Consider the following 56188-nt stretch of genomic DNA (forward strand, 5'->3'; position numbering starts at 1 on the left):
TGAACCACCCCGGGTTTCCTGGAGACTCCAAATGTTGAGAAACTGGAGTCATGAACAAGAAATCCCCCCGCTATTCCCCGGAAGTCCGAGAGCGAGCCGTTCGTCTGTTTGAGGAAGCCCTGAAATACCATTCATCTCGCTGGGCGGCCACCAAGTCCGTTGCTGAGAAAATCGGCTGTACGACCGAGTCGCTGCGCCGCTGGGTGAAACAAGCTGAGATCGACCAAGGCAAACGCGACGGCCTGAGCACGAGCGAGCGGCAAGAGCTGAAGGCCCTCAAGCGCGAAGTCAAAGAGCTGAAAAGAGCCAATGAGATCCTAAAGACAGCATCGGCTTTTTTCGCCCAGGCGGAGCTCGACCGCCGGTTGAAGAAATGATCGCTTACATCGATCAACACAAAGATCGCTTTGGGGTCGAGCCGCTTTGCGCCCTGTTGCCGATCTCTTCCAGCAGCTACTACGACTACAAAGCGCGAGAAGCGGATCCAGACCTTCAGCCCAATCGTTGGCATCGGGACCAGGCGTTGAAGCCAGAGATCCAGCGGGTGTTCGATGAAAATCGCCAAGTCTATGGCGCTCGAAAGATCTGGAAGCAACTGCACCGAGAGTGCATTGCTGTGGCGCGGTGTACGGTTGAACGTCTGATGAAAGTCTTGGGGATCCAAGGCGTCGTGCGTGGCAAAGGCTGGAAGACGACGATTCCTGACGAAGCAGCAGACCGACCGAGTGACCTAGTCAATCGGGCGTTTGTCGCTGACGGACCCAACCAGCTCTGGGTCGCCGATTTTACCTACGTGGCCACCTGGCAAGGTGTCGTCTTCACGGCGTTCATCATCGACGTCTTCAGCCGAATGATTGTCGGCTGGCGCGTCAGTCGAACGATGAAGACCGACTTGGTGATGGATGCATTGGAGCAGGCATTGCACGCACGACAGGTCGATGATGGCCTGATCCATCATAGCGACCGCGGCAGCCAGTACTTGTCGATCCGTTACACCGAGAGATTAGCAGAGGAAGGTGTGGTGGCATCAGTCGGTAGCGTTGGTGACTCCTACGACAACGCTCTGGCCGAAAGCGTCATTGGTCTGTACAAAGCCGAGCTGATCGAAAAGAAACGTCCCTGGAAAAACCTCAACTCGGTTGAATACGAAACCTTCAAATACGTAGACTGGTTCAATCACCGCCGGCTGATGGAGTCGCTCGGCGATGTGCCGCCCACGGAATTTGAACAGGACTTTTACGAGGCACAGAATGGTCAGGCCACAGCGGTCTGACTCACACCAAACGGTCTCCGGAAAACCCGGGGTGGTTCATCAATTCGGACTGTTGAGTCGAGACCCACACAATGTAAGGCTTGAATTAGGGGGGGCGGTCATACCCAACAACCTTCATTCAAATGGGGTGGGGCGCATGCTGCGAAAGTTGACGATCTTGTGGTCATGAGAGTTTGAGGAACGGCACCGGCTGCGGTGTATACAGCGAAAATTACTACAAGGAAATCTCGATTAACATACCTGTGGCCAAATGATGCCCATAGAGTTCGACGACACGTGCTGGCTTTGGGCGAGGATTGCGTTCGTCGAGCGATAGAAGGCTGTCGAATCTGACGCGTTGCACACTACAGCAAAAGCTTCGAGTGGAATTGGGAAGTCAGTGAGTCGAGCAGTTTTCCTGCTACACGAGACCTGGGAATGAAGAGAATCGGTCATAAGGTGCCAAATTGGTGGTCTGAGGCCGAGCTCTGCCTGTGCAAGAACATGCTCGGGCCCCAAAAAAACTATTAGGAATTTAGTTTAAGGCACTAAAAAATAGAAGTATTTGGTCGGAGTGAGAGGATTCGAACCTCCGGCCCCTGCCTCCCGAAGGCAGTGCTCTACCAGGCTGAGCTACACTCCGACCGATGTTACCTAGAGAGCCAGGCGGCCCTCACGCGGGAGCCGAATTGTACGTTACGGCATTACCGCGGTGCAACGGGGCGCTATACTCGCGGCCTTCTCGAAAACTGACCTTCCCGTGACCTATTCAACAGGAATTGCGGCCAGCTCTGAGTTGGCGGCTAACGCGGCCGTTCGGCTGGTAGAGCAGGGCGGAAATGCGGTTGATGCTGCCATCGGCGCGGCGCTGATTTCCGCGATCTCTGAGCCTGGCATGGTGGCGCTTGGGTCCGGTGGCTATATCGTTGTGTGGCCACCTGATGGGCCGCCCGTGTCGATCGATGGTGGCGTTGAAATGCCCGGGCGTGGATTACCGCAGGAGCGCTTTGGGCGCGGTGCTGAGAAGGTCCATCTGGACTATATCGGCGGCTGTGAGGCGTTGGTGGGTGCGGGTACGGTCGCCACGCCGGGCACTTTGGCGGCCTTTGCGGAGGCGTCCCGTCGCTATGGTGTGCTGCCATGGCGAGAGCTGATCCAGCCGGCGATTGAACTGGTGCGGGCAGGCTTTCCGATGGGCGCGCCGTCTTACCGCTACCTGAGCGCAAGCCATGAACTGATCTTCGGGCGCGAACCGCAAAGTTTTGCCGCGCTCCACGACGACGATGGTGAGCTTCTGCCGGTTGGGGCGCTAATTCATATCCCCGAGCTGGGCGACAGTCTGGAACTGATTGCTATGGAGGGCGTGGAGGCCTTCTACCAGGGAGACCTGGCAGTGGCAATCGCCAGCGATATTGAAGCGGCAGACGGTATTCTGAGGCGGGCGGATCTGGCCGCCTACGAAGCGCGGGTTTCGGAGCCCATGGCATATGAGCTCGGCCCGTGGCAGCTCGCTTCTGCGGCTCCGTCAGCGATCGGCGGAGCAGTGCTGGGCGTGATGGTGCATCGCAGCGGGGAGCTGATGGCGAACGACAAGCCCTGGAGCGATGATTGGGTGCGCCATGTGGTTCACATTCAAAACGAGGTGTTGAGCTTCCGCTATCAAGAGCTGGATTTGACGCCGGAATTCAGCGCGCTGGCCCGGTCCTATTTCGACGCTGCTTTGGCCGGTACGTCGACAGCGGCCACTGACTCAGCGAGCACCGTACACAACAGCGTGGCGGACGTCAGCGGCCTGTCTTGCGCAATTACCATTTCGGCTGGCTACGGCTCCGGCGTGATGCCAGCCGGTACCGGTATCTGGCTCAACAACTGTCTCGGTGAGTTGGAGCTTAACTGCACCGGCTTCCATGCCTTGGCGCCCGGTAGTCGGCTTCTGTCGAATATGGCACCCACGGTTGGCAGGTCCAGCACCGGCGGTATCCTGTCCATGGGTTCTCCTGGCTCCGGCAGGATTACCACCGCCCAATACCAGACCCTTATCAACCTGATCCTCGCCGAATGGCCGCTGGACCAGGCGATCGCCCATCCAAGGCTCCATCTGGCTCACGCCGGCGCTTTCCCGCAAGTGCACGTGGAGCCCGGGGTCAAAACCTTTACTGGCAATCTGGAGTGGAAGCCGGTCGAGCGCCTGGATACCTATTTCGGCGGAGTGGGCGCCGTGCGCATCGAAAACGACCAGATCGAAGCGGCAAGGGACCCGCGGCGATCAGGGGCCGTTGCGCGAGCCTGAGGTTCTTACACCGACGTTCACGGAATTTTGCTTGCCACGGCCCCTGGCTGCGGTACCATTTCGCGTCTTATCGCAACCGAAACCTGCCCGTTGGACGCCGAAATCATCACCGCTGACACCTTTCTCGAACCTGGGGAGCCAGGGCCATTCGACTGCCTGCATCCCGAGTCCGAGTCGAACGTGGTGCTGATCTGTGACCATGCCAGCAAGCGGATTCCCAACGCGTTGGACGACCTGGGGCTGGAATACCAAAACCGTGAACGTCATATCGCCTGGGATATGGGCGCTGGCCCGCTGACGCGCTACCTGTCGCGGCGGCTTGGGGCCGTGGCGGTCCTGGCGAACTACTCGCGCCTGGTGATGGACCTTAATCGCAATCCTGACTCCGATGATGCCTATCCCTCGGTGAGCGATATTACGGTTGTTCCCGCGAATCAAAACCTCTCGCCGGAGGCGCAGGCCATTCGCCGTGCGGCGCTGTTTGATCCTTATCACAACGCTATCGAGACGCAGCTGGATGCCGTGCGCGCCCGAGGCGTCTGTCCGGCGCTGGTGGCGATTCACAGCTACACCCAGGAGCTGCTGTCCGGCGGGGGAGAGCGGCCGTGGCATATCGGTGTGCTCTACGACAAAGACGTTCGCATTGCTCACCGGCTGATCGAGTCGCTGAGCCGCAACCCGCTGGTTGAGGTGGGAGACAACGAACCTTACTCGGGCACGCACTATCACGACTATTCGATTGACACCCATGGCGAAGCCGCGCGGATTGCGTGTTGCGGCATCGAGGTGCGTCAGGACCTGCTGGCGACGCGTGAGAGTTTTAACCAGTGGGCGACAATCTTGGGCGATGCGCTGGCCGAAACGCTGGCTGATCCCGTCATCTACGAATCCACCTGCGCGAAAGTTTAAACGCCTGGTCTAGGCGTTGTGTGTTGTTGCCTTTTGTATTAATGTACTAACACGCTATTACATTATTACATCGTGAAAGACCACCCAGGACAAGATCCCGAGCTGCTGGAAACGGCGCGCACCGAGTTGTGTGAGGTGCTTTCGCGCCTGGGCAGCGCGGCAGAGATTCAGGCGTTTTTGCAGGATCTGTGCACCCCGGCTGAGCTGGAGGCCATGGTGGACCGGTGGCGGGTTGTGCCGCTGCTCAAAGAAGGGCGGCCCTACCGCCAGATTCACGATTTAACCGGCGTCAGCGTGACCACCATCGGTCGCGTTGCCCGGTTTTTGGATACGGGAAACGGAGGCTACGAAACCGCTTATGCAAAGCTCGCTCGCTACCAGCGATAACCGTCTGAAAATTGCAGTGCAGAAGTCAGGCCGGCTGGCAGACAAGTCGTTTGCCCTGCTGGAACGTTGCGGTCTGACCTTTTCGCGCAGCAAAGACAAACTCTTTTGTTACGGCCGGAACGTGCCGGTCGATGTGCTCCTGGTGCGGGATGACGATATCCCCCAGCTGCTTGTGGACGGTGTCTGTGATCTGGGTATCGTCGGCGAAAACGTCAGTGAGGAGCAGCGCCTGGTGCGAAGCGCTCGTGGCGACACGGCGGATTACACCACGTTGAAGAAGCTGAGCTTCGGCACCTGTCGGCTGTCGCTGGCGATTCCGGAGCTGCAGGAATACACGGGCCCGGCGAGCCTGGACGGTAAGCGAATCGCGACCAGCTACCCGGGACTGACCAACAAATATCTGAAGGACAACGGCGTCAACGCGCGCGTTGTTCATCTGTCTGGCTCGGTCGAGATTGCGCCAAGCATGGGCACGGCGGACGTGATCACCGATCTGGTGTCCACCGGCACCACGCTGCGCGCTAATCACCTGAAAGAAGCCGAGGTGATCATGCGGTCCACCGCCGTGCTGCTGAAGTCCGCCAGTCCGCTGGCTGAAGGGCTGGAGCCTGTGCTGGCCCGTCTGCTCGCTCGAATTGACGGTGTGTTGGAGGCCCAGGAGAGCAAGTACGTGATGCTCCACGCGCCGGCTGACAAGGTGGCGCAGATTCGACGCATTCTGCCGGGTGCTGAGTCCCCCACCGTCCTGAAGCTGGAGGGCAACGACGACCGCGTGGCGGTACACGCCGTTTGCCGCGAGACGGTGTTTTGGGAACATCTGGAAGAGCTGAAAGCGGCCGGCGCCAGCGCGGTGCTGGTGCTGCCGGTGGAGAAGATGCTGGCATGAAGCGCGTTGTTTGGAGCGAGTTGAGCGAAACCGAGCAGGAAGAGGCGCTTGCGCGGGCACCCTCAACGAGCAGCCCAGAGCTGGTGTCGGGCGTGTCGTCCATTATCGAGCGAGTGCGCAAGGATGGCGATACCGCGCTGCGCGAACTGACGCAGCAGCTCGACGGCATCGCTGAGCCGGTGCTTAAAGCTGACCAGGCGGATTTTCTCGCAGCGAAAGACTCGTTGGACTCTGAGGTGTCCCAGGCGCTCGATCAGGCCATCAGCCGCGTCGAAGAATTTCACGCTGCCTGTCAGGGCAGCGACGTGGGCTGCGACGTTGACGGCGTGCGCTGCGAACGGGTGATACGGCCGATACAAACGGTTGGGCTATACGTGCCCGCCGGCAGTGCGCCACTGCCCTCGACCACGGTGATGCTCGGCGTTCCCGCGCGCCTCGCCGGCTGCCCTCGGGTGGTGCTGTGCAGCCCGCCCGGGCCTGACGGCAAGGTCAACGCCACGGTGCTGGCGGCGGCTGAAAGGCTCGGCATCAGCGAAGTGTTTGCCGTCGGTGGCGCGCAGGCGATTGCCGCGATGGCCTATGGCACTCAGAGTGTGCCTCGCTGCGACAAGCTGTTTGGTCCTGGCAACGCGTGGGTCACGCAGGCCAAGCAGCAGGTCAGTCAGGACGCGGGTGGGGCGAGTATCGACATGCCGGCTGGACCATCCGAGGTCATGGTGGTCGCTGACGCGTCATCCAATCCGGTGTTTGTTGCGAGCGACCTGCTGTCGCAGGCGGAACATGGCCCCGACTCGCATGTGGTGCTGGTCGCGCTCGACGAGACTACGGTTACAGCCACAGAGGCCGCGCTGGAGGAGCAGCTAGCGCGCTTGCCGCGTGCTGACGTGGCTCGCCAGGCGCTGAGTCACAGTGTCTCGGTAGTGGTGAGCAGCCGCGAACAGGCCCTCGAGGTCGTCAACGCCTACGCAGCGGAACATTTGATCCTGCAGATTGACGCGCCGCGCGATCTGCTCGCCGGCGTGAACACCGCAGGTTCAGTGTTCCTCGGGGCCTACACGCCGGAGTCGCTGGGTGACTACTGCAGCGGCACCAATCACGTGCTCCCGACCTACGGGTTCGCCCGGGCCTACAGCGGCGTCAGCGTCGACAGTTTCCAGATCCGGATGACGGTCCAGGAGGCCAGCCAGCAGGGGCTCCAAGCGATTGGTCCGGTAGCCATCACGCTGGCAAGGGTCGAGGGGCTGGAAGCACACGCTCAGGCGGTCGCCCTCCGACTGGAGACCCTCGCGTCGTGAGCGTGCTGGATCTCGCACGGCCCGAAATCCGCGAGCTCGCGCCTTACGCGTCAGCGCGTTCGATCGCAGGAATCTCGCCGGTAACGTTGAACGCCAACGAGTCGCCCTGGGCCGCCCCCGGCGATTCCACCGGAAAACTCAACCGCTATCCGGATCCGCAACCGGTGGCGTTGGTCGGCGCCATCGCTGAGCACTTTGCCGTCGAGACCTCCCAGGTGCTGGTGACGCGAGGTAGCGACGAGGCGATTGACCTGCTCATCCGGGCGTTTTGCGCAGCCGGGCGTCATGCGGTAATTCAGTGCCCCCCGACGTTTGGGATGTACGCCATTTCGGCGCGGATTCAGGACGCCAGGGTCTGCAACGTGCCGCTGCTGGCTGATGAGGGATTTGGCCTGGATCTGCCGGGTCTTGAGCTGGCCGCCGAGGATCCGGCCGTACGGCTGGTCTTCCTATGCCGACCCAACAATCCCACCGGTTCCATGTACGGGGCCGAGGGCATACGGAACCTGTGCCGACAGCTCGCTGAGCAGGCGCTGGTGATTGTGGACGAGGCTTACATGGACTTCGCCTCTGAGCCGTCCATGGCGAGGGATCTGGAAGGCCTGCCAAACCTGGCGGTGCTGCGGACCTTTTCGAAAGCCCATGCGCTGGCGGGCGCCCGCTGTGGCTGTTTGCTGGCCGACGCTGACGTGATCAGCCTGCTAAAGCGGATCCTCGCGCCATACCCGCTCCCAACCGCCACCATCGACGCGGCGCTAAAGGCGCTCGAGCCCGACAACCTGGCGGCCACGCAAAGGCAGACCCGCATGCTCAACGAGGGCAGGGCGGTGTTGGCCCGCGTGCTGGAGGAGCTGCCGTATGTGCGGCAGCAGTGGCCCAGCGAGGCGAACTTCATTCTGCTAAGGGTGGACGACGGGCCCGCGCTGTGTGACTGGCTGGCAGGTCAGGGCGTTTTGGTGCGCAACTTTCACAGCAACCCGGTTCTTAAGAACTGCCTTCGAATCAGCATCGGCAGCCCGCCGGAAAACGCCCGGCTCACGCAGTTGCTCAAGGCGTACACGCCATGAGTCTGCGAAAGGTTGCGTTTGTGGATCGCGACGGCACCATCATCGAGGAGCCGGAAGACTACCAGGTTGATCGGCTCGACAAGGTGCGCCTTGTTGAAGGGGTGATTCCCGCGCTCCTCGCGCTGCAGGACGACGGCTACGAGCTGGTCCTGGTCAGCAACCAGGACGGGCTGGGAACCGAGTCGTTTCCCAAGAAAGACTTTGAACCGCCGCACCATCTGATGCAGCAGATACTGACGTCGCAGGGCATTCAGTTTGTGGCGGAACACATCGATCCGTCGCTGCCCGAAGCGCAGTCACCCAACCGTAAACCGGGCATCGGGATGCTGCTGGACTACCTCAAGCGGGGGGATCTGGATCTGGCGCGAAGCGTGGTGATCGGCGATCGGGATACCGACCTCGAGCTGGCTGAGAATCTCGGCGTGCCAGGTCACAAGCTCACCGCGGACAACGGCTGGCCGGATATTCTCAAAGTGATGCGGGGCCGGCTGCGTCAGGCCAGCACCGAACGCAATACGAATGAAACGCGCATTGCGGTGAAGGTAGACCTGGATAGCACCCAGCCGATCAGTAACCAAACCGGCATCGGTTTTTTTGACCACATGCTCGATCAGCTTGCCTCTCATGGCGGGTTTGCGCTCACGCTTGAGTGTGCGGGTGACCTGCACATCGATGAGCACCACACGGTGGAAGACTGCGCCCTTGCTTTGGGATCTGCGCTGCGCGAGGCGCTGGGTGACAAGCGCGGTATCGGTCGCTACGGGTTTGTGCTGCCGATGGATGAGTCGCTGGCGCAGGCGGCGGTAGACCTCAGCGGGCGTGCGCGGTTTGCCTTTGAGGCAGACTTTCCTCGCGACAACGTGGGCGAGCTGTCCACCGAGATGGTGGAACATTTTTTTCATTCGCTAAGTGATTCGCTGGTCTGCGCGCTGCATCTCAAGGTCACCGGTGAAAACACGCATCACATGGTGGAGGGGCTATTTAAAGCCTGTGGGCGTGCCCTGCGCCAGGCGTTTGCCCGCGATGCGGGTGGTGCGCTGCCTAGTACGAAAGGGGTGCTCTGATGTCCTCGGTGGTACTGGTGGACTCCGGAGGCGCGAACATCGGGTCGGTGAAATACGCGCTGGCGCGGCTGGGCGTTGAGGCGGACATCTGTGCGGATGGCGACGAGATTCAGCGGGCGGACAAGGTGATTATGCCGGGCGTTGGCGCCGCCGGTGCCGGCATGGCGCGGCTCCGGGAGAACGGCCTGACGGAACTGATTCCATCGTTGACTCAGCCGGTGCTGGGCATCTGCCTCGGGATGCAGCTGATGTTCGAAAGCTCAGAAGAAGACGATACGCCGGCGCTGAACATTTTCCGCGGCGGCGCTGCGCGCCTGCCGGACCGTCCCGGGCTTCGGGTCCCGCACATGGGCTGGAACCGGCTGGAGCAGGTCAAACCCTGCGTGCTGCTGGATGGGCTGGGTGACGATGCCTACGCCTATTTTGTCCATAGCTTCGCGCTGCCGGTGAACGAGGATACGGTGGCGAGCGCCCTTCACGGATCTGCTTTCTGCGCGGTTGCGCAGCGGGATAACTTTTACGGCACGCAGTTTCACCCGGAACGTTCGGCCCAGGTGGGCGCCAAAATTCTGGAGAACTTTCTCTCGCTATGAGCACTGACTTGATTCCGGCCATCGACTTACGAAACGGCCAATGTGTGCGCTTGCATCAGGGGGATTTTGCGCAAGAGACGCAATACGATGCGGACCCGGTCGAGCTGGCCACGGCGTACGCAGACGAGGGCGCAATACGACTGCATGTGGTGGATCTGGACGGCGCGCGCAGCGGTCAGTCAGAGCAGGCGGCGCTGATCGGGGAGATGCAGCGAGCCTCGGGGCTCCCGGTGCAGACCGGAGGCGGGCTGCGGGAAGAGGCGCAGATCAAAGCGCTACTTGGCGCCGGCGCGGCGCGCGTGGTCGTGGGAACGACGGTGGTGAGGCAGCCCGAAGCATTCGGAGGCTGGCTGAAGACGTATGGCGCCGATCGGGTGGTGGCAGCGCTCGACGTGCGAGCCGGCGACGACGGCGAGTTCTATCCGGCAACCGCCGGTTGGACGGAAGCTGGTGACCAAACGCTGGACGCCTTGCTGGATACGCTTGCCGGCTACGGCCTTGAGCATCTCCTGTGCACCGACATCAGTCGGGACGGAACGCTGGCGGGCCCAAACCTCAAACTCTATGAAGCTTTGGTGTCCCGTGGTTTGAAGGTACAGGCTTCAGGCGGGGTTTCCGGGCTCAACGACTTGACGGCCCTTAAGGGCATCGGCGTTGACGGCATTATCGTCGGCAAAGCACTGCTGGAAGGGCGGTTCACGGTTGCGGAGGCACTTCAGTGCTTGCAAGACGCCTGATTCCCTGTCTTGACGTCCGTGATGGCCAGGTGGTCAAAGGCGTCCAGTTCCGCAACCACCGCGTGATGGGTGAGATCGAGGAGCTCGCGACGCGCTACCGCGATGAGGGCGCGGACGAACTGGTGTTTTACGACATCACGGCCAGCCCCGAAGGACGCCAGGTGGACGTGTCCTGGGTCAGCCGGGTGGCCCGGGTTATCGACATCCCGTTTTGTGTTGCCGGCGGCATTCGCAGCGTGGCGCAGGCCGGCAGGGTGCTTGAGGCTGGCGCTGACAAGATTTCTGTCAACACGCCCGCGCTGGAAAACCCGGACCTCATCGGAGAGCTGGCCGTCGCCTTTGGATCCCAGTGTGTGGTGGTCGGTATCGACAGCCTGGACCGTGAAGGGACCTACACCGTAAAGCAGAACACCGGCAATCCAGACCTGATGTCCGACGCCAATCGCTCGACACAGGCCTGGCTGTCGGAGGCGCAGGAGCGCGGTGCCGGAGAGTTTGTCCTGAACTGCATGAACGCGGACGGCGCGCGTAGCGGCTATGACATCACTCAGCTCAGGCTCTTGCGCGATTCGTGCCGCGTGCCGCTGATCGCCTCCGGCGGTGCCGGCACAATGCAGCACTTTGCGGACGTGTTTCGTGAGGCTGACGTGGATGGCGCGCTGGCGGCAACCGTGTTCCATTCCGGTGCCATTCCGATTCCCGATTTAAAGTCGTTTCTCCGCGACAGTGATATCCAGGTGCGACCATGACCGATTTAAACCAGTTGGATTTTGAAAAAGGCGGCGGCCTCATACCGGCGATTGTCCAGGATGCGGTCAGCGGGCAGGTGCTGATGCTGGGCTACATGAACGAAGAAGCGGTGCAGGTTACCCGCGACAGCGGCAAGGTGACGTTCTACAGCCGCTCCCGCAGTGAACTTTGGACCAAAGGTGAGACCTCCGGGCATTTTCTTCACTTTGTTGATATGGCCACGGACTGCGATCACGACGCGCTGCTGGTCACCGCCAACCCCGTGGGCCCAACCTGCCACCTGGGCGTGACAAGCTGTTTTGGTGAGCCAACCCGGCACGCGCTGGGGTTTCTGGGTGAGCTTCAGCAGGTGGTGGATGCCCGCAAGGGGGCAGATCCGGAGTCCAGCTACACAGCCAGCCTGTTTCACCGCGGCAGCAAGCGTATTGCTCAGAAGGTTGGAGAGGAAGGGGTCGAAACGGCTTTGGCCGCAGTGGGCGGTGATACGGACGAGCTTCAGGCGGAGGCGGCTGATCTGCTGTATCACCTCACGGTGCTGCTGTCGGATGCCGGCCTGAACCTGGGGCAGGTCAGCGACCTGCTGCGCGAGCGTCACCAGCCTTCCTAGGGGGTTGGTGCGTTGCTAGGATCAAGCGCTGCCGCGGCGCTGAACGGCTGCCGGCAGGTCGCGCCAGCGTTCCACCGCGCCCTTTGCAGGGTCTTCGCCGCGAAGATAAGCCGCCACGTGCGGCACCGTATCCTGGCCCCAGAATACCTCTTCGCCCACGACAAAAGACGGAACGCCAAAGACGCCTTTGTTGATGGCTTCCGCGGTCGTATTTTTCAGCTGCGTTTTCACCTCGTCAGTGCCGGCTGCTTCAACCCAGCGCTCACCGGGTAGGCCCGCAGTGTCTAGCGCCTTGGCGACTTCCTCTTGCGTTTGGATGGCTTCACCACGTTGCCAGCAGGCGGCATAGATGGCGTCGACGGCTCGCTGGCGATCCTCGAGGTTCGGAAGCGCCGTCACCACCCTGAGCGAAACCAACGGGTTAAAGGGATGCGCAGGAGGCGGCTGAATCGGAAGCCCAAGATCCGCCGCCAGCCGAATCACATGTTTCCAGGTGTAGATCCGCTTAGCGGGGATCTCGGCGGGGCCTTTGGTGTCGTTTGCGTTCAGCATGGCGGCAAAAAGCGCGGGCATTGGCTCAAGGGCAATACCGTTTTCGCCGAGCTCCCGCTTCGCCCGGTGCCAGCCCAGGTAGGCGTAGGGTGAGATGAAATCGAAATAGCACTGTACGTGTTGGGGCATCGGTAGGTGTTGGTGGAGGCGAAAGAGAAATCAGCATGACATAGGATCGACAGCAACGCCTAGGGCGGGTCGCGATCCATCGATAGTTGCAACTCAGGACAATACGCGGCAGGTTGTGCCCGTCATCTCATTTGCTGAGGAATTTTATGCGCCCGTGGTTCAACGCCGTTACCAACCCTTACCTCGCCCCCTTTGATGGTTCTTTGCGTCACGGCCGCTGCACCACCAAGCCGCCTCGCGACGTGCCGGACAAGAAGGAGCTTCGTCGAAAACTGAAGGATCTCGGCGAAGAGATCGACGAGCTCCAGCGCATGCTGTACGCGGGGGACCAGTATTCGGTTCTGCTGGTTTTTCAGGCGCTCGATGCGGCCGGTAAAGATGGCACCATTCGCGCGGTATTCAACCAGGTCGATCCAGCGGGCATTCGCGTTACATCCTTTAAGCGCCCGACCACGCTGGAGCTGGAGCACGATTTCCTCTGGCGATGCGCCAAAGAACTACCGCGCCGGGGCAACATCGGCATCTTTAACCGCAGCTACTATGAAGAGGTGCTGGCGGTTCGCGTGCACCCTGAATACCTGAAGTTCCAAAACCTGCCGCCTTATCGAAGTGAAAAATCGCTGTGGGAAATGCGGTACGAGGCGATTCGTCAGCATGAGCTGCATCTGGTTCAATCCGGCACAGTGGTTGTGAAATTCTGGCTGAAACACTCCCGGGAAGAGCAGCGACAGCGTTTTCTTTCGCGACTCAACGAGCCTGAAAAGAACTGGAAGTTTGCGGTGAGTGACGTCAAGGAACGCGGCTTTTGGTCCAAGTACATGTCGGCGTTTCAGGCGGCGATCAACGCAACCTCCAGGCCCTGGGCGCCCTGGTACGTCATACCCGCCGACAGCAAGTCCTACATGCGGGTTGCGGTGGCCGAAACCGTTCGGGATACGCTGAAGTCTTTGAAGCTGTCTTACCCTGCGCAAACGGCAGAGCGACAAAAGATGCTTGCGCAGATGCGCCGGGAGCTAACCAAGCCTGGCAGCTGATCGCCAGCCGGCGGGCTAGTCGTCGGAGATGTAGCGGGGGCCTTTGCCGCCCGTCTTCTCGTACACGCCGCTGCCGGCGCGCTTGTACTGAGTAAAGCCGTGCTTTGAGAAATGTTTGGGATCCAGCCGGTGGCTGTCCCCGGCCTGGACCGAGGGTGCGGAGATTTTTCGCCGAACCTCAGCACCGCAGCGCGGGCACCACTGCACGGGTTCATCCGAGACTTTTTGCAGCTCCTCAAACCCGTCTTTGCAGTGGTCGCACTGGTCAGCGGGATCCAGGGCGATATATTCATAAAAAGGCATGCCCGCAGTTTACCTGACGTCGTGCATGCCTTTGCGCAGCAGCGGGGAGATGACCAGCATAAAGACGCCGACGCCCACACCCATCCACATTAGAAAGGCAAACAGGTCGTTGTAAGAGGCGAGCGCGGCGGCAACGTCTCCCGCCTCACCGTTGGTGGTGTCGACGGAGGCCAGCTTGCCCATCCGCGTCGCCACGGTTTCCGACAGGGCGGTCGCAAGGAACCAGGTTCCCATGCTCACGCCAACCACTCGGGAGATCGAGAGTTTCGTGACAGCGGAGAGGCCAACCGGCGAAAGACAAAGCTCGCCGGTGGTGTGCAGCAGGTACGCCAGCACTAGCCAGATGGCGGCCACCTGACCGGCTTCATTCAGGTGATTGGCGCCGTAAACCAGCGCACCAAAACCCAGGCCAGCCTGCAGGATGCCGAGGCCAAACTTCATCGGGGTATTGGGCTCCAGGTTGCGCTTGCTGAGCCAGGTCCAGAGCATGGCAAACGGGATCGCGAGCAGCATGATAAAGCCGGCGTTGAGCGAGCCGAACTGTGAGGCCGTGACCTCGACACTGCCCACCTGGCGATCAACAACGCGGTCGGCATAGAGCGTCATCGAACCGGCCGACTGCTCGAACAGCGCCCAGAAGACGATGGTCGAAGCGATCAGAATCATCAGAACCACGGTCTTGGAAAATTCCTGGGAGTAGTGGAACTTGAAGCCGTAGGCGACAAACGCGGCGATGGCGACAAACGCGCCGTAGCCCAGATTCTCCGCCAGCTGGGGTGAACCTCCCAGGACATGATTCGAAATCATCGCGGAAGCTGTTCCCAGTACGATAGCGATCAGCGCCAGCGTGTAGGCGCCCGTTCGCGACTTGTCGTGCGGCTGTTCGTAGAACATGGAGAACAGGATGATGCCGACGATAGAGATCACCAGCATCACGTTCTGCGTCAGGTGGACAATCGGCTCGGACTGCACGAGCAGCCAGATCAATGCGATGGCAGGAATGCTGAGCAGATAGATCGACCATTCTTTGTTAATGGGTCCGAGAGCCGACTCCTTGAGCAACGCGGGATCGGAAGGCTCAGCGTGGCCGTGAAGATATTTTTGGCCCCATAGAAAGGTGACCAGCCCCAGCAGCATGCCGATGCCCGCGGCGCCAAAGCCGTAGCCCCAGCCGTAGGTTTCGCCGAGCCAGCCGCAGAGCAGGGTGGCCGTGAACGAGCCGATGTTGATGCCCATATAGAAAATGGTGAAGCCGGAGTCGCGCCGCGAATCGCCCTTGGCGTAGAGCTTGCCAACAATCGTGGAGATATTGGGCTTCAGGTATCCGACACCGGCCACGATCAGCGCCAGTGCCAGGTAAAACACCTTCAGCGCGCCCACGTCCCGGTTGACCACATCTTCGGCCAGCGTGGTGCCGGCCGCGAAAACGGTACCGTCTTTCAAGATGAGTTCAGCGTTGAGCACGGTGCCTGCCGCATAGGCGACCGCCTGATCGCCTTCCACTGCCATCAGCAGGTGGCCGAGCGTCAGCAGCAGCCCGCCGAATACCACCGCTTTGCGCATGCCGAGGTAGCGGTCCGCGAGCAGGCCGCCGATCAGGGGCAGGGCGTAGACCAGGCCCGCATAGGCGCCGAGCACGTCATAGCCCATGTCGTCGGAAAACAGATGGTATTTGGTGAGGTACAGCAGCAGCAGGTACTTCATGCCGTAGAAAGAAAACCGTTCCCACAGCTCGGTGGCAAAACAGACGTAGAGGCCCTTTGGATGGCCAAACAGCTCCGCTTCGCGGTCGGCGGCGAGCGTGCCCGCTGCGTCAGCGGTGGTAACGGCTTCTGAATTCATCGGCAATCACTTAGTTTGGTTTTCTGACGGGACGGTATACACGAATACCGGCAAAGGGTCACGCGAGCGGCCTGAATGGCCGCTGAATGAGCAATCTGTGGACGGACCGCGGCGATAAGCGGTTAGCTGAATTCGTAGGACATAACTTTGGTGGGTTCCTGCAGGAAATTGCCCTGCACGAAGTTCACCCCACACTGCCAGAGGATCGACATGCTGGCGGCGTCCTCGACGAACTCGGCCACCGTGACTTTGCCCATGGCCTGAGCCTGGGTCGCCAGCTCCTTGACCTTCGCCTGATGCTCTTCATTTTTGGGCAAATCGCCCATAAAGGTGCGGTCGATCTTCAGGTAATCGGCCGGGATGTGCTTCAGGATCTGGAAGGAGTTGAGGCCGCTGCCAAATTGCTCAATCGCAAACTTACAGTGCAGCTGCTTGAGGCCTTTAAGAAACTGCTTGGCCGGCTTCAGGTTGGTCATCAGCTTACTTTCGGGGAGCTCAAACACCACGCTGTCGCCGCTCAGGCGGTTCGCCTGCATCTGCTTGGCTAGCCAGGGAAGGATGGTGAGATCAGCCAGCGTTTGCGGCAGCAGCTTGATAAAGAACTGCACGGGTTGGCCGGTGCTGGTCTGGTGGTCTTTCAGCTTTTCCAACGCGATCATGATGACCCGGCGGTCGATCTTTGCCCCCAGCGCGTGATCGACAATCGCCGGCATGAACTCGCCGGGCAGCACTTCCTCACCGTCCTTCGTGCGCAGTCGAAACAGCACTTCATAGATCTGTTGCTCATCGCCATGGAGGCTGACGACCGGCTGGAAGACCAGCGAGATACGACTGTTTTCGAGCGCATCCTCCACCAGGGCAAGCCAGCGGTGGCTGCCGCCCTCTTCGCCGGGTTTGTGGCTCAGCGGATCGTGGACCTTCACCTGGTTGCCACCGGCCTGGCTGGCTTCCAGCGCCTCGTTGCTTGCCAGCGAGATCAGGTCCTGGGCGTTGCCGGAGCTTTCCAGGATCTGGCACACGCCGAGGCTGGCGGTGAGGGTGACCGAGGTGCCGCTGACTTCCGAGATATGTGCTTCCACCCCGGCGCGGAGCTTCTCCGCGTAGTCGGCGGCAGCGGCTGCCTCACCGTCTACCAGCAGTGTGAAGGTCTGATCGCCGAAGCGTGCGGCGATGCCGCCTTCGGGCACGTGCTGCTTAACCACCCGCGCCAGGTCGGCCAGCACCAGATCGACGCCGGCCAGGCCCACCTGGTCCAGCGACGACTTAAAGTTGTCCACGTCCATGAAGATGATGCTCTTGGCCTCACCCGAAGCCACGACCTTGCCTTTGGCTTCTTCCACGGCGCGCACGATGTGCTGGCGGTTGGAGAGGCCGGTGACCAGGTCCTGGGTTTTGAGATCGCGCAGCTCCTTCTCCAGCTCCGGATCAGCGCTGCGGTCGCGGAGCACCACCTGGGTGCAGGGTTCGCCGTCGATGCTCGCCGGCGCAAAACCCATCACGGCCTTCTTCGGGTTGCCATCGGGCATCTGCAGCTGGATCTCCAGATCATCCGGCGACGATGCGTTTTTGCTGAGCGCCTTGAGTACGTCTTTGAGCTTCGGCGCGCAATCGGCGGTCACCATGTCCAGCACGGGTAGCCCTTCAAGATCTTCGAAGTCGTCATAGTCGAACAGCTGCAGGTAGGCCGGATTGGCGTACACGTGCATGCCTTCGTGGACGTAGGCGATGGCGTCGCGGGAGCTGTCGAGCAGCGCGTAGGCCCGCTTCTCCGCCTCGTGCAGCGAGCCTTCGACGAACCGCAGGCGTCGCCGGGCCGACAGGTTGGTGAACTCCCGCTTGATCACGGACACCATGTGATCGCTGTTGTCGCTGCTGGCGCCGGACGTAGCGCCGGCGTGCATCGCCGTCTGCTCGGTCTCCGCGTCGAAATCCTCGAGGAGCACAACAATCGGGACGTCTTTGCCGCTGCGGGTGACTTCGTTGGAAACGGTCTCGAGGTCCAGCCCTTCAACCTCAGGGTTGAGCACGATCATGTCCAGGGGCTTGCCGTCCAGCAGCCCGCGCAGCTCGTCAGCGTCCTCGACGCTGGACGGCCGGGGCGCGATGCCGGCGTTGCGCAGCGTGGACAAAAGATATTCGGCGTCTTCCAGTGATGATTCGATCACCAGCAAACGCAGTAAATCGTCAGCTTTCAAACCGTTTCCTTGCGATCGATCGAGTGAGCCGGTCAGGCGACCCGCGTGTAGCTCTGCGAGGCGACTGTTTTACCGGATTTTTCCCTTACATGCCACCTGCTTACGCGAGAATCTTCTTGGCATCTGTCGCCGGTGGATCGCTGACCAGACGGGGCACCAGGTACCCCGGCAGCCGTTTGCGCAGGGCATTGACGATGGCTTTGGCTCGCTCGTCATCAACCACGAAGTGGCCCGCGCCCTGCACCGGGTCCATCTGATGCAGATAATAGGGCAGCACTCCGTTGTCGAACAGGGTTTCACTGAGTTCTGCCAGCGTGTCCTCACAATCGTTTACGCCCGCGAGCAGTACCGACTGATTGAGCAGGGTGAGGCCGGCTTCTCGGAGCTGAGTGATGGCCTCTTTGCCCGCCTGGCCCAGCTCTCGTGCATGGTTGCAGTGCAAGACCAGGACGGTGCGCCAGGGCAGCGACTCCAGCCAGCGCAGCAGGGTCGCGTCGATGCGCGTCGGGCGCACCAGCGGCGTGCGGCTGTGGATTCGGAGCCGCCGCAGCTGCGGCACCGCGGTTAGCGCGTCGGTCAATGACGAGAGGCGGCGAGTGGACAGCGTCAGCGGGTCGCCGCCGCTCAGGATCAGTTCGCTCACCTCCGGATGCTCAGTTAAGTAGCTGGCAACCTCCGTCCAGCGATCGGCACTTGGCGGGGTTTGCTCATAGGGAAAGTGGCGCCGGAAGCAGTAGCGGCAGTGAATGTCGCAAGCGCTGCTGGTGATCAGCAGCGCCCGATGGCCGTACTTGTGGACCAGCCCGCCCGCCACGCGAGCGGACAGCTCGCCGACGGGGTCGGTAGCGCCTGCGGAGGCACTTTCCCGAGCATCAGGGAGCACCTGCCGAAGCAGTGGGTCCGTGGCATCAGCCCAGTTGATTCGGCTTGCGAATTCGGCGGGGATCTTGAGCGCAAACTGTTCGACGGCCGCCACCTGCGACACGCCGCCGCCGCGGAGGTGTGCCGGCAGCTGATCCAGGCGGCTGAACGTCAGTTTTTCCGGATGCGGTGACGTCGGCGGGGAATCCGGATTCGGCGCTACAGCGGTTTGTGGATCAGGTCTGGTAATCGTTAAAATACCGCGTTTTGCCTGCCCCGCTCAGCGGCCGCTTCAAACGCCGAGCGTTCGACGGGGCAACAGCACTTGCGACAATCGGGAGACGGCATGGCCACATACAGCACCCAGGAATTCAAGTCGGGACTGAAGATTATTCTTGACGGAGATCCCTACACTATCGTCGAGAATGAGTTCGTCAAGCCAGGCAAAGGCCAGGCCTTCAGCCGCGTTCGGGTTCGCAACCTCAAGACCGGACGTACCGTGGAGAAGACCTTCAAGTCCGGCGATTCGGTTGAGGCGGCCGATATCTTTGAGCAGACGATGCAGTACCTGTACGCCGACGGCGAGTTCTGGCACTTCATGCATCCGGAAACCTTCGAGCAGCACGCGGCTGACGCGGCCGCCGTAGGCGAGGCGGCGAAGTGGCTGAAAGAGGAAGACGATTGCCTGATTATGCTCTGGAACGGGGCGCCGCTGACGGTGGAACCGCCAAATTTCAGCGAACTGAAGATCACCGAAACCGATCCGGGCGTGAGAGGGGATACGTCGGGCGGCGGCACCAAGCCCGCAACGCTTGAGACCGGCGCCGTTGTGAAGGTCCCGCTGTTCGTCAACGAAGGCGAAATCGTCAAAGTGGACACCCGTTCAGGGGAGTACGTGTCCAGGGTCAAAGATTGACCGTCTCCGGGGCGGCGGAAGCGCTCCGCGGGGAGCCGGGCGCAGAATTGCGCGCCCTCAAGCTGCGTGCGGCGCTCAACGCGGCCATCCGAGGTTTCTTTGCCGACCGTGGCGTGCTCGAGGTGGAAACGCCGCTTCTGCAGCGCAGCGCCAATCCCGATCCAGCCATTGAGCCGGTGGCGGTCGCCGGTGGCGAAGGCTATCTGCGAACGTCCCCGGAGTTTGCCCAGAAGCGACTGCTTTGCGCCGGCAGCGGCCCAATCTATGAACTCGGGCGCGTGTTTCGCGCCGGCGAGGTCGGGCGCTATCACCACCCGGAGTTCACGATGCTGGAGTGGTATCGACCGGGCTTCGGGCTGGCCGAGCTGATCAGCGAAGTGGCTGAGCTGATCAACCTGTCGCTGCGGCTTGCCGGTGCCGAGGACCTGCCGGTAGTCCAGGTGCAATACGGTGATCTGCTCGAGCAGCACCTGGGCGCCAACCTGCCGGCCGACCTGGCTGGCCTGCGGCAGGCCTGCGTCACGTTTACCTCGATCGATGATGTGCGCGCGGTAGCGCTGAGTGACGACGAGTGTCTGGATTTGCTGTTTTCCGTTGCCGGTGAGGCGCTGCCGGTCGATCAGCTGACGTTCGTTACCCACTTTCCGGCAAAGCAGGCTGCACTCGCTCGCATCGACCCCACCGACCCAGCGGTGGCGCTGCGCTTCGAGGCTTTCGCCGGGGGCATGGAGCTGGCAAACGGCTACGATGAGCTGCGCTCCGCTTCGGAGTTGGCCCGCCGCTTTGCCGACGACAACCGGCGCCGGAAGGCCGCTGGGATGCAGCCGCTTCCGGTTGATCAGCAGCTGCTGGCAGCGCAGCGCAGCGGGCTGCCCGCCTGCAGCGGGGTGTCGATTGGCGTCGACCGCCTTCTCATGCTGATCGGCGGCTACGAACACCTGCACCAGGTACTGACCCTGGCGGAGCCTGAGCTGTGACCACGCCCGTTGACCTGCTCATCAAGCCGCAGTGGCTGCTGCCGATCGTTCCGCGGGCTGCCGTGCTGGAAGACCACGCGTTGGCCGTTCGGGCAGGCGAAATTGTTGCCGTGGGGCCGGTAGCACAGCTGGAACGGACGCTGGATCCCGCCGAGACGCTCGCGCTCCCGAATCAGGTGCTGATGCCGGGGCTGGTCAACGCGCACACCCACAGCGCCATGTCGCTGCTGCGGGGAGTCGGTGATGATCTGCCGCTCGAGGAGTGGTTAAACGAACGCATGTGGCCGGTCGAGGGTGCGCTGGCTGACGCTGACTTTGTCGGGTTAGGCACCGATCTGGCGCTGGCAGAGATGATTCGCGGCGGCATCACCTGTGCCAACGACATGTACTTCTTTCCGGACGTCGCGGCTCGCCGTGCATTGGCCAACGGGTTCCGGATGGCGGTTGGGATGATTGTGGTGGACTTTCCGACGCGCTGGGCCACCACGTCCGATGAGTATTTTCAGCGGGGGCTGGCGGTCCACGATGAGTTTCGGCGGGAATCGCTGATCACCACCATGCTGGCGGCTCACGCTCCCTACACGGTCGGTGACGAGAATCTGTCGAGGATCCGTACGCTGTCGAATCAGATGGATCTGAAGGTGCACATCCACCTTCACGAAACGGCGGTGGAGATTGAAAACTCGCGGCGCGACCTTGGCCTGCGGCCGTTCGATCGGGTGCGAAAGCTTGGGCTTGTCAACGAAAACCTGCTGGCCGTACATATGACGCAGCTTGAGCCCAACGAAATAGCGGCCTGCGCGGAGGCCGGGGTGTCGGTCTTGCACTGCCCCGAGTCCAATCTGAAGCTCGCCAGCGGCCTCTGCCCGGTGGAGGCGCTCCGCCAGGCCGGCGTCAACGTTGCGCTGGGCACCGACGGCGCCGCCAGCAACAATGATCTGGACATGTTCGGAGAGCTCCGAACCGCTGCGCTGGTCGGGAAGGTGGCGGCAGCGAGCGCTGTGGCGGTACCGGCCTGGTACGCGCTCGAGATGGCGACGATCAACGGCGCCATAGCGCTGGGCCTGGAGGAACAGATCGGTTCGCTGGAGGTTGGCAAGCGGGCCGACCTCATCAGCTTTGCGATGGAAGGGCCTGAACTGATGCCGTTGTTCGACGTTGTGTCTCAGCTGGTGTACGCGGGTAATCGCCGGCAGGTTCGGCACGTTTGGGTGGACGGTGCGCCGCTCTTGGCCGACGGCTCGCTGACGCGTGTGGACTTGCCTGCGCTAAAGAGCCGGGTCGAAGCGACTTCGCTCACCATTCAAACCATCCTGGACCAGGAGCAACCGAAATGACCAGCACCACATCGGCCGGGGGCGCGGAGCTCGCCGCCAATCATGATTTGGAGGAACTGGCGCGCTTCGACGCCGTGGCGGCGGGCTGGTGGGATCCGGAAGGCGACTTTCGCCCGCTGCATGAGCTCAATCCGGTTCGGTGCGCTTTTGTGACCGACCACGTGGGGGTCGACGGCCTCGCGGTGCTCGACGTGGGCTGCGGCGGCGGGTTGCTGAGTGAGGCCCTCAATGAGCAGGGGGCCGCCGTGACCGGCATCGATTTGTCGGAGGGCGCCCTCAAGGTGGCGCGGCTTCATCAGCACGAATCCGGCACGACGGTGGATTATCAGCTCAGCTCGGTTGAGGCGCTGGCCGAATCTCGGGCCGGCGAGTTTGACGTGATTACCTGCATGGAGATGCTCGAACACGTTCCTGACCCGGTGTCGGTGATCCGCGCCTGCACCGAGCTGCTCGCGCCGGGCGGCTGGCTGTTCGCCTCAACGTTGAACCGCACGCCGCAATCGTTTCTCCTGGGGATTGTCGCTGCGGAGTATGTGCTTGGGCTGCTGCCCCGCGGCACCCATCAGTACCGGCGGTTTATCAAGCCCTCAGAACTCACGCGCTGCGCGCGGCAGCAAGGGCTGGGCCTCGTTGATCTCCGCGGTATTGAGTACAACCCGCTTCGGCGCGCAGCGCGCCTCACCGAGAACCCGTCAGTGAATTACCTGGCCGCCTACCGCAAACCGCTGGCAGCGACATGAGCGCGTTTTCCAGGAGTGGCGCCGATGGATAGCAGCAAGATTGCCGCGGTGCTGTTCGACCTCGACGGTACGCTGGTGCACAGCGCACCCGATATGGTTGCAGCGGCTAACTGGCTGAGGGCGCAAGGCGGGCTGGAGCCCGTCGATGAGCCCTGGCTGAGTCAGTACGTGTCCAAGGGTGGCGCCGGTGTCGTCGGCGCCGCTTTTCCCGATGCCAGCGCGGTGGAACAGGCTGAGTTGCTAGGGCGGTTTCTGGCGCGCTATGGCGAAAACCTCAGCGAAAAAAGCGGCTTGTTTCCGGGCGTGGCGGATCTCCTGGCAAGGATCGAGTCGCGCAACTGGCCCTGGGGCGTGGTGACCAACAAAGCCTCCATTTACGCCGAGCCGCTGATGGACTCGCTGGGACTGAGGGTCCGCTGCGCCGCGCTGATCTGCGGCGACACGCTGCCGACCCGCAAACCGGCTCCGGATGGACTGCTGGAAGCCTGTCGCCGCATGGGTGTGGCGCCTGAATCGTGCGTCTACGTCGGTGACGATCAGCGGGATATCCAGGCGGCCCGAGCAGCAGGCTGCGCTGCAGTCGCCGCAGCCTACGGCTACTTTACGCCTGACGACCATCCCGTCACGTGGGGCGCGGACGCTGTAATCCAAGAGGCCCACGAACTGCCGGCGCTGCTCGGCCTGGCGCTGCCGTTCGGGGAATCTGTTTGACGGACTGGTGGGCGCAGCTCAGCTCCTCGGATCAGACGCTGCTACTGATGGTCCTGGCGTTTGCCTTGGGGTGTGGCCTCACCTATGCGGTGGTGGCGCTGCGGGCTGCCCGACGCAGCGCAGAACTGGAGGCAGAGATCGCCAAGCTTGCGGCCCAGGCTGAGGCCAGCCGGCAGTTGTCAGACGAACGCGAGCGTATCTTTGAAGACAGCCAGCAGCGGCTGGAAGCCAGCTTTTCTCTCTTGTCGGGCCGGGCGCTGAAGCGCAACGCCGAGTCTTTTATGCGCCTGGCCGAGGAACGCTTTCGCCGGCATCAACAGCAGGCTGACAACAGCTTCGGCCAGCACCAGCAGGCGCTCAACGAGCTGGTGAAGCCCATCAGCGAAACGTTGCGCAGGTCCGAGGCCCAGATCCGGGAGCTGGAGAAGGAGCGCCGTACCGCGTTCAGCTCGCTCGAGAAACACCTGGCGCTCATGACCCAGGACCAGCAGACGCTGCAGGCTGAAACGCGCAATCTGGTGCAGGCGCTGAGGCGTCCGGAAGTTCGTGGACGCTGGGGAGAAATGACCCTGCGCCGGCTGGTGGAGCTGGCCGGCATGGTGGATCGCTGCGATTTCACCGAGCAGGTTTCGGTGCAGGGGGATCAGGGCCAGCTCAGGCCGGACATGGTGATTCACCTGCCGGACCAGCGAGACATTGTGGTCGACGCCAAAACGCCGCTCGATGCCTACCTGACCGCACAAGCGGCCAGCGATCCGCAGGCGCGCGAGACCGCGCTGCAGCAGCACACCCGAAACGTGCAGGCCCGGGTGAGGCAGCTCGCGGACAAAGCGTACTGGGAACAGTTCAGCAACAGCCCGGACTTCGCTGTGCTGTTCATCCCGGGTGAGCAGTTTCTGGCGGTGGCGCTGGAGCGCGACGGCCAGCTCCTCGAGGAGGCGCTCAGGCAGCGGGTCATCCTGGCAACGCCTACCAGTCTGGTGGCGCTGCTTCGGGCGATCGCTTTTTCCTGGCGCCAGGTGGCGATGATCGAAAACGCGGGTGAGATCCGCCGCCTGGCCGAGACCTTTCAGAAGCGTGTCGGCATCTTCTCTGAGCACTTTGCCAAGCTGGGAAAAGCCCTGGGCAACAGCGTGGATCACTACAATCGGAGCGTCGGATCCCTCGAACGCCAGGTGCTGCCGTCAGCCCGCAGGCTGACGGAACTGGGCGTTGAAGAACGGCGTGAGATTCAGAACCCTGCGGCCGTGGAGTCGCCGGTGCGTCAGCCGGAAAGTGCGAAGGAGATAAGGGCTGCGGACACGGTCGCAACGCGTGCTGAACCCGAGTCGGGCGACACCGGTCGTGACTGACGCGGTGGACTATTACCTTGATGATCGCCTGCGGCGTAACGTCCCAGAGCTCCTCCTGACGCGGGTGTTTGTACCGCCGGCGCTGCAGCGCGCGGTCGCCGCCCAGTTTTTGCTCCTCGACGAGCTGAGCGAACTGACGGTCATTCGGGAGACGGGTGTCGCGATGACCAAAATGACGTGGTGGTTTGAGGAGTGGAAGCGGCTCCGGGAGGGTGCGCCCCGACACCCGGTCACCAAGAGCCTCCTGGCGGACGTTGCTTTGCTGGGTCTGCCGGTGCACGCGTCCCCCAAGGACAGCGATAAAAGCTATGCCTGGCCGAAGCTCGACGGTCCGTTGTCGGTTGTCGCGGCGATCCTGCAGGGTCAGACCCCGGCGGATCGGTCGGAGCTCCAGCAATGGCTGGCGGACTTTGCAGCGCCTTTGGCAGCTCTGGAACCTCAGCAGGAATCAACCCCGGCGGGCGAGTCACTCGCAGCAGCCTGGCAAAACGTAGTGCTGCTCGGGTGGGTAGCCAAGCTACCGAAGCTGTCGGAGCTGGGACGCGCTCCCTGGCCGCTCGACCTGACGGCTCAGACGCAGCTCCGGCGGGCGGAGCTCAAAGAGCAAGAACATCAGTCGGCCGCGGCTCGTCACCTTTGGCAACACGGTGGTGGTGAGGAAGGCGTCGGCCGTTTCGGGGCCGGCCATGCGGGTGTCTATCTCGCGGTCGCCGAGAGAACCGTGCTGGCGCGGGCTACGGGTCAGCCGGAGGCTGGGCGCTGGCGTCAGCTTATGACGGCCTGGCGGGCCAAGCGGCGAAGCCTGAAGTCGGGTGATTAATGCGATCGCCATCGCGAACTATCGTTCGCTGCTGGATTTCTCCGTGGCCCTGGGCCCGCTCAACGTCATCACCGGGCCTAACGGATGCGGGAAATCCAATGTTTACCGGGCGTTGCGGCTGCTCGCTGAGACCGCGCACGGGGGTGTAATCCAGTCGCTGGCCCGAGAGGGCGGCCTGCCGTCCACCTTCTGGGCCGGCCCCGGCACCATTTCCCGCGGCATGCGGGCGGGGGAGGTCCCGGTACAGGGCACGGTGAGTGACGGCCCCGCGCGGCTGCGGCTGGGTTTTGCCGGCGAAGACTTCGGCTACACCATCTCGCTGGGCCTGGTTCCGCCCGGCAGTCTCGGGCCTACGGCTTTCGAGCTCGACCCTGAGATCAAGCGTGAGACCATCTTCAGCGGAGCCTTCTATCGGCCTTCGGCTGCGCTTGTCGACCGCACGGCGGCGATCGCCAAGGTGCGGCAAGGGCGGAGCTGGCAGGTGGTGGCGCAGCACCTGCCGATGTTTGAAAGCCTGTTCAACCACCTGGCCGATCCGAGTCAGGCGCCGGAGGTGCTGAGGGTCCGGGATGCCGTCGGCGGTTGGCGCTTCTACGACCATTTCCGGGCGGATGCTGAGGCGCCGGCCCGGCAGGCGCAGCTCGGCACCCGCACCACCGTGCTGGACGACGAGGGCAGCCAGCTGGCCGCGGCGCTGCAGACGATTCGCGAGATCGGGGACGATGACGCGCTAGACGAGGCCATTGACGACGCATTTCCTGGCGCGAAGCTCGACATTGACGTGTCGAGCGACCACCGTTTTGCTGTCAGCCTGCACCAGCCGGGTCTGCTGCGGCCACTCAGTGGGCTGGAGCTGTCCGACGGGACGCTGCGGTTTCTCTTGTGGGTGGCGGTGCTGCTGACCCCGCGGCCCCCGCCACTGATTGTCCTCAACGAACCGGAAACCAGTCTGCACCCCGACCTGCTGCCCGCGCTGAGCCGACTGATCCGACGGGCTGCGGAGCACAGCCAGCTGATTGTGGTGTCGCACGCAACACGGCTGGTGGCCGGGATCGAGAAAGACGAGAGATGCCACAGCATCGCGCTCGACAAGCATTTGGGTCAGACCCAGGTGCTGGGTCAGGGGATGCTCGATGAGCCTGCCTGGGAGTGGCCTGACTAGTTTCCGACTGCAGCGCGCAGAAAAACTCCGTTTTTCAACACGCTGCTAGTCCGTCATGCGGGGTGTCTGTCGCTTCCGCTAGCGGGTCAGGGCTTGCTCTCGCAGGGCCGGGCTCGCCGAGGGCGGCAGGGTACCAGCAGCTCCGGGTCGACACGCTCCTTGCCCCAGTTCATGCGCCAGTCCAGATGTGGGCCCGTCACCCGACCGGTCGCGCCGATGGTGGCGATAACCTCCCCCTGCTCAACCCGTTGACCCACCTCAACGTCAATCTGGTCGAGATGCAGGAATGTCGAGCTAAGCCCGTGCCCGTGATCGACAATCAGCGTGCCGCCGGAGTAGTACATGTCAGGGTGGGCGAGGGTTACCGTACCCGCCGCCGGAGCCAGCACCGGACTGCCGGTTGGCGCGGCGATGTCGATACCGTAATGCGGTCGACGAGGCTGGCCGTTGAGAATCCGCTGCGACCCGTACACGCCGCTGATGCGACCTTCGGCAGGCCAGATGAATCCATCGCTGAAATCATCTCGCAGTTCGCGCAAGGCCCGCGCGGTACGCACCTGAGCGTTGTCGTCGGCAATTCGCTGCCGGACAGAATCGGGCGGCGTCACCTTGGCCGGGGGCAAACCGTCGATCCGTTCGATCGCGTAGTCGCGGCGTGCAATGGCCAGCGTCTGACGGCTCCGCTTGCCGTCGGGCAGCGTCACCTCCAGCACCGCCTTAGCGGCAGCATCTCGCCCGAAGCCCAGCAGGAACTGGCCCTGTGGACCGACCGGCACGACCTCACCGTCCAACATCACGCTCGCGCCTACCTCGGTTTGGCCAAAAAGCACCGCACCCTGGGTCAGCGGCCCGGCTAGCCTGTAGCCCGCGTTGTCGGATGCCGGATTCATCTGCTGCGGTAGGAGCCAGCCGAGAAGGAGCAGGGTCGATAGGTTCATGAGTGTCTCAAGGTCGCCGTGTTAAGAGATAGTGGCCGATTAGCGCCACTGGGCTCGTCGTCGACGCGTAGCTTAGGCGGGTCAGGTCGTCGCCGCAAACCTCACCATGACGCCCTTGCGGGAAGCGAGCGTCGCGCGATACCCAAGTGATGCTCAGTGGGGAATAATGGGCGACCGCTGCCCGCACATTTCCCAAGGTAAACCCACTTTTGAGTCAGGTACTGCTTGCGATCGATACCGCCACCGAGGCGTTCTCCGTGGCCCTTTCACAAGGAATGGAGCTTCGGGAGCTGTTCACGGTGGCGCCCCGGCAGCACGCCAGCTGCTTGCTGCCGATGGTCGATGATCTGCTTAGTGAAGCGGGCTTCACAATGGCCCGCGTCGACGCGATTGTCGTCACCCGAGGTCCTGGGTCGTTCACGGGCGTGCGGATCGGCATTGCCGCGGCGCAGGGGCTGGCCCTGGGTGCCGACAAAGGACTCATCCCCGTATCGACGCTGCAGTCGCTCGCGCTCAACGCGTCGTTGGAAGCCGATCAGCCCCGTGTCGCCGCGCTGCTTGACGCCCGGATGAACCAGGTTTACGCCGGCGCCTTTGAGTTTCAGCAGTCTGTGGGAAAGCCTGTCATCGAGGAGCAGGTGTGTAATCCGACTGAGCTGACCCTGCCGGCCGGCGACTGGCTGTTGGCCGGACCGGGAGCGGGTGCCTACGGTGAGGAACTGCGGGTGGCGTTGGGTAGCGAGGACCGGGTGGCCGGAGAACTCATCGACTGTTACCCCTCCGCCCAAGCAGCGCTGCATATTGCGCGCGAGCTTGGCGCGGCGGCCGTGGCGCCCGAGGCGATCGAGCCGGCGTATCTTCGCGCGGCTGTCAGGTAAGCAGCAGCGTTCCCAGACCGAGGATAGACACAAAGCCGACCACGTCGGTGACCGTGGTGAGGACCATGCCGCCGGCCAGGGCGGGATCGATGGACATGCGCCGGAGCACAATGGGCACAAACACGCCGGAGGCGGCGCCCGCCAGCAGGTTCAGAAAGATGGCCGTTGCCACCACCATCGCCAGGGTGCCGTCCTTAAACCAGAAAACGGCGACCAGCGCGATCACCAGCGCCCACAGCAGGCCGTTGAGAAAGCCGACCGCCAGCTCCCGATTGAGCAGGGCAACCGTGTTGCCGGTACCGACCTGGCCCAGCGCCATCCCGCGGACTATCAGCGTCAGGGTCTGCGTGCCCGCGATACCGCCCATCGACGCCACTGCGGGCATCAGAAACGCGAGCGCGACAACCCGCTCGATGGTAGCGCCGAAGATGCTGATGAAATAGGAGGCAAACAGCGCGGTCACCAGATTGAGGCCCAGGAACACCGCCCGCCGCCGAGAGCTGGCCAGCACGGGCGCAAACATGTCGTTTTCTTCGTCCAGGCCCGCCATCGCCAGCACGTTGTGCTCGGCTTCCTCCCGGATCACGTCCACGACATCGTCGATGGTGATGGTGCCGACCAGCTGGTTGCGATCGTCCACCACCGGCGCCGTCACCCAGTCCTGGTGTTCGAACGCTGTCGCCACCTCGTTGGCCGGCGTGTTGACCCCGATCGCCGGAACCTCGCTGTCCAACACTTCGCGGACGCTGAGCTGCGGGTCTTTGGTCAGCAGGTCGGTCAGAGCGAGGCGGCCGATGTAGTGGCCGTAGCGATCGATCACAAAGAGGTGGTCGATCAGAGCCGGCATGCTGTCGCGCCGCCGCAGAAAACGCAGCACCACGTCGAGCGAGACATCCGCACGGACCGTGATGACCTCTGGATTCATCATGCCGCCGGCACTGTCTTCGGCATACAGCAGCACCTGTTCCAGGCGCTCCCTGTCCTCCCGGTCCATCACCGTGAGCACCTGCTCGGTCACTTGATCCGGCAGGTCGTTGATGATGTCGGCGAGGTCGTCGAGCTCCAGCTCGGTGGTCGCCTGGACCAGCTCAGCGTCCTCGGTGGACTCGATGACCGAGGCACGCACCTCGTCGTTCAGATGAACGAGAATTTCACCGTCCAGCGTCGCGTCGGTCAGATCCCAGACGACGGCCCGTCGATCAGGCGGCAGCGACTCGAGCAGATCGGCAATTTCCCCGGCAGAGAGGGCCTTGAGGATGCGTTTGACGGGCTGGAGGCGGCCGCTGCGCAGCGCGTCGTTCAGCAGCTGCAGCTGCTGCTCGGACTTCTCTCTGCGAACGTATTCAGCCATCTGGACGGCCCCTGGCCCCAAGTCGAGCAGGGATTGTCCGTGAAAACTCGATCGGGGTCACGCCCCGCGCGGCTTGCCGTGACCGGCGGCTGGTGTGGTGCCTACGCCTCGTTTAGCTCTCGTACGAGAGCCGCAATCCGCGCGGGGTGGGATGCGCGCATGATGCGTCGCGTTAGGGCACTGATTTCCGAGAGGTCCGTACCGTTGACCACCTGCCTGACCTCGAGCAGCCGGGCCGGAGAAACGCTGAAGTCGCGCAGTCCCAGGCCGAGGAGCAGCCGTGTGTAGGTGGTGTCGGCCGCCATCTCGCCACACAGCGACACGGGCGTACCAACGGCCGCGGCGGCGTCCAGTGTGAGCTGTAGAAGCTTGAGAACCGCGGGGTGGAGCGGATCGTAAAGGTAGCCAACCTGCTCATCGATACGGTCGATCGCCAGCGTGTACTGGATCAAATCGTTGGTGCCGATCGACAGGAAATCCAGATTCTTGGCAAACGTGCGGGCGGATAGCGCGGCAGCCGGAACCTCAATCATGCCCCCAAGCTGGTACCGGCCAACCGGCACGTCTTCGGCCTTCAGGTCGCGCTCGGCCTGCTGGACCAGCGCTTTGACCTGAAACAGTTCCTGGGTGTTGCAGAGCATGGGGATCAGAATGTTAACCGGGCCCAGCGCAGTCGCGCGGAGAATGGCGCGAAGCTGACACAGGAACATCTCCTGCTCGCTGAGGCAGAGCCGCACGGCCCGGAGTCCCAGGGCCGGGTTGATCAGAGAACTTTCGGGCGCTCGGACCGAGTCCACCTGTTTGTCGGCCCCCAGGTCCAGCGTTCGGATGGTTGTTGCGCCGTCACCCAGTTTGCCGACCAGCGCGGCGTAAGCCTGAAACTGTTCCTCTTCGTCCGGCGGCGTTTGCCGATTGAGGAACAGGTATTCGGTACGGAACAGCCCAACTCCCTGCGCCCCGTTGAGCTTGGCCAGAGCCATGTCCTCCGCAAGGTCCACGTTGGCCTGGAGTCGGATCGGACACCGGTCGACCGTTTGTGTGGGCTGGCGCCGCACCTGCTGCAGCAACGACTGCCGCGCCGACTCCTGGCGAAGCTTCTCCCGGTAGTGGCGCTGCACGGTGCGACCCGGATCGGCCAGCGCGACGCCTCGCTGGCCGTCAAGCACCAGCAGATCACCTTCGCTGATCAGTCTGGGGGCGTGGCGAAGTCCCATCACGGCCGGCATTTTGAGACTCCGCGCGAGAATGGCCGTGTGGGAGAGCGGACCGCCGTGTTCGGTCACCAGGCCAGCGATGCCCTCCTGATGAAGCAGCAGAAAGCTGGCTGGATCGACGTCTTGTGCGACCAGCACCAGACCCCGGTAGTGACCGCCCACGTACTCGTCGGCAGCCTCAGCGGCGAGCTGACTGAGGACCCGGCCGATCACCTGGTCCACGTCATTCGCCCGACTGCGGATGTAGGGGTCTTCCATTTCCTCGAACACCGCTTTCAGCCGGTTGCACTGCACGTTGATCGCCCACTCGGCGTTGCACTGCTGCTCGGCGATGATGTCAGCCGGCGCGTCAGCGATCGAGGTGTCCTCGAGCATCAGTACGTGGATATCGAGAAATTCGGTGACCTCAACCGGCGTATCCGCCGGAAGCTGGCGTCGGACACGCCGTAGATCTTCGCTGGCCCGACCGACGGCCAGGCGGAATCGGCGCACCTCACGGTCAACCTGATCGGGTTCGATCGGGTGCTCCTGCGTGTCCAGCCGCCGCCCCCGGACCACGTGGGCCCGACCGATGGCAATGCCAGAAGAAACACCGGTGCCGTAGATCGCTAGCGCCATAGACCTCCCTGGGAGGGGCGCTCACGACAAGTCCTGCTGGAAACTTCCCCGGGACGCGAATGCGCCGCTATTGAGCCTCTCCGAAACGGTTGTTGATCAGATCCGTCAGTGCCGCCAGGGCCTCGTCAGCATCCTCTCCCGTCGCCTCGAGAGTGACGCTGGTGCCTTTGGCGGCTGCCAGCATCATAACACCCATGATCGACTTGGCGTTGACCTGACGTTCGCCGTTGCCGATCCGCACGTCGCTGGAAAAGCTGCTAGCTGTTTTTACGAGCCGAGCCGCGGCCCGGGCATGCAGGCCGAGCTGGTTGCAAATTTCGACGGTGATTTCAGGCATGGTTCGTGGGCCCCAAGTTAATACGGGTCGGGCGGTTGGTTGCCGCTGAAGATCGACCGCTGGCCGCCGCTGACCATGTGGCTGGCCAGTTCGTCGGGGCTTAAGCTCGCGTAGTTGTGACCCCGCAGCAGCATGGCGAGGTTCAGTCCGTGAACCACGGGTCGTCCGTCGGCGACGCGGTGGGCGATGTTACTCGGCGTGGCGCCGAAAACGTCGGTCAGGATCACCGAGTCGGACCCCAGGTCGTCACACAGGCTACGAGCCTGCTGCTCCACCATCGCCGGGTCTGCGTCGGGTTCCACGCCCAGCACGCGAATCGTGAGTCCCAGCGTGCCGATCACGTGTCGAGCCTGCGCGATGAGGCAGGCGCCGAGGTCCCCGTGGGTGATCAACAGCAGGCTGCTCACAGCAGCTCCCGGTGATAGGTCAGCACATGGTCGCGGCGCTTGCCGAAGTGATCGGCGATGGCGTCAGCGACGTAGACCGACCGGTGTTTACCGCCGGTGCAGCCGATGCCCACCGTGAGGTAGCTTCGGTTGTCGGCCTCGAACTGCGGCAGCCATCGCTCGAGGCATGCGCAGTAGTCCGCGACCAGATCCTCCACCTGGGCGTGACCGGCAAGGAAGTCTTTGACCTCCTGCTGGCGGCCGGTGAGTGGCCGCAGGTGCAGTTCCCAATGAGGATTGGGCAGGCAGCGCACGTCAAAGGCAAAGTCCACGTCCGGCGGAACGCCCCGTTTGAACGCAAACGACTCGATCAGCAGCACCGTGGGGCGGCTGCCGGCTCCCAGCTCGTTGCAGATCTCGCGACGGAGCTGGTGCACGCTCAGCTGGCTGGTGTCGAGCGTAAAGTCGGCGTGTTCAGCGACAGGCATCAGCAGCTCCCGCTCGCGAGCGATATCTTCAGCCAGCGACTGGTCCGCATGGTGCAGCGGATGGGGGCGGCGGGTTTCGGAATAGCGTTTCAGCAGGGTGGCGTCGTCAGCCGTCAGAAAAAAGATGCTGGTTTTGGGGTGAGCCTGGCGAGTTGCGGCAAGCGTATCGCCCAGCGTTCTCAGGCTCTGTCGCTGGCCGCGAACGTCCAGACCCAGGGCAATTTTTGGCAGGGGTTCCGGCCGTCCGAAGTTGTGCTCCAGCAGCGCGTCGATCAGCCCGAGCGGCAGATTATCGATGCAAAAATAGCCCAGGTCTTCGAGCGTTGTCATCGCCACGGACTTGCCGGAACCGGACAGGCCGGTCACGATCACAAGCTCCGAGCTGGGTTCCTCGTCCGGATTGGGACTCATGATTGATCCTTTAGCGCCTGCTGGTGTCGTTTGAGAAATTCATCGGCGGCGTCATAGCCACTCATCTTAAGACCGTGATTTCGCACCGCAGCTTCCACCAATACCGCCAGGTTTCTGCCGGGCGCTACCGGAACGGTGATCTGCGGTATGCCGATGCCCAGGATTTCGCGTTCGCTTTGTTCACCTCGCAGGCGGTCCATCTCCGTATGGCGGATGGCTTCAGCGTCCATCAGGCGAAGATGGATAATCAGCCGCAGGTACTTGTTTGCGATGATCGCGCTATCGCCAAACATGGCGCGAACGTTGAGGACGCCGAGCCCTCGAACTTCCAGACAATCGCGCAGCAGCGGTGGACAGGTGCCGTCGATCACGTCGGGGCCGATCAGCGTCATATCGGGCGCGTCGTCCGCCACGAGGCGATGGCCGCGCGTGATCAGCTCCAGGGCCAGCTCACTTTTGCCTGCCCCGCTGTCGCCGGTAATGAGCACTCCCAGGCTGAATACCTCCATAAACACGCCGTGCACCGAGGTATTTCGAGCCACCCGGCGTGACAGCATGTGCTGCAGGTGGCTGACCAGCTCGACGCCTGCCGCGGAAGAGGCCCACAGGGGTGTCCCGGACTCTTCCGCAGCCTCCCTCAGATCATCGGGCAGGGGCAGCGAGTCGCTGACCAGAACCGCCATGGGATCGTTGGCTACAATGCGCGCGATGGTCTCCCAGCGCTGCCGAGCTTCCAGCGTATCGAGATACGCGACTTCCTCAGCACCGAGAATTTGAATGTTGTTGGGATGAATGACGTTCAGGAAGCCCGCCAGCGACGGCCTGGGGCCCTCGGTCGCCTGGCTCGCCAAGGCGCGCTCCGTGCCGCTCCGTCCAGCCGCCCAGGTCAGACTAAAGCGATCCTTTAGCGCGGCAAAAATCTCGCCCGAGGTGATGCGCCCATTCATCAGGCGGAGGTTAGTGTCCTGTCACGTTCATTTGTTGAGTTTCAGCGCGTGTCCACAAGGCCCTGGGGTCAGTGGTCCGTGCGGCGTGGCTGTCACTTCAGCGAGCGTGTCAGGCGTCAGGCCAAGGCGATTCGTCGGGGTCATAGCCCTAGCTATGGCCTCGGCGGGTCAACGCCGGCATGGCGCCTGACGCGCTCGCACTGCGGGTCCACCGCTGGGCCCGCCTGGCCGCGTTGCGAGCCTTGCCAAGGGCTACGGCCATTGCCTGCGGCTCGCGCCTTGCCAGACGGGCCCAGCGGATGGACTGAAGCGACAGCCACACCGCACGGCCCACTAAGCGCGAGCCGCCGGCCAGGGTGGTTCCCTGGCCAAGGTTCGCAACGCCGCTCTTTGCCTTGTGGGACGCGCCCTTCTTCATTTCTTGGGGGAGCCCCCTTGGGACCAATAACCGCGTTGCATCGCTTGCCAAGGGCGTCGGCCATTGCCGGCGCGATGCGCCTTGTTCTTGGCGCCCAACGGGGCTCTGAAATGCAACCAATTAACGTGACAGGACACTAGACCTGCTGCATTTCCCAGGATTCAAGCAATTCCATGACGTGCTCCGGGCTGTCGGCGGCCCGGAGCTGGTCGCGCCGCTCGGCGTCATGGAACGTTTCGGCGACCAGCGCGAGTAGCTTCAGGTGCTGGTCTTCGTGAGATTCCGGCACCATCAGAGCAAACACTAGATCGACGGGCTTGCCGTCGCTGCTGTCGAAGTCCACCGGGTCGTGCAGCTTCAGCAGGCAGCCCGCCGCCGCCGGCAGCTCGGCCAGGCGGCAGTGGGGCAGGGCCACACCTTGCCCTAACGCCGTGGTACCGATGCGCTCTCGCGCGCAGAGCCCGGAATATACGGTCCGCTCTTCGATGCCCTCGGCGGCGGGATAAAGCGACGCGGCGGCGACCTCCAGAACCCGCTTTTTGCTCCTGGCCTTAACGTCAATAGCGATACGCTCAGGGTTGATCAGATCCGATATCAGCATGGCAGATGCCTTTCTTCGCCTTATTTTTCGATTTGCCGCTGAAGCGAACGGTCAGTTTGTGCCCATAGATTTCAGCGGCACGTCGCCACTGTGGTCCCGCAGTTTCTCTTTGTACTTGATGACCTGTCGATCGAGACGGTCGACCAGCATGTCGATGGAGGCGTACATGTCTTCGGATTGTGCGTCGGCAAAAAACTTTTTGCCGCTGCCGTTGAGGGTCGCCTCAGCGTGCTGCTGATGACGGTCAACGCCTAGGATGACGTGCACATCGAGCAGGTGATCGAAGTGTTTCACCACCCGCTTGAATCGGCTCTCTACCTTCTTGCGAAGGGCCGGCGTGATATCGATATTGCGTCCGGTGAGATTGATTTGCATGACACGCTCCTCCTTTGGAAGTTACATCAACCGCTTACGTCGGGATGATGAGGGAATGTTCAGCGCTTCTCGGTACTTGGCGACCGTGCGCCGGGCAACGTCGATGCCCTGGTCGTTCAGCAGCTGAGCGAGCTTGCTGTCGCTGAGTGGCTTGGCCGGCGGTTCACCCTCAACCAGTCGATTGATCATGGCCTGGATGGCGGTTGCCGACATCTCTCCGCCGTCGCTGGTGCCGACATGGCTGGAAAAGAAATACTTGAATTCAAAGATCCCCCGCGGGGTGACCATGTACTTGCGCGTTGTCACCCGAGACACCGTCGACTCGTGCATATCGATGGTATCGGCCACTTCGCGCAAAACCAGAGGCTTCATCGCCTCCGGGCCCAGCTCGAAGAAATCCGACTGGTATCGGACGATCGCGTTGGCCACCTTCAGCAGGGTTTCGTTTCGCGCCTCCAGGCTCTTGATCAGCCAGCGGGCCTCCTGCAGCTGGCCCCGGAGATAGTTCGAGTCTTCTTTGCTGGCTTTGCCGATCATGCCTGCATAAAAATCGTTGACCCGCAGCTGCGGCATGGTGTCTTCGGGCAGCCGCGCAATCCACACGCCGGCGCGTTTTTCGACCACCACGTCCGGGGTTACGTATTCGGTCGGGGTCGATGAGAAATGGGCGCCCGGGCGCGGCTCCAGCGATCGGACCAGCTCGATGCCCTGACGCAGCTGGTCATCGGTCAGCGACAGCTTGCGCCGCAGTCCGACGATGTCCTGCTTGGCGAGCAGGTCCAGGCCTTGGTCGACAATCTTGCTGGCGACCCTGAGGCCGCTCGTATCGTCGGCCAGTGTCGCCAGCTGAATCGTCAGGCATTCCTGGAGTGAACAGGAGGCGGCACCGAGCGGATCAAAATGCTGAAGCCGGTGACGCATCGCCTCCACCTCGTCACTTTCCACCTCCCACTCCGGCAGCAGACTCATACGAATCGCTTCAACCGTTTCGGTGAGGTAACCATCGTCGCCAATCGCGTCGATGATCGCCACGCCAATGGCCACATCTCGCGGCAGGGCATGACTCAGGTTGAGTTGCCAAAGCAGGTGTTCGGCCAGCGTGTCCTGGTCGCTGTCAGCGAAGTCCATGGGTCTGTCGCTGAAATCGCCGCTGCTGCGGGTGGTGCCGGTAGTGGACGCCGCGTAACGCTCCTCATAGAGGATGTTATCCGTATCAGCGTCCACGTCGGGACCGGCGTCGGGCTGCGTATCGGGTGTGGTGAAGGCGTCTTTTTCCGCGTCAACACCGATCTCATCGGTGGCGGTGGCCTCGACGGTGCGCTCATCGATCGTCGCGCGATCGCCGGCGTTATCGTCCGCCCCGGCCGCCGACGTGAGCTCCAGGTCTTCGCGCTCGAGCAGGGGGTTGGTTTCCAGCGCTTCCAGGAGCTGGGTTTCGAGTTCCTGAGAAGAGAGCTGCAGCAGTTTGATGGCCTGCTGCAGCTGAGGCGTCATGTTGAGCTGTTGCCCGAGACGCAGTTGTAGGGCGGGTTTCAACGTATCTGTGCCTGAAGACCGTTCAAAGGGCTACGCCACTGAATCGGTAATGCCACGTATCAAGACGGGCTTGCGAATCCATTTTATGCCTCGCTACCGCACTTGCCTAGTACATGGCTTGTAAAGAACCGTGTCGGAAACCTGCCGGAATTTTTGCCCGTGAACGATCACAGGTTGAAATCCTGACCCAGATAAACGTCGCGCACCTGCTTGTTGGCCAACACGTCAGCCGGTGACCCTTCGGCAAGCACTTTGCCTTCGCTAAGAATGTAGGCGCTATCGCAGATCTTGAGCGTTTCCTGCACATTGTGATCGGTAACAAGCACGCCGATACCCCGCGCCTTCAGATGATTGACGATGCGCTGGATTTCGTTGATGGAGATCGGATCAACACCGGCAAAAGGCTCGTCCAGCAGCATGTAGCGCGGCGCGGCAGCCAGTGCTCTGGCGATCTCAACGCGCCTTCGTTCGCCGCCGGAGAGCGTAATGCCCTTCTGACCCGCCAGGTGTCCAACCTGAAGCTCGTCGAGCAACTGTTCGAGTTCAGCGCGGCGGTCACCTCGGCTGAGCCCCTTGCGCAGCTGCAGGATCGCCATGATGTTGTCCCGAACGCTGAGCTGCCGAAAGATCGACGGTTCCTGGGGCAGGTAGCCGATGCCGAGGTGCGCTCGGCGGTTCATGGGCATACCCGTGATGTCCTGTTCGTCGAGCCAGATGGTTCCCGAGTCGCAGCGGACCAGACCCACCATCATGTAAAAGCAGGTGGTTTTGCCGGCGCCGTTCGGGCCCAGCAGGCCGACCGTTTCACCCTGGCGAACGGTGACCGAACAGCCGTCGACCACGGCGCGTGATTTGTACGTTTTGGACAGGGTGTCCGCGCGGAGAATCGACATCAGCCGGGTTGAGAAGCGTTAGAGGCTGGCGTCAGCCGTCCGCCGGCTTCTGCGGCGGGGTGTAGATAAACAGCACCGGTTTGTCGCTGTTGCCACCGGCATCGAGCTGCTGTGTATTCAGATCGTAGTTGATTGTTTCAGCCCGCATCTCGTCACCGGCCTTACGGACTTGAGCCTGGCCGATGAGCGTGACCTTTTCGTCCTGCAGGAAGTAGTCGATACGCTCAGCCCGGCCGTCGAGCGGACTGCCGTCGTCCAGCTCTTCGCGCCAGCGCGCCGGTTCGGTCTCTTTGCCGATAATCTCGATGCGCACCAGCGCCCCCTTGTCGTCGCGAAACACCCGGGCGCTGTCGCTGGTGATTGTCAGACTGCCCTGGGTCAGCTCGAAGCCCCGGCTGAACTCAACGACGCCCGCGTTTTCCGTCGACCGTCCAGCCCGGAACTCTGCGCGCTGGTTACGATCCTCGGTACGAGCCCAGGCGGCAGCACTGATCAGGCTGGCGCAGAGCAGAAGCACAGAACGCTTTTTCATGTCAGCTCGGTGGTTCATAAAAGCCTTTGACCTGGCTGAGTATATCGAACTGCTGGCGAGACAGGTCTACTTCAAATCCCACTCCCTCAGACCGCATGTCCGCGCGAATGACTTCGACGGCCGCCTCGGAACTGGCGAGATTCTCCTGCGGCAGCACGGTGACGTCGGAGGTGTTGACAATGGTCAGTGGCGCTTGTTCCGAAGCCAGCTTAACTGGCCCCGGCAGCCAGATTTCATCTCCCTCCCGGTTGATCCAGGCGCTGTCCGACTGCATCTGCCAGGTGACCTCGCCAGCCTCAAAGAGCGTCAGGTGCGGCGTGGTGATCGTGACCGACTCGTCCTCTTGATTCTTTTCAAGATAGGGAGACTGAACGCGGAAGCTTGGTCGGCCGCTTGGATCCATCACCAGCAGATCAAATTCCTCCAGCAGATAATCCGACCGCGCGGCGGGCAAAGTCTCCACTTCCTCGGGCTCGCGAAGGCTCGACGCCAGCCAAAACGTGAACGTCAGCCCCAGGGCCGCAGCAACAAAGCGGGTACGGGACTGCAACGGCCGTCGTCAGCCGGCGGCGCCGGTCGGCATGATGAGGTCGCATACGTCCCGGACCGCTCCACTCCCGCCGGGACGGGGCGTCACCCAGTGTGCAACCGCCAGCGCGCTGGCGTGGGCGTTGGGTACCGAGATGGCCAGCCCGGCGCGCTCCAGGGCGGGCACATCGATCAGGTCATCACCCACATACGCGGTTTCGGACAGTTCGACGCCAGCGTCATCCGCCATGGCGGCGAGCGCCGGGCCCTTGTCGTCGCAGCCCGCCACCAGTCGGGTGATACCGAGCTCCGCCATGCGGTGGTTGACGATCGGGTTGTCTCGGCCGGTGATGATGCCGACGAGCGTTCCTGCGCGCATGAGGTGTTTGAGGCCGAGGCCATCCTGGGTAAAGAACGCCTTCAGCTCGCGGCCAGCTTCGTCATAGTAAAGGCGGCCGTCGGTCATGACGCCATCGACGTCAAACACGGCGAGGCGCACGGCGGTCGCTCTGCGCTGAACCGCCTCCGGCACCGCGGCCGTCACGTCAGACGACTCCGGCTCGCAGCAGGTCGTGAATGTTCAACGCGCCGACGAGCTGGCCGTCTTCTTCGACCAGCAGGCTCGAGATGCCATGACGTTCCATCAGCTGCGCGCCCTCGACGGCCAGCTTGCTGGGCTCGATGGTGATGCCCTGAAGGGTCATCACCTCCCTGACCGGGACCTGGCGAATGTCGCCCCCGCGATCCCACGTTCGACGAAGGTCACCGTCGGTAAAGACCCCGAGCAGCTGGTCGTGCTCGTCGACCACGGCGGTCATACCAAAACCCTTGCGGGTCATTTCATCGACGACCGCCGGCAGCACGGTGTCGGCGGGGACTCTGGGAATCTCGTCGCCGACGTGCATCAGATCACTGATGTGCACCAGGAGGCGCCGGCCGAGCTGGCCGCCGGGATGGGAGCGCGCAAAGTCTTCCTGCGTGAAGCCACGCGCGTGCAGCAGCGAGATGGCTAGCGCGTCACCCATCACCAGGGCAGCGGTAGTACTCGATGTCGGTGCCAGGCCCAGCGGGCAGGCTTCCTGGTCAACGCTCACGTCCACGTGGCGAGTGGCGTTCCGCCCCAGCGTGGAGGACGGATTGCCGGTCAGGGCAATCAGAGGGACGTCGAGGCGCTTGATCACCGGCAAGATGGTCAGGAGCTCTTCGGTCTCACCGGAGTTGGATAACGCGAGGGCAACGTCACTGGTCGTGATCATGCCCAGGTCGCCATGGCTGGCTTCGCCCGGATGAACAAAAAAGGCGGGCGAACCGGTGCTGGCCAGGGTCGCGGCAATCTTGGAGGCTACGTGGCCCGACTTCCCCATGCCCATGACAACAATCCGGCCCTGACAGCTCAGCATCAGCTGGCACGCGGCGAGGAAGTCTTCGTCGATACGATCGAGCAGCGCCTCGACCGCGGTCATCTCGGTCCGAATGACGGCCCGCGCCATCGTTCGTGTGGCGGCCTCGTCAAGCCGTGTTGGTCCGAGCGGGATCGTGCCGGTAATCAGGCCGGCAAGCCTGGACGGGATGGGTTCCATAGTGGGTTCGGAGCTCCGGCGACCGGAAAGCTTCAGTCTATTGATTCAGCTCAGTGTAAAAGACCATCGCCTGGTAAGCCACAAAAGCTGCGAGCAGAACTGCGCCGGAAAAACGCGAGATTCGGCCCGGGCCCCTGAAGCCATAGGCCATTAAGAACAGCATCAGCGACAGACCCAGCATGATGGTGTAGTCGCGGTAGAGGAGGGTCTTGTCAACCGCGGTCGGCTCGATGCTGGCCGCAATGCCCAGCACGCCGAGCAGATTGAACATGTTAGAGCCGATGATATTGCCGATGACCAGCTCGTACTCGCGCTTCAAGACGCTGGCGATGGCGGCGGCAAGTTCCGGCAGGCTGGTGCCGATCGCCACGACCGTCAGGCCGATCACCACATCCGACACGCCCATGATGCGGGCAATGTCCGTAGCGCCAAGGACCAGAATGTGGGAGCTCGCCGGCAGCACGATCATGCCCAGCATCAGCCAGCCCAGCGCGACGGGCGTCGACATGTCTGAGGGGATTTCGGTGGCAAACTCGGCGGCGATCGGGTCAGGCCCGCTGCGCTGCATGCCGATCGCGGCCATCCAGGTGGTCATCAGGAGCAGGCCGAACAGCAGGATAGCGCCGTCAACACGGCCCAGGTTCTGATCCAGCATCAGGACCAGTGCGAGTACCGACACCACCAGCAGGATCGGATACTCGCGACGCAGGGTGTCGGAGTGAATCTGCAGCGGATAGATGCTGGCTGCCACCCCAAGGATCAGGGCGATGTTAGCAATGTTGGATCCAACTGCGTTGCCGACCGCCAGCCCCGGATTGCCGCGGAGCGCGGCAACCCCGGATACCACCATTTCCGGGGCGGATGTGCCAAACCCGATGACCGTCAAGCCGATGATCAGCGGCGACACGCCCAGGTTGCGCGCGGTGGCTGCCGCCCCCGCCACGAATCGATCTGCGCCCCATACCAGGAACACAAAACCGATGGCGATGAGTCCTAGCGAAAGCAGCATAGGCGTAGTGCAGGGTTGTCCATCAAGGTGAATTCGGGTCTCTTATTATTTTGTGTAGCGCCGCCCCGCCGCGCATCCTGCCCAGCGCCGGTACGGTTTCGGTAGTGCCAGATTTCCTATAACATCGCCCGCCTCTACCGACCGATCAGGTGGCGGCAGACGGGCCGGCACAGGATTTCAGACGCTGCTGTTGATCGCAGCAACCCGCGGCGCACAACCAGCGGATAACGGGCAAGGGGCGAAAGTCTATGGATTGCGAGGCCATCAAGCAACTGATTGAGCAGGGGCTACCCGACGCCAGTGTAGTGGTAAGCGGTGATGACGGCGTGCATTTTTCTGCAACGGTGGTATCACCCTCGTTCGAGGGCGTTGCGACCCTAAAGCGCCATCGCCTGGTCTACGCCACGCTGGGTGAACGGATGGGGGGCGAGATACACGCCCTGGCGCTGCGAACCCAAACGCCCGGAGAAGCCGGGCAGTGAGTCGCTAATGGCTAAGATTGTGATCCGCGGCGGTAGTCCGCTGAGCGGCAGCGTGGTGGCCTCCGGCGCCAAAAATGCCGTGCTGCCCATCCTCGCCGGCAGCCTGCTGTGCGATGAGCCGGTTGAGATCGGCAACGTTCCGCACCTCCAGGACGTCACCACGACCATCGAGCTGCTGGCCCAGATGGGGGCGGAGATCATCGTGGACGAGCGAATGCGGCTCCATGTGGACACGACCAGTGTCAACCACTTCTACGCGCCCTACGATCTCGTAAAAACGATGCGGGCATCCATCCTGGTGCTCGGACCGCTGGTGGCTCGCTACGGCCAGGCAAACGTGTCTTTGCCCGGTGGCTGCGCGATCGGCACACGGCCGGTTAATCTGCATATCGAAGGTCTGCGGGCGCTAGGCGCCGATATCTCTGTTGAGGGAGGCTACATCAAGGCGGTATCGCGCGGCCGGCTGCGTGGCTGCCGGATCGTGCTGGATATGGTCACGGTCACCGGCACCGAAAACATCATGATGGCTGCAGCCCTGGCGGACGGAACCACCATCATCGAAAACGCGGCCCAGGAGCCTGAAGTGGTCGATCTGGCCAATTTTGTCAACACAATGGGGGGGCGCATCAGCGGGGCCGGCACCAACACCATCGTCGTTGAGGGTGTTGAGCGGCTTGGCGGCGCACCCTACGAGGTGCTGCCCGATCGGATCGAAACCGGCACCTATCTGGTGGCCGGGGCAATCAGTGGCGGCCACATCAAGGTCCGCAAAGCCCGGCCCGAGACGCTGGACGTTGTGCTCGCGAAGCTGGACGAGTGTGGGGCGGAGCTGACCATCGGTGAGGATTTCATCGAGCTGGACATGGCCGGCCGACGTCCCAAGGCGGTGGACGTGACCACCTCGCCGTTCCCGGGGTTCCCCACGGATATGCAGGCGCAGTTCACGGCGCTGAACGCGATTGCGGAGGGCACCGGAACGATCACGGAAACCGTATTCGAAAACCGGTTTATGCACGTGCAGGAACTGCAGCGGCTGGGCGCTGATATCCAGCTCCGCGGCAACACGGCCATCATTAAGGGGGTCGAATCAATGACGGGCGCTGAACTGATGGCCACAGACCTTCGCGCGTCGGCGTGCCTGGTGCTGGCCGGCCTGGCGGCTGAAGGTGAAACGATCGTCGACCGGATTTATCACATCGATCGCGGGTACGAAAACATCGAGGAAAAGCTCAAGGCCCTTGGCGCCAACATCCAGCGTCTGCCGTCACATCGCGCCGCCTGAGGGCCGACCAGGCGTGATCGCGGGGGGATTCCTCCGGTAACTTAAGGTCCCACGCTCGGGCAGGGTTCACAAACCCACTCGGTGAGCCGCATCTCGATCACCTCGTCATCGTCACCGTCGATCTGTTCCAGCCTAACCGGTAGAAATCCGAGCTTTGGAGCGTGCCAGGAACGCGTCTGGCGCCGCGGGTTACTGTGATGCCGGTTGACCAATACGGTTTGCAGCTCCCCCTCGCTGGTGTCGGTAACGGTAACTTCGTCGGTGCGGGAGTAGGTGTGCTGACGGACGTTGCCGCGTTCGACAGTCTCAAAGGCAAACTGCTGCTGACCCTCCGCGAGCTGGCGCATCAGCTTCAGGTTAATCAACATGCGATCGGTCTGCCCGGCCACCAGCGGCAGCATAAAGTCTTTTTTCTTGTAGACGCCCTCCACCTGCAGCCGGTCCCAGTCAAAACGGGCGCGTCCCTCGCGTCGTGAAAAGCGAATGCCCTGCTGATAATCGTAGTCACGCGAGAGCAGAGAACCGTCGTCCGCCAGCTCAAACTGGCTTCGCTCGGTGATTTTGCCACCCAGAAAACCGGCGAGACCCCGGTTTGCCTCGGTTGATACGCGATAGGTCCATTGAGCGCCCGATTTCTTTAGCGAGGCCTCGGACCGACCCAGCAGCCGGCCGTTGAGGTAGACGTCGTAGCGCGCGGAAAAGGGGGTCAGCTGCTGCGCCGGGCAATACCCGACGGGCGGCGGACCCGCGTCCTCAGCCGCGGCCGTTTGAATCAGCGCCAGGCAGGCCGCGGCCAGCAGAGCCAACCGCCGCCACGCGAAGCGGCTGCGTGAGCGTGTCGCCATCAAAACAGACCTGTCCGTTTGCATACCTGACCCTTCCTTCGCCAAACCACCGAACCACCGATACCAGCAGCTGGTGCTCAAGCGGCAGCAGGCGGCTGGCCAGTGTTTGGGGTGTGTCCTCCGGCTCGACGGGCAGCGTGATTTGGGCGATTACCGGGCCGCCATCGAGCTCAGGGGTTACAAAATGAACGCTTGCCCCGTGTTCTTTGACACCAGCTTCCAGCGCACGTTCATGGGTTTTTAAGCCGCGGAAGTCGGGCAGCAGCGAGGGGTGCAGATTGATCATGCGACCCACGAATTGGCTGACAAACTCCGCACCAAGAATTCGCATAAAACCAGCTAAAACAATTAGCTGTAGATCATTTCTCGAAAGAGCTTCAGCTAGAGTATGTTCAAAGTCCGCGCGCTCATCGAATAACCGGTGGTCGATCACCGCCGTTTCAACGCCGGCCTCACGCGCGTGAACAAGCCCCTCTGCGTCGGGTCGATTGCTGATCACCAGCGAGACGCGAAAAGCGCCCTGATGACGCAGCAGCGCCTGCAGGTTGGAGCCACGGCCCGAGATCAGGACTGCGAGATTCAGATCGGTTGCGCGAAGATCGCCGGCCGCGCCCGCCGGCACAGCTCGCTGTTCTGTCACTGCTCAGGTCCGCTGAAGCGGACGCGCTCAGCGTCAGAAGCCGCTTCCACCTCACCGATCAGGCGAGCGCTTAGCCCTTCGTCCTTGAGTGTTCTCAGGACGGCATCCGCGGATTTCGGCGGGCAGACCAGACAGAAGCCGATTCCGCAGTTGAAGGTTCGTCGCATCTCCGGTGCCGCCACGTTGCCGGTGCTGGCCAGCCAGCGAAACAGCGGTGGCCACGGGCAGCTGGTCAGATCGAGATGAATTCCCAGGCCGTCAGGGATCACCCTCAGCAGGTTTTCCGCCAGGCCGCCGCCCGTGATGTGCGCCATCGCGTGAATCGCGTGGCTTTGTAGCGCACGCAGGACCGGCTTGACGTAGATGGTGGTCGGGGCCATCAGCGCTGCACCGAGGCTCTGGCCGTCGATGCTGCGAGTCAGCGCTTCGGGGTCCTGGGCCTGAGCCCGTTCGACAATGCGCCTGATCAGCGAAAAACCGTTCGAATGAGGCCCCGATGAGTCCAGCCCGATAAGCTGGTCGCCTGCCTGGGTTGCCTGGCCCGTGATCAGCCGGTCCCGATTGACCGCGCCAACGGTGAAGCCGGCCAGGTCATAGTCGCCCGCGGCGTACATGTCGGGCATCTCAGCGGTCTCCCCGCCGATCAGTGTGCAACCCGCAAGCTGGCAGCCCTGCGCAATGCCGGCGACCACGCGTTCAGCAATCGCTGGATCGAGCCGCCCGGTGGCGAAATAGTCCAAGAAAAAGAGCGGTTCAGCTCCCTGGACCAGCACGTCGTTGACGCACATGGCAACCAGATCGATACCGATCGTGTCATGCTGGTCGAGTTCGGTCGCGAGCTTCAGCTTGGTGCCGACGCCGTCGGTCCCCGACACCAAAACCGGATCGGAAAACCGGTTGGTATCCAGCGCGAACAGCCCGCCAAAGCCCCCCACCTCAGCGAGCACTTCCGGGCGGCGGGTTGCGGCAACCAGCGGCTTTATGCGATCGACCAGGGCGTTGCCGGCGTCGATGTCCACGCCCGCATCTTTATAGGTGAGAGAGGAATTTGCCGTTTGCCTGTCACTCACGGTGCTGACGCCTGTTTAGGAACGGTAAGGGCGGCCGTCGACGACCGCGGGCTATGGTATCTTAATGGCCATCTCATTTCGCCTCGCAACCGCCGTGATTCGCCTTCTTTTTCTTCTCCTTCTGTCCCTGCATACGACGCTAGGGGCCAAAGGCTTCGAGCCTTTTGTCGGCCGAGTGCCCGCCAGCGAGCTGGCCGCTGATGGTCTGGAAGGCGGTTATCGGCTGGCGTTGCTGCAGGTGCTCGGCAAGCTATCGGGCTACCCGCTGCAGGTGGAGGCGCTGGCGGAGGCTGGCGAGCTGGGCCCGGTAGCGCCGCTGGTGATGGTCCATCGATTTGTCGACCGGGGAGCCGGCGAGCTGCGGGAGCGATGGCTTGAGGTTCAGTTCGACAGCACGCTCACCAATGATCGACTGCGCGATCTGGGGCTGCCGGTGTGGCCACTGGAGCGACCGGCAACGCTGGTGTGGGTGGCCGTAGAGCGCGACGGGCAGCGCGATCTTCTGGGGCTCGCTGACAGCGATGGCGTGCTGCTGGACATGATGGTTGAGGATGCGGCCGCCGTCGGCGTGCCGCTGCTGCTGCCGCTGATGGATCTTCAGGACCAGCAGCTGGCCAGTATTAGCGACGTCTGGGGCGGTTTTGCCGATCAGCTGCGCCCGGCTTCCGAACGTTATGGCGCCAGACAGCTGCTCCTCGGGCGCAGCTATCTCAGCGGCGGTACCTGGACCACCCGCTGGCTCTTGAGTGGCATGGCCCGCAGTCAGCGCTGGGAGACGCGAGGGACTACCCTTGAATCCACGCTGTCGGCGGGGATGGGTCGGCTGGCTGCCGCGATGGCCGCGGAAGCGGCGATCCGTCCGGACGAGTTCAGCGGGAGACTGCTGCGGATCCGGGTGCATGGCGTCAGCAGCGCGCGAGGCTATGGCACCGTGATGCAGTACCTGACCGGCCTTTCGGTGGTCGATCGGCTCGAGCCGGTCAGCGTGTTTGGTGAGTATCTCGATCTCAACCTGTCGAGCAACGTGGGCCTGCGGGGCTTTCAGCAGGCGCTGGCTGCCGGGGACGTGCTGCGCGCACGAGCCCACAGCGGCAGTGCGGTGGATCTGGAGCTCGAACTCCAGGGGCTGTGAGTGACCCGCGTGCTAGTCAAAGCCTGCCGAAACCGCAGCTGACCGCGATGACACAGCCCATCCTGTCATGGTCGCATTTGCCCAACGTAATTACGATCGCAAGAATTGCGGCCGTGATTCCGCTCACCTGGCTGCTGGTCGAACGATCCTACGGCGCCGCTTTGCTGGTGGCGTTTGCCGCCGGCATGTCCGACGCCGTCGACGGCTTTTTGGCCAAACGCTTCGGCTGGACGAGCGACCTGGGCGGGATTCTCGACCCCCTGGCCGATAAGCTGCTTCTTTTGAGCTGCTTTTTTGTCCTAGGCGCGCAGGGGTGGCTGCCGGTTTGGCTGCTCTTGCTGGTCCTCGGGCGAGATCTACTGATCGTTGGTGGCGGGGTCGCCTTTCACTACTGGATCCGCCCGGTGACCGGCGAGCCGCTCATCATCAGCAAGCTCAACACGTTTCTGCAGATTCTGCTGATCCTGCTGCTGCTGCTGGACCTGGGCTGGCGCGAAATCCCGGATCAATGGCTGCGGCTGATGGTATGGGCAGTAACGCTCAGCACGGTCGCCAGCGGGCTTCAGTATGTGCTGCTGTGGGGCTATCGTGCGGTGGTGGAGAGCCGCCAACAGAGGGAAGAGCAATGACCGAATCTCGCCAATGGATGGTCCTCGTCGTGGCCGTCATCACGGCTTGGCTGATCTACCTGCTGGCGCCGATCTTGACGCCGTTTGCGGTGGCGGCCCTGTTTGCCTACCTGGGTGACCCGGTCACCGACTGGCTCCAGAAACGAGGATTATCCCGCACGCTCGCAGTTTCGGTGGTTTTTGTGCTGCTTTCGGTGCTTGTGATCGGTCTGCTGCTCGTCCTGCTGCCGCTGCTTGAAGATCAGCTTGTGCGGCTCGTTGAGGTGCTGCCGGCATTTGTGGACTGGGCGAAAAACGCGGCGGGTCCACTGCTGGAAAGACTCGAGAGCGCGGGCGTCAATCTCTTCGATCGAGATCGGCTGGTGACCATGCTGCAGGAGCATTTCAAGGAAGCGACCGACATGGCGTCAATGGTGGTCGGCTCTTTCGCTAGGTCGGGTATCGCCCTGGTTAACTGGATCATGAACCTGGTGCTGATCCCAGTGGTGGCTTTCTACCTGCTGCGCGACTGGGACATCATCATGGCGCGTATTCGCGAGCTGCTGCCGCGGCGGCTGGAGCCGACGGTAGTGACTTTGGCCTCTGAGTCCAACTCCGTACTAGGCGCTTTTCTCCGCGGCCAGCTGACGGTCATGGTGGCGCTGGGCGTCGTCTACTCCATCGGGCTATGGCTGGTCGGCCTGGACCTCGCCATTTTGGTGGGTATGACCGCCGGGCTGATCAGCTTTGTTCCTTATCTCGGAGCGATCGTGGGGGTTGTGCTGGGTGTGGTGGGCGCGCTGTTTCAGTACGGGGATCTGTTCCATGTGGCCATGGTCCTGGTGGTCTTCGGCGTTGGCCAAACCCTGGAGGGTGTGGTCTTGACCCCGCTGCTGGTCGGGGATCGGATCGGCTTACACCCGGTGGCGGTCATTTTTGCTGTGCTGGCCGGTGGGCAGCTCTTTGGTTTCCTCGGCGTGCTGCTGGCTCTTCCCGTCGCCTCGGTTGTGATGGTGTTGCTGCGCCACGCGCACAGCAGCTATCGCGGCAGCGGCCTCTACGATGAGGTCAACGATATCCCGCCCAGTGAGCCGCGCGTAGTGCTCCCAGGCTCAGCGAAAGACAATCCGGAGCCGCGCGGGAAAGGCTGATGGGCACGCAAGCGCTGCAGGGGGCCTGGCCGCCGTCCGTCGGCTTGTCGGCTCATGAAGAGCTTGGACGTCTGCGACGGCCCGCTGAAGCCCGTGGCCGCTGACCGGTCAGCGCTGCAGCTTCCGCTGGCGCTGCGGGGTGAGGACGAGGCCACCTTCGAGCTGTTTGTGGCCGATCCGGCGTTTGTGCAGTACCTGCAGCAGGTGGCCGAGGGCAAAATCCAAGACTGGGTTTGGCTTCAGGGACCTGCTGGCTGGGGCAAGACCCATCTCCTGAGTGCGGCTTACCGCAAGGCTGGCCGTGCAGCGGGCTATCTGGAAGCGGCGGCGCTGCTGGCCTCCGGCCCAGACAGCCTGGCGCAGATCGACGGCTATGAGCTGGTGCTGTTGGACAACGTCGAATGTGCTCTGGTGCCGAGCTGGGAAGAAGCGTGGTTTCATCGACTCAATCGCTGGCGGGATGCCGGCGTCCAGCTGGTTGTCGCCAGCCGCCAGCACCCCAGAAACCTCCAGCTTGGGCTGCCAGATCTCGCCTCGCGCCTGAAAATGATGGTCGAAGTCTCGATTGCGCCCCTCGATTCACCGGGTCGGGCAGAGCTGCTGGCGCGGCGGTCGGCGGCGCGGGGGTTTGACCTGCCGCCGGCGGTGGTGAGCTATCTGCTGAGCCGGGAGGCCAGAAGCGCTGTGGAGTTGGTCGGAATGCTGGATCGGCTCGGGCGAGAGAGCCTGCGGGCGCAGCGCAAGCTCACGGTGCCTTTTGTGCGTCAGGTGCTGGGCGGCGCCTGACTGCGATCGACCCTGACGTCGGTGACGTCTCCGCCGGCGACGGTAACGACAAAAATGAGGCTGTGTTCCGCGTCGTCCAGCTGCTCATAGCGCTCCTGTCGCAGAAGCAGGTTCAGCAGCGCGGGCGTCGTGTTGCTGTGGCCCGCCACCAGCGTGGGTTCATCAGCCTGACGCAGTTGTTCAGCCAGCTCAGCAAGCGCGCGCGGATCGTAGGTCGCGACGTCGAGCCGCTTGTCCCTCTTGATATCCGACACGGTTTGCAGAGTCCGAGTGATCGGCGTCGAGTAGATGACGCGCAAATCCCGGCCGGAGAAATAGGTGGCCAGCCAGCGCGCCCGCTGCTGTCCCAGCTCGTTTAGCGGACGATCCGGGTCGAGTTCAGGCGGGACGGTCTCGGCGTGGCGGATCAGGTAGAGCGTGACCGTTGTGGGTTTGGGGCCGCCGGCGCAGCCCGCCAGAGTCAGGGCAAGCGCCAGCCAGCAAAAACGACCGAGGAGGGCGCTTAAGGTGTGCATGGGGCGTCCTGCGAAAAGACTTTCCTGGCGTGCTCAAGCCGCCCCTCAGTGCCGATGTCGAGCCAGCGCCCCGGGAAGTGTTCGCCGGTGGCGCGGCCGGCATCCGCGGCAGAGCGTATCGCCGGCACCACGGAAAACGCTGCGGGCTTCGACGCCCCGCTCACCATGCACGGATGGAACACGCCGATGCCGGCATAGGTCCAGTGTCGCTCATTAGTCAGCCGTTGGTCGGAAAGCCCGAAATCTCCGCCGGGATTGTGCTCGGGGTTATCCACGAGCACCAGGTGGCAATCGGTTGGATGGAGACCGGTCAGCGTCTGGAACGGGAAGTCGCAAACGACGTCGCCGTTCACCACTAGAAACGGCTCGGGGCCCAGCAGCGGCAGCGCGTGGCGCATGCCGCCCCCGGTTTCGAGGGGCGTATCGCCTTCCCTGGAGAGCCGAATTGAGGCGTTCCAGCGTGAACCGTCACCGAGAAACTCCGCGATCTGATCACCCAGCCAGGAGACGTTGACGACGATGGTGTGAACGCCGGCGCTGACGAGATTGGTGATGTGTCTCTCGATTAACGAAACGTCGCCCACTTGAAGCAACGGCTTAGGGGTTCGAAGCGTCAGCGGTCGAAGTCGCTCGCCGTAACCCGCCGCCAGAATCAACGCTTTCAACGACTTTCCTCGCTCAGCGTCGGTTCGAGCTCAATCAGCAGCTGCTGCAGCCATTCCAGCGATGGGTGGCGTTCGCACACCGAACTGATGTGGTTGAGGGTCCGGGGTATGTCCTTCAGATAGCCTGGTTTGCCGTCCCGGATGTGGAGGCGACAAAAGATGCCAGCAGCTTTTAGATGCCGCTGCACGCCCATCAAGTCGCACCAGTGCTGCCAGGTGCTCGTGTCAACGGATCTCACCGCGGGCAGCGGGTGCTCACTGCGGAAGCGCTCCAGCCAGGCGTCGGTCTGATCGCCGGGCCAGGCGATGTAGCAATCGCGCATAAGGGATACCGGGTCGTAAGTAACCGGACCGAGAACCGCGTCCTGGAAGTCCAGTACGCCGGGGTTGCCACGGGTGAGCCACATCAGGTTCCGGCTGTGGTAATCGCGGTGCACAAAGACCCGCGGCTGGCTTAGCGCCGCGTCGAGCAGCGTATCGCCGAGCGCGGACCAGTGGCGGTAGAACGTGCGATCGAGTTGCCGGCCGAGGTGCCCGCCGAGCAGCCACTCCGGAAACAGCTGAATCTCTGTTCGCAGGCGCTTTTCGTCGTAGGGCTCAAGGTCGCTCGCATCGATCTGCTGGATTCGATAAAGCGCGGAGAAAGCGTCAGCGTAAAGCGACTCCGCATTGTCGGGCGTCAGTTTCTGGAGATAGTCGATCTGGCCGAAATCTTCGAGCAGCAGGAACCCATCCGCGAGGTTCTGTTCGTATACGGCTGGCGCGTGTATGCCGGCAGCCTCCAGACGCCCGGCGATCGCAACAAACGGTCGACAGTCTTCTTGAGCCGGCGGCGCGTCCATGAGTATCCAGCTCTCATCGCCACGCCGGGCGCGCCAGTAGCTGCGAAAACTGGCGTCGGCAGAAGCGGAATCCAGGTGGACGCCTGCACCGAGCCATTGTTCAGCCTGCGTCTGCCTAAGCTGCTCTCTGCTGCCGTCAGTCATCCCGCCATTTTCGTCGTAAAGGGGTGCCGGGCACAACGGCCGGCAGTGGATTATGATAGCGGTCGGTCAAGCTAGGACGAAGGGGAAAAACGTGAAAAGCAGAGCAGCAGTTGCTTGGGCGGCCGGTGAGCCGCTGGTGGTGGAGGAGATCGACGTTGCCGGCCCTCGGGAGGGCGAGGTGCTGGTTCAGATCAAAGCGACCGGCGTATGCCACACGGATGCATTTACGCTGAGCGGAGAAGACCCTGAGGGTCTCTTTCCCGCGATCCTCGGCCACGAGGGCGGCGGTGTGGTGGTCGAGGTCGGCGCCGGGGTGAACTCGGTCAAGCCCGGCGACCATGTGATTCCGCTATACACGCCCGAGTGCGGCGAGTGTAACTTCTGCACGTCCAACAAAACCAACCTCTGTCAGGCGATTCGGGTGACGCAGGGGCAGGGCCTCATGCCGGACGGCAGCTCGCGGTTCAGTTATCAGGGCCAGCAGCTCTTTCACTACATGGGCACCAGTACATTCAGTGAATTCACGGTGATGCCGGAGATCGCGGTGGCAAAGATCAATCCGGCGGCGCCGCTCGAGAAGATGTGTCTGCTTGGGTGTGGTGTCACGACGGGAATCGGTGCCGTGCTGAATACCGCAAAGGTTGAGCCCGGCTCGACGGTGGTGATCTTCGGGCTGGGCGGTATCGGCCTCGCGGTGGTGCAGGGCGCAGTGATGGCCGGCGCCGAGCGGATTGTGGGAGTTGATGTCAACGAGGACAAGTTCGAGCTGGCACGTCAGATGGGCGCCACTCATTTTATCAATCCCAAAGACTACGACGCCCCGATCGCCGAGGTAATTGTCGAGCAGACCGACGGTGGGGCCGATTACTCTTTCGAGTGTATCGGCAACGTCGACACGATGCGGGCCGCGCTCGAGTGCTGCCACAAGGGCTGGGGTGAAAGCATCATCATTGGCGTCGCGGGCGCTGGGCAGGAGATTTCCACGCGTCCGTTTCAGCTTGTCACCGGTCGGGTTTGGCGCGGCACGGCCTTCGGCGGCGTCAAGGGACGCAGCGAACTCCCCGGGATGGTGGATCAGGCAATGAACGGCGAAATCGATGTCGATTCATTTATTACCCACAACCTGCCGCTGGACCGGATCAACGAAGCGTTCGACTTGATGCATCAGGGCAAAAGTATTCGATCCGTTGTGCACTTCTAAGAAACGTCGGCGGCTGCGCTTTGGGAGACTGACCGGCCTCTTGCTCGCTGCGCTGCTGGCGAGCAGCGTGGCCGCGCAGGAAACGCTCTTTACGCTGCTGGAGAAAAACCTCGACGCCCGTGGCGGCTATGAGGCCTGGAAGGCGGTGGAAACGGTACGGATGATCGGAACCATGGCCGGCGGCGAGGCGGGTCCGGTCCCGGTAGTGATGGAGATCATGCGGCCGAACCTGCTTCGGTTTGAGTTTCAGCTCCTCGGCCAGCAGGTGGTGCAGGGTTTTGACGGCACCAGCGGCTGGCGGCTGTTGTCGGACGGCGTCACCGCGACGGTCGAAGACATGACGGCCGTCCAGACGGCGGAATTCTCCCGAACCGCAGATTTCGAAGGGCCTTTGTTAGATTGGCGGGAAAAGTCCTATAGCCTGCGGTATCTCGGGGTCGATGAGGGGGAAGATCGGTGTCATTTGATTGAGATCACCCGGCCTGGCGGCGAAATGTTAAATGTCTACCTCGATAAGGATACCTACCTCACCACGCTGGAACAGGTATTCGCCAGCAGCGAAGCGGCGGTACCGAAGGTGGAAACGCGACTGACTGCCTACCAAACGGTTGACGGTAGGGCGGTGCCATTCCTCTTCACGATTTCCTTTCCGCTAACCGGCACCGGCCAGCAGCTGCAGCTGTCCACGGTCGAGCTGAATGTACCTTTAGCAGAAGCACGTTTTGCGAGGCCCAAGATCGACGATGACTAAATCGCCACGCACCTTCGTTGTTACCTTCACCCGCAAATAGTACAATTTTAGTCCTGTTTCCGCGGGACAACCTATGCTTCGTATTAGCAAATTGACCGATTACGCGATTGTGGTTACCGCCGCAATGGCCGGCGATCCGGAGCGCATCTTCAGCGCCGCGGAGCTGGCTTCGGAAACCCATCTTGAGCCACCCACGGTGGCGAAAGTGCTCAAAACACTGACCCGCAGCGATCTGGTCCAGTCTTTTCGCGGCGCCGCCGGTGGCTACCGGCTCGCTCGGTCACCGGCCGAAATCACGGTTGCGCAGCTGATCGTCGCGATGGAAGGACCCATCGGTATGACGCAGTGCAGCGTGCATCAGGGCCTGTGTTCGACCGAGGCGGTTTGCGCCCTTCGCGGACACTGGCAGCAAATTTCGCGCGCCGTACACGACGCGCTGAGTGAAATGACGCTGCTCGACATGACGCGCCCATCGATGGCGCAGCAACTGGTGCCAGAGCTCAATCTCCACAACCCAACCACGGAATCCCCCTGAATGGCTACGGAAAATCAGCACATTAAGGACCTGGTCAAGCGCCGCTATGAGCCTGGTTTCTTCACGGATATTGAAAGTGACACGATTGCCCCGGGCCTGTCCGAGGACGTGGTGCGTTTCATTTCCGAGAAGAAGTCTGAGCCCGGCTGGATGACCGAGTGGCGTCTCAAGGCGTTCGCCTTGTGGCAGAACATGCCAACGCCGACCTGGGCACACGTGCACTATCCGGAAATCGACTTTCAGGCGATCTCCTATTATTCCGCGCCAAAGTCCGGCGCCAACTATGAGAGCTGGGATGAGGTTGATCCGAAGCTGATTGAAACTTACGACAAGCTCGGCGTCCCGCTGCACGAGCGGGCCCGCTTGGCCGGCGTGGCGGTGGACGCCGTTTTCGACTCGGTTTCTGTTGGAACCACGTTCCGCAAAGAGCTGGCCGAGGCCGGCGTGATTTTTTGTTCGATGTCCGAGGCTATCCAGGACCATCCGGAGCTTCTGCGAAAGTACCTTGGCAGCGTGGTACCGCAGGGCGACAACTTCTACGCGGCGCTGAACTCGGCGGTGTTTTCTGACGGATCGTTTGTGTTGATCCCCAAGGGCGTCCGCTGCCCGATGGAGCTCAGCACCTACTTCCGCATCAACGAGCTGAATACGGGCCAGTTTGAGCGAACGCTGATCGTTGCCGAGGAGGACAGTCACGTCAGCTATCTAGAAGGCTGCACGGCACCGATGCGCGATGAAAACCAGCTGCATGCGGCCGTGGTGGAGCTCGTGGCGCTGGATCGTGCGCAGATCAAATATTCGACGGTGCAGAATTGGTACCCCGGCGATGAGAACGGCAAGGGCGGGATTTACAACTTTGTGACCAAACGCGGCGACTGTCGCGGCGAGCGATCGAAGATCTCGTGGACACAGGTTGAAACCGGCTCAGCCGTCACGTGGAAGTATCCCAGCTGCATCCTTCGAGGCGATCACTCGTCGGGGGAGTTTTACTCCGTGGCGCTGACGCACAATTATCAGCAGGCGGACACGGGCACCAAGATGGTGCATCTCGGCAAGAATACGCGCAGCCACATTATCTCGAAAGGCATTTCTGCGGGCCGCGGCCAGAACGCCTATCGAGGGCTGGTTCAGGTTAATCGGAAAGCCGACAACGCGCGCAACTTTACTCAGTGCGACTCGCTGCTGATCGGCGACCGCTGTGGCGCCCACACGTTTCCTTATATCGAAGCCAAGAACCCTACGGCCCAGCTAGAGCACGAGGCCAGCACGTCAAAAATCAGCGACGACCAGCTCTTTTACTGCCTCCAGCGTGGGATCAGCGAGGAAGACGCGGTGTCGATGATCGTCGATGGGTTTTGCAAAGAGGTCTTTAAGGAGCTGCCCATGGAGTTTGCCGTCGAGGCGAAGAAACTGCTGGAAGTCAGCCTGGAAGGAGCGGTGGGATGAGTGACAACATACTGGAAATAACCGACCTCTACGCGAGTGTCGAGGGCAAACAAATCCTAAGAGGGCTCTCGCTGACGGTAAAGCCCGGCGAGGTTGCGGCCATTATGGGCCCCAACGGCGCCGGCAAAAGCACGTTGGCCAACGTTTTGGCCGGGCGTCCCGGCTACACGGTGGACAGCGGTTCGGTCTCATACCTGGGCGAAAACCTGCTCGAGCTGGAAACCGAAGAGCGCGCCTGTGCCGGCGTCTTTCTAGCCTTCCAATATCCCGTCGAAATTCCGGGTG

At 62.4% G+C, this 56188-nt stretch carries 60 protein-coding genes, 1 tRNA gene and 1 other annotated feature (1 of these 62 cut by a window edge); of the genes, 33 read left to right on the forward strand and 28 right to left on the reverse strand.

What is annotated here, in order from left to right:
• Positions 1 to 50: 50 nt before the first annotated feature.
• Positions 51 to 1273, forward strand: a protein-coding gene (locus AAF358_22175; GenBank protein ID MEM7708277.1) for an IS3 family transposase whose coding sequence is annotated in 2 segments (ribosomal slippage) — positions 51 to 333 and positions 333 to 1273 — 1224 coding nt in all. Because the reading frame shifts where the segments join, the coding sequence is not laid out codon by codon here.
• Positions 332 to 449: a sequence feature (AL1L pseudoknot), on the forward strand. (Overlaps the previous gene by 118 nt.)
• A gap of 545 nt (positions 1274 to 1818) precedes the next feature.
• Here AAF358_22175 and AAF358_22180 read toward each other — a convergent pair.
• Positions 1819 to 1895: transfer RNA gene (locus AAF358_22180), tRNA-Pro, on the reverse strand.
• Positions 1896 to 2012: 117 nt separating this feature from the next.
• Here AAF358_22180 and AAF358_22185 point away from each other — a divergent pair.
• From AAF358_22185 to hisIE, 11 genes are all read left to right on the forward strand, one after another.
• Complete coding sequence (locus AAF358_22185; GenBank protein ID MEM7708278.1) at positions 2013 to 3542, forward strand: gamma-glutamyltransferase; 1530 nt, start codon at positions 2013 to 2015, stop codon at positions 3540 to 3542.
• 90 nt (positions 3543 to 3632) lie between these two features.
• Complete coding sequence (locus AAF358_22190; protein MEM7708279.1) at positions 3633 to 4451, forward strand: N-formylglutamate amidohydrolase; 819 nt, start codon at positions 3633 to 3635, stop codon at positions 4449 to 4451.
• A gap of 102 nt (positions 4452 to 4553) precedes the next feature.
• Positions 4554 to 4838, forward strand: coding sequence for a YerC/YecD family TrpR-related protein (locus AAF358_22195; GenBank protein ID MEM7708280.1), 285 nt, complete (start codon positions 4554 to 4556; stop codon positions 4836 to 4838).
• Positions 4810 to 5724 (forward strand): ATP phosphoribosyltransferase, encoded by a 915-nt coding sequence (hisG, locus tag AAF358_22200; GenBank protein ID MEM7708281.1) that lies wholly within the window; start codon positions 4810 to 4812, stop codon positions 5722 to 5724. The genes AAF358_22195 and hisG overlap by 29 nt, the downstream gene beginning before the upstream one ends.
• Positions 5721 to 7019 (forward strand): histidinol dehydrogenase, encoded by a 1299-nt coding sequence (hisD, locus tag AAF358_22205; protein MEM7708282.1) that lies wholly within the window; start codon positions 5721 to 5723, stop codon positions 7017 to 7019. Before hisG ends, hisD begins: the two co-directional genes overlap by 4 nt.
• Positions 7016 to 8086, forward strand: coding sequence for a histidinol-phosphate transaminase (gene hisC / locus AAF358_22210; protein ID MEM7708283.1), 1071 nt, complete (start codon positions 7016 to 7018; stop codon positions 8084 to 8086). The genes hisD and hisC overlap by 4 nt, the downstream gene beginning before the upstream one ends.
• Positions 8083 to 9150, forward strand: a complete 1068-nt coding sequence (gene hisB, locus AAF358_22215) for a bifunctional histidinol-phosphatase/imidazoleglycerol-phosphate dehydratase HisB (protein ID MEM7708284.1) — start codon at positions 8083 to 8085, stop codon at positions 9148 to 9150. The genes hisC and hisB overlap by 4 nt, the downstream gene beginning before the upstream one ends.
• Complete coding sequence (hisH, locus tag AAF358_22220; GenBank protein MEM7708285.1) at positions 9150 to 9743, forward strand: imidazole glycerol phosphate synthase subunit HisH; 594 nt, start codon at positions 9150 to 9152, stop codon at positions 9741 to 9743. Before hisB ends, hisH begins: the two co-directional genes overlap by 1 nt.
• Positions 9740 to 10480 (forward strand): 1-(5-phosphoribosyl)-5-[(5-phosphoribosylamino)methylideneamino]imidazole-4-carboxamide isomerase, encoded by a 741-nt coding sequence (hisA, locus tag AAF358_22225; protein ID MEM7708286.1) that lies wholly within the window; start codon positions 9740 to 9742, stop codon positions 10478 to 10480. Before hisH ends, hisA begins: the two co-directional genes overlap by 4 nt.
• A complete protein-coding gene (hisF, locus tag AAF358_22230) occupies positions 10462 to 11229 on the forward strand; it encodes an imidazole glycerol phosphate synthase subunit HisF (protein ID MEM7708287.1) in 768 nt (255 codons plus the stop codon). Before hisA ends, hisF begins: the two co-directional genes overlap by 19 nt.
• Complete coding sequence (hisIE, locus tag AAF358_22235) at positions 11226 to 11837, forward strand: bifunctional phosphoribosyl-AMP cyclohydrolase/phosphoribosyl-ATP diphosphatase HisIE (GenBank protein MEM7708288.1); 612 nt, start codon at positions 11226 to 11228, stop codon at positions 11835 to 11837. Before hisF ends, hisIE begins: the two co-directional genes overlap by 4 nt.
• Positions 11838 to 11858: 21 nt before the next feature.
• Here hisIE and AAF358_22240 read toward each other — a convergent pair whose 3' ends face one another.
• Positions 11859 to 12518 carry a 2-hydroxychromene-2-carboxylate isomerase gene (locus AAF358_22240; protein MEM7708289.1) on the reverse strand — a complete coding sequence of 220 codons (660 nt, stop codon included), beginning with the start codon at positions 12516 to 12518 and terminating at the stop codon, positions 11859 to 11861.
• 146 nt (positions 12519 to 12664) lie between these two features.
• Between AAF358_22240 and AAF358_22245 the strand changes: the two genes are divergently transcribed.
• Complete coding sequence (locus tag AAF358_22245; protein MEM7708290.1) at positions 12665 to 13552, forward strand: PPK2 family polyphosphate kinase; 888 nt, start codon at positions 12665 to 12667, stop codon at positions 13550 to 13552.
• Between the two features lie 15 nt (positions 13553 to 13567).
• On the opposite strand, the gene AAF358_22250 is transcribed toward AAF358_22245, so the two are convergent.
• The 4 genes from AAF358_22250 to epmB all read right to left on the reverse strand — a co-directional run bounded on the left by AAF358_22250 (position 13568) and on the right by epmB (position 18877).
• Positions 13568 to 13855, reverse strand: coding sequence for a zinc ribbon domain-containing protein (locus tag AAF358_22250; protein ID MEM7708291.1), 288 nt, complete (start codon positions 13853 to 13855; stop codon positions 13568 to 13570).
• A 9-nt stretch (positions 13856 to 13864) separates the two neighbouring features.
• Positions 13865 to 15697 (reverse strand): MFS transporter, encoded by a 1833-nt coding sequence (locus tag AAF358_22255; protein ID MEM7708292.1) that lies wholly within the window; start codon positions 15695 to 15697, stop codon positions 13865 to 13867.
• A gap of 122 nt (positions 15698 to 15819) precedes the next feature.
• On the reverse strand, positions 15820 to 17892 hold the full coding sequence (locus AAF358_22260; protein ID MEM7708293.1) for an EAL domain-containing protein: 2073 nt from the start codon (positions 17890 to 17892) through the stop codon (positions 15820 to 15822).
• 100 nt (positions 17893 to 17992) lie between these two features.
• Complete coding sequence (gene epmB, locus AAF358_22265) at positions 17993 to 18877, reverse strand: EF-P beta-lysylation protein EpmB (protein MEM7708294.1); 885 nt, start codon at positions 18875 to 18877, stop codon at positions 17993 to 17995.
• A 222-nt stretch (positions 18878 to 19099) separates the two neighbouring features.
• Between epmB and efp the strand changes: the two genes are divergently transcribed.
• The 8 genes from efp to AAF358_22305 are packed head-to-tail and all read left to right on the forward strand — an operon-like array spanning position 19100 to position 26768.
• Positions 19100 to 19669: an elongation factor P gene (gene efp / locus AAF358_22270; GenBank protein ID MEM7708295.1), complete on the forward strand. Its 570-nt coding sequence runs from the start codon at positions 19100 to 19102 to the stop codon at positions 19667 to 19669.
• Positions 19666 to 20646, forward strand: a complete 981-nt coding sequence (gene epmA, locus AAF358_22275) for an EF-P lysine aminoacylase EpmA (GenBank protein MEM7708296.1) — start codon at positions 19666 to 19668, stop codon at positions 20644 to 20646. Before efp ends, epmA begins: the two co-directional genes overlap by 4 nt.
• Positions 20643 to 21983, forward strand: coding sequence for a TRZ/ATZ family hydrolase (locus tag AAF358_22280; GenBank protein MEM7708297.1), 1341 nt, complete (start codon positions 20643 to 20645; stop codon positions 21981 to 21983). The genes epmA and AAF358_22280 overlap by 4 nt, the downstream gene beginning before the upstream one ends.
• Entirely contained in the window at positions 21980 to 22723 is a 744-nt protein-coding gene (gene ubiG / locus AAF358_22285) for a bifunctional 2-polyprenyl-6-hydroxyphenol methylase/3-demethylubiquinol 3-O-methyltransferase UbiG (GenBank protein ID MEM7708298.1), read from the forward strand. The genes AAF358_22280 and ubiG overlap by 4 nt, the downstream gene beginning before the upstream one ends.
• Positions 22724 to 22747: 24 nt before the next feature.
• Entirely contained in the window at positions 22748 to 23434 is a 687-nt protein-coding gene (gene gph, locus AAF358_22290) for a phosphoglycolate phosphatase (GenBank protein ID MEM7708299.1), read from the forward strand.
• Positions 23431 to 24786, forward strand: coding sequence for a DNA recombination protein RmuC (gene rmuC, locus AAF358_22295; protein ID MEM7708300.1), 1356 nt, complete (start codon positions 23431 to 23433; stop codon positions 24784 to 24786). Before gph ends, rmuC begins: the two co-directional genes overlap by 4 nt.
• On the forward strand, positions 24779 to 25606 hold the full coding sequence (locus AAF358_22300) for a hypothetical protein (protein MEM7708301.1): 828 nt from the start codon (positions 24779 to 24781) through the stop codon (positions 25604 to 25606). The genes rmuC and AAF358_22300 overlap by 8 nt, the downstream gene beginning before the upstream one ends.
• Positions 25599 to 26768, forward strand: a complete 1170-nt coding sequence (locus AAF358_22305; protein ID MEM7708302.1) for an AAA family ATPase — start codon at positions 25599 to 25601, stop codon at positions 26766 to 26768. Before AAF358_22300 ends, AAF358_22305 begins: the two co-directional genes overlap by 8 nt.
• Positions 26769 to 26854: 86 nt before the next feature.
• On the opposite strand, the gene AAF358_22310 is transcribed toward AAF358_22305, so the two are convergent.
• Positions 26855 to 27706 (reverse strand): M23 family metallopeptidase, encoded by an 852-nt coding sequence (locus AAF358_22310; protein MEM7708303.1) that lies wholly within the window; start codon positions 27704 to 27706, stop codon positions 26855 to 26857.
• Positions 27707 to 27915: 209 nt separating this feature from the next.
• On the opposite strand from AAF358_22310, the gene tsaB reads away from it, so the two are divergent.
• Positions 27916 to 28584, forward strand: a complete 669-nt coding sequence (tsaB, locus tag AAF358_22315) for a tRNA (adenosine(37)-N6)-threonylcarbamoyltransferase complex dimerization subunit type 1 TsaB (GenBank protein MEM7708304.1) — start codon at positions 27916 to 27918, stop codon at positions 28582 to 28584.
• On the opposite strand, the gene mgtE is transcribed toward tsaB, so the two are convergent.
• The 15 genes from mgtE to AAF358_22390 form a co-directional block, all read right to left on the reverse strand.
• Complete coding sequence (gene mgtE / locus AAF358_22320; GenBank protein ID MEM7708305.1) at positions 28577 to 29935, reverse strand: magnesium transporter; 1359 nt, start codon at positions 29933 to 29935, stop codon at positions 28577 to 28579. The genes tsaB and mgtE overlap by 8 nt on opposite strands.
• Positions 29936 to 30036: 101 nt before the next feature.
• Positions 30037 to 31767, reverse strand: a complete 1731-nt coding sequence (gene ptsP / locus AAF358_22325) for a phosphoenolpyruvate--protein phosphotransferase (GenBank protein MEM7708306.1) — start codon at positions 31765 to 31767, stop codon at positions 30037 to 30039.
• A gap of 67 nt (positions 31768 to 31834) precedes the next feature.
• A complete protein-coding gene (locus AAF358_22330) occupies positions 31835 to 32104 on the reverse strand; it encodes an HPr family phosphocarrier protein (GenBank protein MEM7708307.1) in 270 nt (89 codons plus the stop codon).
• A gap of 17 nt (positions 32105 to 32121) precedes the next feature.
• Positions 32122 to 32511, reverse strand: coding sequence for a hypothetical protein (locus AAF358_22335; GenBank protein MEM7708308.1), 390 nt, complete (start codon positions 32509 to 32511; stop codon positions 32122 to 32124).
• A complete protein-coding gene (rapZ, locus tag AAF358_22340) occupies positions 32508 to 33389 on the reverse strand; it encodes an RNase adapter RapZ (protein MEM7708309.1) in 882 nt (293 codons plus the stop codon). Before rapZ ends, AAF358_22335 begins: the two co-directional genes overlap by 4 nt.
• Positions 33386 to 34336 (reverse strand): HPr(Ser) kinase/phosphatase, encoded by a 951-nt coding sequence (gene hprK, locus AAF358_22345; protein ID MEM7708310.1) that lies wholly within the window; start codon positions 34334 to 34336, stop codon positions 33386 to 33388. The genes rapZ and hprK overlap by 4 nt, the downstream gene beginning before the upstream one ends.
• A gap of 554 nt (positions 34337 to 34890) precedes the next feature.
• Positions 34891 to 35355 (reverse strand): PTS sugar transporter subunit IIA, encoded by a 465-nt coding sequence (locus AAF358_22350; GenBank protein ID MEM7708311.1) that lies wholly within the window; start codon positions 35353 to 35355, stop codon positions 34891 to 34893.
• 51 nt (positions 35356 to 35406) lie between these two features.
• Positions 35407 to 35730 (reverse strand): ribosome-associated translation inhibitor RaiA, encoded by a 324-nt coding sequence (raiA, locus tag AAF358_22355; protein MEM7708312.1) that lies wholly within the window; start codon positions 35728 to 35730, stop codon positions 35407 to 35409.
• 21 nt (positions 35731 to 35751) lie between these two features.
• Complete coding sequence (locus AAF358_22360) at positions 35752 to 37266, reverse strand: RNA polymerase factor sigma-54 (protein MEM7708313.1); 1515 nt, start codon at positions 37264 to 37266, stop codon at positions 35752 to 35754.
• Between the two features lie 167 nt (positions 37267 to 37433).
• On the reverse strand, positions 37434 to 38159 hold the full coding sequence (lptB, locus tag AAF358_22365) for an LPS export ABC transporter ATP-binding protein (GenBank protein MEM7708314.1): 726 nt from the start codon (positions 38157 to 38159) through the stop codon (positions 37434 to 37436).
• 31 nt (positions 38160 to 38190) lie between these two features.
• On the reverse strand, positions 38191 to 38691 hold the full coding sequence (gene lptA, locus AAF358_22370) for a lipopolysaccharide transport periplasmic protein LptA (GenBank protein MEM7708315.1): 501 nt from the start codon (positions 38689 to 38691) through the stop codon (positions 38191 to 38193).
• Position 38692: 1 nt separating this feature from the next.
• A complete protein-coding gene (lptC, locus tag AAF358_22375; GenBank protein ID MEM7708316.1) occupies positions 38693 to 39241 on the reverse strand; it encodes an LPS export ABC transporter periplasmic protein LptC in 549 nt (182 codons plus the stop codon).
• A 9-nt stretch (positions 39242 to 39250) separates the two neighbouring features.
• The gene (locus AAF358_22380) at positions 39251 to 39763 is read right to left on the reverse strand and encodes an HAD-IIIA family hydrolase (protein ID MEM7708317.1); all 513 of its coding nucleotides are present in this window, start codon (positions 39761 to 39763) and stop codon (positions 39251 to 39253) included.
• 1 nt (position 39764) lies between these two features.
• Positions 39765 to 40709, reverse strand: coding sequence for a KpsF/GutQ family sugar-phosphate isomerase (locus AAF358_22385; GenBank protein MEM7708318.1), 945 nt, complete (start codon positions 40707 to 40709; stop codon positions 39765 to 39767).
• A 127-nt stretch (positions 40710 to 40836) separates the two neighbouring features.
• Complete coding sequence (locus AAF358_22390; GenBank protein ID MEM7708319.1) at positions 40837 to 41808, reverse strand: calcium/sodium antiporter; 972 nt, start codon at positions 41806 to 41808, stop codon at positions 40837 to 40839.
• 248 nt (positions 41809 to 42056) lie between these two features.
• On the opposite strand from AAF358_22390, the gene AAF358_22395 reads away from it, so the two are divergent.
• On the forward strand, positions 42057 to 42290 hold the full coding sequence (locus AAF358_22395) for a BolA/IbaG family iron-sulfur metabolism protein (GenBank protein MEM7708320.1): 234 nt from the start codon (positions 42057 to 42059) through the stop codon (positions 42288 to 42290).
• 7 nt (positions 42291 to 42297) lie between these two features.
• Positions 42298 to 43572, forward strand: a complete 1275-nt coding sequence (murA, locus tag AAF358_22400) for a UDP-N-acetylglucosamine 1-carboxyvinyltransferase (GenBank protein MEM7708321.1) — start codon at positions 42298 to 42300, stop codon at positions 43570 to 43572.
• Positions 43573 to 43613: 41 nt separating this feature from the next.
• Here the strand turns inward: murA and AAF358_22405 are convergent, their stop codons facing one another.
• Genes AAF358_22405 through purM form a run of 3 tightly spaced genes read right to left on the reverse strand, consistent with a single transcriptional unit; the run spans position 43614 to position 46127 of the window.
• Complete coding sequence (locus AAF358_22405; GenBank protein ID MEM7708322.1) at positions 43614 to 44417, reverse strand: DUF3108 domain-containing protein; 804 nt, start codon at positions 44415 to 44417, stop codon at positions 43614 to 43616.
• The gene (gene purN, locus AAF358_22410) at positions 44326 to 45057 is read right to left on the reverse strand and encodes a phosphoribosylglycinamide formyltransferase (protein MEM7708323.1); all 732 of its coding nucleotides are present in this window, start codon (positions 45055 to 45057) and stop codon (positions 44326 to 44328) included. Before purN ends, AAF358_22405 begins: the two co-directional genes overlap by 92 nt.
• Positions 45054 to 46127 (reverse strand): phosphoribosylformylglycinamidine cyclo-ligase, encoded by a 1074-nt coding sequence (gene purM, locus AAF358_22415; GenBank protein ID MEM7708324.1) that lies wholly within the window; start codon positions 46125 to 46127, stop codon positions 45054 to 45056. The genes purN and purM overlap by 4 nt, the downstream gene beginning before the upstream one ends.
• Before the next feature lie 64 nt (positions 46128 to 46191).
• Between purM and AAF358_22420 the strand changes: the two genes are divergently transcribed.
• From AAF358_22420 to AAF358_22435, 4 genes are read left to right on the forward strand one after another with little or no spacing between them, the layout of a single operon-like run.
• Complete coding sequence (locus AAF358_22420) at positions 46192 to 47259, forward strand: DUF2066 domain-containing protein (GenBank protein MEM7708325.1); 1068 nt, start codon at positions 46192 to 46194, stop codon at positions 47257 to 47259.
• A gap of 47 nt (positions 47260 to 47306) precedes the next feature.
• Complete coding sequence (locus AAF358_22425) at positions 47307 to 47888, forward strand: CDP-alcohol phosphatidyltransferase family protein (GenBank protein MEM7708326.1); 582 nt, start codon at positions 47307 to 47309, stop codon at positions 47886 to 47888.
• Complete coding sequence (locus AAF358_22430; protein MEM7708327.1) at positions 47885 to 49018, forward strand: AI-2E family transporter; 1134 nt, start codon at positions 47885 to 47887, stop codon at positions 49016 to 49018. Before AAF358_22425 ends, AAF358_22430 begins: the two co-directional genes overlap by 4 nt.
• Positions 49019 to 49072: 54 nt before the next feature.
• A complete protein-coding gene (locus tag AAF358_22435; protein ID MEM7708328.1) occupies positions 49073 to 49804 on the forward strand; it encodes a DnaA/Hda family protein in 732 nt (243 codons plus the stop codon).
• Here AAF358_22435 and AAF358_22440 read toward each other — a convergent pair.
• The 3 genes from AAF358_22440 to AAF358_22450 are packed head-to-tail and all read right to left on the reverse strand — an operon-like array spanning position 49783 to position 51970.
• Entirely contained in the window at positions 49783 to 50319 is a 537-nt protein-coding gene (locus tag AAF358_22440; GenBank protein ID MEM7708329.1) for a phosphoglycerate mutase family protein, read from the reverse strand. The two genes, AAF358_22435 and AAF358_22440, sit on opposite strands and share 22 nt — an antisense overlap.
• Positions 50307 to 50984, reverse strand: a complete 678-nt coding sequence (gene murU / locus AAF358_22445; protein ID MEM7708330.1) for an N-acetylmuramate alpha-1-phosphate uridylyltransferase MurU — start codon at positions 50982 to 50984, stop codon at positions 50307 to 50309. Before murU ends, AAF358_22440 begins: the two co-directional genes overlap by 13 nt.
• A complete protein-coding gene (locus AAF358_22450) occupies positions 50981 to 51970 on the reverse strand; it encodes a phosphotransferase (protein ID MEM7708331.1) in 990 nt (329 codons plus the stop codon). Before AAF358_22450 ends, murU begins: the two co-directional genes overlap by 4 nt.
• Positions 51971 to 52061: 91 nt before the next feature.
• Here AAF358_22450 and AAF358_22455 point away from each other — a divergent pair, with 91 nt between their 5' ends.
• The 5 genes from AAF358_22455 to sufC form a co-directional block, all read left to right on the forward strand.
• Entirely contained in the window at positions 52062 to 53171 is a 1110-nt protein-coding gene (locus AAF358_22455) for an S-(hydroxymethyl)glutathione dehydrogenase/class III alcohol dehydrogenase (GenBank protein ID MEM7708332.1), read from the forward strand.
• A 40-nt stretch (positions 53172 to 53211) separates the two neighbouring features.
• On the forward strand, positions 53212 to 53922 hold the full coding sequence (locus tag AAF358_22460; protein ID MEM7708333.1) for a hypothetical protein: 711 nt from the start codon (positions 53212 to 53214) through the stop codon (positions 53920 to 53922).
• A gap of 73 nt (positions 53923 to 53995) precedes the next feature.
• Positions 53996 to 54457 carry an SUF system Fe-S cluster assembly regulator gene (locus AAF358_22465; protein MEM7708334.1) on the forward strand — a complete coding sequence of 154 codons (462 nt, stop codon included), beginning with the start codon at positions 53996 to 53998 and terminating at the stop codon, positions 54455 to 54457.
• Positions 54458 to 55903: a Fe-S cluster assembly protein SufB gene (gene sufB / locus AAF358_22470; GenBank protein ID MEM7708335.1), complete on the forward strand. Its 1446-nt coding sequence runs from the start codon at positions 54458 to 54460 to the stop codon at positions 55901 to 55903. It begins immediately after the preceding gene.
• Positions 55904 to 55911: 8 nt separating this feature from the next.
• Positions 55912 to 56188, forward strand: partial view of a Fe-S cluster assembly ATPase SufC gene (gene sufC / locus AAF358_22475; protein ID MEM7708336.1) — the start only. 476 nt of this gene lie beyond the right edge of the window; only the first 277 of its 753 coding nucleotides appear in the window; its start codon is at positions 55912 to 55914; its stop codon lies beyond the right edge, outside the window.

The organism is Pseudomonadota bacterium, from assembly GCA_039033415.1.
In the GTDB taxonomy this organism is placed as follows: Bacteria; Pseudomonadota; Gammaproteobacteria; order Xanthomonadales; family SZUA-38; genus JANQOZ01.

Bases quoted from the DNA above. Each gene is read 5' to 3' on its own strand.
- hisG (MEM7708281.1), top strand. From the start codon at position 4,810: ATGCAAAGCTCGCTCGCTACCAGCGATAACCGTCTGAAAATTGCAGTG.
- hisD (MEM7708282.1), top strand. From the start codon at position 5,721: ATGAAGCGCGTTGTTTGGAGCGAGTTGAGCGAAACCGAGCAGGAAGAG.
- hisB (MEM7708284.1), top strand. From the start codon at position 8,083: ATGAGTCTGCGAAAGGTTGCGTTTGTGGATCGCGACGGCACCATCATC.
- hisH (MEM7708285.1), top strand. From the start codon at position 9,150: ATGTCCTCGGTGGTACTGGTGGACTCCGGAGGCGCGAACATCGGGTCG.
- hisA (MEM7708286.1), top strand. From the start codon at position 9,740: ATGAGCACTGACTTGATTCCGGCCATCGACTTACGAAACGGCCAATGT.
- hisIE (MEM7708288.1), top strand. From the start codon at position 11,226: ATGACCGATTTAAACCAGTTGGATTTTGAAAAAGGCGGCGGCCTCATA.
- AAF358_22240 (MEM7708289.1), bottom strand. From the start codon at position 12,518: ATGCCCCAACACGTACAGTGCTATTTCGATTTCATCTCACCCTACGCC.
- AAF358_22245 (MEM7708290.1), top strand. From the start codon at position 12,665: ATGCGCCCGTGGTTCAACGCCGTTACCAACCCTTACCTCGCCCCCTTT.
- AAF358_22250 (MEM7708291.1), bottom strand. From the start codon at position 13,855: ATGCCTTTTTATGAATATATCGCCCTGGATCCCGCTGACCAGTGCGAC.
- AAF358_22255 (MEM7708292.1), bottom strand. From the start codon at position 15,697: ATGAATTCAGAAGCCGTTACCACCGCTGACGCAGCGGGCACGCTCGCC.
- efp (MEM7708295.1), top strand. From the start codon at position 19,100: ATGGCCACATACAGCACCCAGGAATTCAAGTCGGGACTGAAGATTATT.
- ubiG (MEM7708298.1), top strand. From the start codon at position 21,980: ATGACCAGCACCACATCGGCCGGGGGCGCGGAGCTCGCCGCCAATCAT.
- gph (MEM7708299.1), top strand. From the start codon at position 22,748: ATGGATAGCAGCAAGATTGCCGCGGTGCTGTTCGACCTCGACGGTACG.
- AAF358_22310 (MEM7708303.1), bottom strand. From the start codon at position 27,706: ATGAACCTATCGACCCTGCTCCTTCTCGGCTGGCTCCTACCGCAGCAG.
- mgtE (MEM7708305.1), bottom strand. From the start codon at position 29,935: ATGGCTGAATACGTTCGCAGAGAGAAGTCCGAGCAGCAGCTGCAGCTG.
- ptsP (MEM7708306.1), bottom strand. From the start codon at position 31,767: ATGGCGCTAGCGATCTACGGCACCGGTGTTTCTTCTGGCATTGCCATC.
- AAF358_22330 (MEM7708307.1), bottom strand. From the start codon at position 32,104: ATGCCTGAAATCACCGTCGAAATTTGCAACCAGCTCGGCCTGCATGCC.
- rapZ (MEM7708309.1), bottom strand. From the start codon at position 33,389: ATGAGTCCCAATCCGGACGAGGAACCCAGCTCGGAGCTTGTGATCGTG.
- hprK (MEM7708310.1), bottom strand. From the start codon at position 34,336: ATGAATGGGCGCATCACCTCGGGCGAGATTTTTGCCGCGCTAAAGGAT.
- AAF358_22350 (MEM7708311.1), bottom strand. From the start codon at position 35,355: ATGCTGATATCGGATCTGATCAACCCTGAGCGTATCGCTATTGACGTT.
- raiA (MEM7708312.1), bottom strand. From the start codon at position 35,730: ATGCAAATCAATCTCACCGGACGCAATATCGATATCACGCCGGCCCTT.
- lptB (MEM7708314.1), bottom strand. From the start codon at position 38,159: ATGTCGATTCTCCGCGCGGACACCCTGTCCAAAACGTACAAATCACGC.
- lptA (MEM7708315.1), bottom strand. From the start codon at position 38,691: ATGAAAAAGCGTTCTGTGCTTCTGCTCTGCGCCAGCCTGATCAGTGCT.
- AAF358_22385 (MEM7708318.1), bottom strand. From the start codon at position 40,709: ATGGCGCGGGCCGTCATTCGGACCGAGATGACCGCGGTCGAGGCGCTG.
- AAF358_22390 (MEM7708319.1), bottom strand. From the start codon at position 41,808: ATGCTGCTTTCGCTAGGACTCATCGCCATCGGTTTTGTGTTCCTGGTA.
- AAF358_22395 (MEM7708320.1), top strand. From the start codon at position 42,057: ATGGATTGCGAGGCCATCAAGCAACTGATTGAGCAGGGGCTACCCGAC.
- murA (MEM7708321.1), top strand. From the start codon at position 42,298: ATGGCTAAGATTGTGATCCGCGGCGGTAGTCCGCTGAGCGGCAGCGTG.
- AAF358_22405 (MEM7708322.1), bottom strand. From the start codon at position 44,417: ATGGCGACACGCTCACGCAGCCGCTTCGCGTGGCGGCGGTTGGCTCTG.
- AAF358_22420 (MEM7708325.1), top strand. From the start codon at position 46,192: ATGGCCATCTCATTTCGCCTCGCAACCGCCGTGATTCGCCTTCTTTTT.
- AAF358_22425 (MEM7708326.1), top strand. From the start codon at position 47,307: ATGACACAGCCCATCCTGTCATGGTCGCATTTGCCCAACGTAATTACG.
- AAF358_22430 (MEM7708327.1), top strand. From the start codon at position 47,885: ATGACCGAATCTCGCCAATGGATGGTCCTCGTCGTGGCCGTCATCACG.
- AAF358_22435 (MEM7708328.1), top strand. From the start codon at position 49,073: ATGAAGAGCTTGGACGTCTGCGACGGCCCGCTGAAGCCCGTGGCCGCT.
- AAF358_22440 (MEM7708329.1), bottom strand. From the start codon at position 50,319: ATGCACACCTTAAGCGCCCTCCTCGGTCGTTTTTGCTGGCTGGCGCTT.
- AAF358_22450 (MEM7708331.1), bottom strand. From the start codon at position 51,970: ATGACTGACGGCAGCAGAGAGCAGCTTAGGCAGACGCAGGCTGAACAA.
- AAF358_22465 (MEM7708334.1), top strand. From the start codon at position 53,996: ATGCTTCGTATTAGCAAATTGACCGATTACGCGATTGTGGTTACCGCC.
- sufB (MEM7708335.1), top strand. From the start codon at position 54,458: ATGGCTACGGAAAATCAGCACATTAAGGACCTGGTCAAGCGCCGCTAT.